The sequence below is a fragment of the Liquorilactobacillus vini DSM 20605 genome (assembly GCF_000255495.1).
Taxonomy (GTDB): Bacteria; Bacillota; Bacilli; order Lactobacillales; family Lactobacillaceae; genus Liquorilactobacillus; species Liquorilactobacillus vini.
Genome location: NZ_AHYZ01000100.1, coordinates 1 through 57,671 on the forward strand (window position 1 = coordinate 1; position 57,671 = coordinate 57,671).

Consider the following 57,671-nt stretch of genomic DNA (forward strand, 5'->3'; position numbering starts at 1 on the left):
AAAATAAAAATTCTGATAGCAGGTACACCTTACTTGATGACCTTCTTCAACCTGGTGCATGATTGGATGCTTTTCATGAGCACTGGCTGGAATCCACGGAATCCGTGGTGCAAAACGATCACCAATCTGCGGCAGTTCCTGCAGAGATGGGACATTGCCGGAAATAACATATAGTTCATCATTTTCACTATCAACTTGGGGCATTGATTTTAAAAGTGACCTAGTATAAGGATGCAATGGATGCTCAAAGATTTGTTCAACGGTGCCTTTTTCTACGATTTGGCCAGCATACATGACTGCGACTTCATCTGCTGTTTCGGCAACCACTCCCAAATCATGGGTAATTAAGATTATTCCACTATGATTCTCACGTTGAATTTTCTTAATTAAATCCAGAATTTGCGCTTGAATCGTTACATCCAAAGCCGTCGTTGGCTCATCAGCAATCAATAAATCCGGTTTGCAGGCAATCGCAATCGCAATAATTACTCGCTGCCGCATTCCTCCTGATAATTCATGAGGAAATTGCTTGGCAGTTCGCTTTGGGTTATCAATTCCTACTTGTTGCAATAATTCGAGTGCTCGTTGATTTTTTTCCTCGCTACTTAACTTAGTATGGTAATCCATCACTTCAGTAATTTGATCTTTGATTTTTTTCAGTGGATTAAGAGCAGACAGGGGATCTTGAAAAATCATGCCAATTTTTGCTCCACGGACCTTGTTATATTGCTCATCATTAAACTTCAACAAATCTTGACCTTCAAAAAAGATCTGTCCTTCAATTCTTGTCATGCTTGGATCATGAAGACCCATAACAGCTGAAGCCAAGGTACTTTTCCCACAGCCAGACTCACCTACTAAAGCCAAAATCTCATCACGTTTAACCTGTAAATTAATTTTTGAAACTGCTTGATAGTATTTTCCCTCAATTCTAAAGGAAGTATTCAAATCTTTAACGTCTAGTAATAATTCTTTTGTCATGGCGAAACTTCATCTCCAATTAAAGAATCAACTTTCATTCTCAAATAAAAGCTCGTTCCCTTTTTTATTATTGCTGTTCACTTTTTTAACAGTTAAGCCTCATTTCTAAGATTAAAATAATTGCTTTTTATTATAATTATTTAAAAATTAGATGTCAAACAGAAATCAATTACTCATAAAATAGTAAATTAAATTTTATTACAAAGTAATTTTGCTATCAAGCTTAAATTCTTATTGATTATTTTGAAATTAATTTTAATTAACATCCAAAATTCTTTTAATTCCAAAAAAAGCGGCCCAAAATATTAAAAAAATAAAAAAGCCAGCTGTAATAATTAACAGCGAGCTTTTTAATCAGCTAAAGCTTTCTTAAGATAAAATTAATATTTTTAAAGACTCACAGTAATGGCAGCATTGACTTCATCTCGCTGCGATTCAATCAAAGTTACTCGGCTAGCAATCGTGCGCGTATCCATTTTGATTTCCCGCGTTAAACCAGGTGTTTGCAGCTTAGGCTCAAAGAAATCCTTAAATTCTGCCAACCGCTGTCGAGTTTTAAAGACATTGGAAATTACCGTGATATAAGTTGCAAATTCCATATCACCGCCAACTTTCTTTTCCAGCCAGTCCCACTGCTTCCGTAACCAATCCCAGGCTGCTTGCTCACCATGCGGATTAGCTAATACACCGTAGAACCACGACCGCAGATCTTGTGGTTTAATCGTATCGGCATCTTGGAATTTGGCAATCAATTTTTCCAACTGTTGTGGGTCATTGGCATATGCTAAAGCTATACTCAAATCATCTTTAAAACTGCCGTCAGCCGTTTGTTGATATTCCTGCAACAAAGTTTCGGTCAATTCTGAACTGCCATAATTTTCAACCTCATTGCGTAGAACTTGGAAACGAATATCAGCAGGTAAATGGATCAACTCATTACGCTTAGCTTGAAATAGTTGATGAGCGGTAGCCATTATTTCCGGATCTTTAGCATACAAAGCAGCACTTAAAATCGTTGGACGGCTCAATTGATCATCTAGTGATTCATTCTTTTGCGCTTGCCAGCCCAAACGCTTTGCCTGCTTGGAACTTAGTTTTTGATATAGTTGCCGTAAAGCTTGTTCTTCCTTAGAATCAGGTTCAACAAACTTTTTCAATTTACCGGCAACCCCGTACAAAGCTGAAATGACTAGCGATGAACGACTGTCAGCAAAGTCCGCCAACAATGGAACAATTTTGGCATATGAGATCACTTGACCTTCAGCTAATAAACTCAAATCCTGCAGCAATTGCATCTGAGAAATATTATCCAGCTGTGAAACCTGACTTAAAATATCTTGCAGCAACTGATCATCGTATTTAACAATGAAATGCGAATCATTGCCAACATTCAAGCGGAAAGGTTCGCCTGCTTGTTGACGTAATTGAGCATAGTCGCCTAAGTCTAATTGCTGGTCAGCTAAGATTTTAGGAACAGCTGAGTAATTGCTATTCAGCGGTATCTGCCACTGACGACCAACCGCCTGGCCGTCACCAATAAAGAATTGCTGCTGTTGCAATTTTAAATGACCATTCGTCACACTGGCTGAAACGACTGGATAACCAGGCTGTTCCAACCAAGAATTCATAATCTGACCGATATCCATCCCACTTGCTTGACCAAGTGCTTGCCATAAATCAGCTCCGGTAGCATTTTGATATTTATGCGCTGCAAAATAAGCCTTTAATCCCGATCGCAAAGCCGGATCACCAATTAGGGACCGAACCATGACCAGCATCCGCGAACCCTTAGCATAAACAATCGCACCATCAAAAATCGAATCAATCTCAGCCGGATTTTCAACTTGTACATGAACTGATTGAACTCCATCGATCGCATCACGTTTTAAAGCAGCAGGAGCTTCAGAAACTTGGAATAGTTCCCAAATATTCCATTCTGGTTTGATTGCATCAACAGCTACATATTCCATCATGTTGGCGAAGCTTTCATTCAACCACAGATCATCCCACCACTTCATCGTTACCAGATCACCAAACCACTGGTGAGCTAGCTCATGCGTAATGACTGTCGCCACGACTTGTTTGGTCCGCAATGAAGTATTATCAGGATCAAGCAGTAAATAAGCTTCTCGATAAGTTACCAAGCCCCAATTTTCCATTGCACCTGCTGAAAAGTCCGGCAGTGCCAATTGCCAAGAATGCGGCAAAGGATAGGGAGTTTGATAAAAATCCTCATAAAACTCAATTGCTTTTTTAGCAATCTCCAAGGAAAATCCAGTTCCTTAGCTTGATGGGCTTTGGTAGCAAAAACTCCAATTTCAACACCGCTCTTGGTCCTAGCTTTTTAGCCTGCAGTTCACCAAAGGCAAACGCCACTAAATAAGTCGACATCCGCTTAGTCTCGGCAAAATAATGAATTCCATTTTCGGCTTTAGTTTCTGGCATGTTGGCTAAAACTGTCTCACCGGGATGTTCATCAAACTTCAGGGCTAATGAAAAAGTTGCTTTGGCTTCTGGCTCATCCACACACGGAAAAGCCTGCCGAGCAGCTGTTGATTCAAACTGTGTCCCGATCAATTGTTTCTTTTGCCCTTCAACTTGATAATAAGATGGATAAATACCCATCATTGTATCAGTTAAAGGTGCACTATAAGCAATCGTTAATTTTGTTTCGCCAATTTTGTCTAGGGTAATCCAGATTGCTTCTGCGGCTTCATCAATTTCAAATGGTCGCTCCTGACCATCAGCTTTAACTGAATTGATTTTTAAATATTTTTGATTGATCGCAATCTTAGTTTGTCCAGCTTGGCCAGTAATCTTGGTTGTTCCAGTGATTGTTTTGGCCTGGCGATCAATAGCTAGATAAACATCATAATGTTGCGGCTGAAATAAATCATAAAAATGCGCCATGTTAATTATTACATCTCCTTAAATTATCGAATAAAATCATTATACAACTGTAAGTAATTAATTTGAAATTAATTACTTTTTTAATAGTTTTATTAAAATAATCAGCTAATTAAATTTTATTTTTTTTAATTCCAGAAATAAAAAACTATTTTCAAAGATCGACTTGTTTTTCAACCATATTTTCCCAAACTCGTCTAATAGTCCATGGAGTTCTTGGGCGTCTTGATAAGTAAAGTTTGCTGGCAATTTCAGCTGTTGCTTCAATTGTTGGTAACTATTGGCCTGATAACCCAAATAATTAAATAGCTTGCGGGTATAATGATCGGCAATGAATTCAACTTGATCAAAGACATAGACCAGCAAAACATCCGCTGTTTCTTGCCCGATCCCCGGCAGATTTAGTAATTGTGATCTTAGTTTGGCGCCAAACTGATCAACAATTGCTTGATAATCCCATTTATTTTCTGCCAACCAATTAATCGCTGCCACAATTGAGCGGCTCTTTTGGCGATAAAAGCCACTGGGACGGATTAATGATTGCAACTGAGGCAAAGAAAGCTGCTGCAACTTTTCTGGTAAAAAATTGGTTTCTTGCTGTAATTTTGTTAATGAACGAGCAACATTGTTCCAATTTGTATTCTGGACTAAAATTGCTCCCAGCAAGATTTCGACTTTACTGTCAGCAGGCCACCAACCTTGGGGGCCCATTTTTTTATAGAGTATCTGGTAAATTTCTGTAATCAATGTCGTTCTTGCTGCCAACTGCTTTCACCTCAAATACTTTGTAACGTCTAATTGCTAACCGACTAGTAACCTGTTTTTTCTTTGTTCTTTTTGTTAAACTGAATGTCAAAGGCACTTCTAAAAGCCAAAGTGAGGAGATGATTTTCTTGATTAATAAACAGCAGCTGCGTCAACAGCTTCTAACTCAATTGAAAAACCTGCCGGCAGCTAAAAAAAAGCACCAAGAAACCCTGCTATACCAAAAATTATTTGCTGATCCAGTTTGGCAAAAAGCTAAAGTCCTCGGGGTTACCATGAGTCTGCCTCATGAGTTAGCTACGTTGCCAATTATCACGCAAGCTCATAAACAAGCAAAAAAAGTTTTGATACCGCGAGTTGCTCCCAAAAGAAAACTGCTCTGGTTTGAATATCAGCCACAAAAATTACAGAAAAGTGCTTATGGGATTCTCGAACCAAGTCAAGCAAGCGATCAAGCGATCAAGCCAGCTGAAATTGATTTGCTAATAGTTCCTGGAGTTGGGTTTCAGCTTGATGGGACACGAATTGGCTATGGTGGTGGTTATTATGATCGACTTTTAGCTAATTTCCCTGGCCAGACCCTGGCTTTAGCTTTCAAAGAACAATTGATCAGTGGCATCATCCCTGATCAATGGGACCAAAAAGTTGAAAAAGTCCTTCACTAAGCCTAAGGAGCCGCTTTTCTAAGCTAGTTCGATTGTTTCTCTATCTAAATAAATTAAGAGGCTGAAGGAATTATTTCTTCAGCCTCTTTTAGACAGTCATCTGTTAGTTATCTTGTTTATTATTAATTTTTTCAGTTATTTGACTCTCCATAACCTTTTCGTCGAGTACCTGCTGCAATTTACGCAATTCCCCGACTTGAGCCTCAATCGATCCTAACATCTCAGTTTGGATCTTTTGAATCTGCAATAAATTAGGTGAATCTTGCTGAATCATATGATCAATCTTCGAATGCAAAACTCGAATTTCTTCTTCTGATTTAAGATTTACATGATAATCATTGCGTGATTCCATCCGATCATATTCGGCAGCGCGATTCTGACTCATCATGATTAATGGCGCCTGAATTGCTGCTACCATACTTAAAAATAGATTTAGCAAAATAAAAGGGTATGGATCAAACTTGAATCCGAACCAATGAAATGTGTTGATTACGATCCAAAGTATCATTACTGAAATAAATGAAATGATAAACGGCCAGCTACCCCCGAAGTGAGCAACAGCATCCGCAATTTTCTGACCAAATGTCAATGAGTTTTCCAATTGCTCCCGAACATCGACCATTTGATACGTGTCATTTTCCATTACCCGTGTCAATTTTCGGTTTAACTTTTTGTTTTGTCGATAATCTTTGGCAATCATCTGATCCATCTTTAACAAGCGATAATGAACCAGATGCTCACTACAAATAAAGTCATCATTTGTCGCTTTTGGAAAATCCTGACGAATCAACGCCTTTAAAGGACCATCCAAGTCTCCTAGGAACACACCGTCGACCAGATCATATTTTCTATGGTCTGCTAGACAGCTGACTGTACGATCAAAATTATCCTTCATTGAGATAAACACCTCAGTTGAATTTAATTATCTCGTGCAGTTTGAATAGGCGGGTTCTAGATACCCGTCGCTACTCTGACCACACGCGGGACCATCGTCGCTTGTTGAAGATATATGATGTTCAGGCATAAAACCCACCACCTTTCCTAAAGATTCTTGGAGTTACCCTCCGCTAAAGTCTTACTATATACCTCAGATCCTTTTATGTCAACTAGATAGTCTGGAAATTTGCAAACCACTTACTTTTATAAAATAAATCACTATCTTTTATAGTCTATGATGTTTTATTTATACAATTATTTCATAGCTTCGTTTACCCCTAAATAGAATTTTTTATTCAGTTTGTAGGTTATATAAGCATAATTATGCACATTAATAAGAAAATTGCGATTTTTTATTAAAAAACCATTGAAATTATTTAGCTGATGTATTATATTTAATGACAATCACAATGAATTGTTATTCAAAAAAATGAATTTGAGGGATGGTCAAATGCGGATCGGAATTTTAGGGGCAACAGGTTATAGCGGAATTGTTTTATATTCTTTATTACGCCAGCACCCGCAAGTTACACAAATCAAATTATACGGACATCAAGGAAACAATGAATCGGCTGCATTATTCAACGAACGAGTTCCGGCTTTTAAAACCGAAAATTATCCGATCGAAGCATTTTCAGCTAACCAAGTTATGCAGGAAACTGATTGTTTATTCTGTGCGACCCCAGCTGGAGTTACTAGTCAGTTAATTGAACCTTTCATTAAAAATAATTTTCCAGTTATTGATTTATCAGGGGATTTCCGGTTAAAAGATCCAACTAGCTATGAAAAATGGTATCATCGACCAGCTGCCAAGCAAGAGCAGTTAACCCACGCTGAATATGGGCTCGCTGAGTTCCATCATTCAATTTCTGGACATTATATCGCTAACCCTGGTTGTTACGCTACTGCAACTTTGCTTGGCCTAGCACCATTATTATTAGAACACTTGATTGACTTGCAATCGATCATTGTTGATGCTAAATCTGGAGTTTCCGGTTCTGGAAAAAAGCTGAGTGCCAGCAGCCATTTCACTTTTATCAATGAAAATATCAGCTTGTACAAGCTTAATGCTCACCAACATATTCCGGAAATCATGCAGCAACTGAAATTATGGGATCCAGCTGTTAAACCAATTCAGTTTTCAACAACTTTAATTCCGGTAACTCGCGGTCTGATGGCAACAATTTATGTCAAACTCCGATCAGGGGTAACCCGCCGGCAAGTAACGGCCGCTTTTCAAGCACAGTATCAAAATTCCCCCTTTGTTCGCTGGCGAAATCAGCAACTGCCGGATTTAAAAGCGGTCGTTGGTTCTAATTTCTGTGATATCGGCTATGGCTATAATCCTGCTGCCAATGTTTTAACAGTTGTTTCAGTTATTGATAATTTGGTCAAAGGAGCAGCTGGACAAGCCGTACAGAATTTTAATTTAATGTGGGGTTTCCCTGAAGAAACCGGTTTGCCACAATTCCCAGTCTTCCCTTAAAAGGAGTCTTAAAAAATGAAAGAAAATATTCAACAAATAGCTTTTCGCTGGCCGATTGGTTTTAAAGCTGACGGAATTCATATCGGTTTAAAACCTGATCCCCAAAAGTTAGATTTTGGCTGGTTCTATTCAACCAATCCTGCTCAAGCTGCTGGCATGTATACAACTAATCGTTTCTGTGCTGCTCCAACTGCTTTAACTAAACAATTAGTCAGTCACCATCATCAACTGCAAGCAGTAGTTGCTAATAGCGCCATTGCTAATTCTTGCACTGGCAAAAACGGTGAAGCCAATGTCTTGACCGAAAGAAAATTAATTGCTGAGAAATTAGCAATCAAGCCAGATTTAGTTGGCGTTGCTTCAACTGGTTTGATCGGTGCTCAACTGCCAATGGGAAAAATTTCAGATGGTATTAGGCAGTTGAAAACGGCAGCAAACACTAAAGTAACTGAAGCAATTTTGACTACCGATACTCATCCCAAACGTATCAGCTTACAATTCAAAATTGGCGAGCAATTGTGTACACTTAGTGGTTTTGCAAAAGGTTCCGGAATGATTGCACCTAACATGGCAACCATGCTTGGCTTCGTTGTCACTGACGTTGCTCTTGCTCCAAATACCTTACAGCCATTATTGCAAGAATTGACTGGCAAGACCTTCAACCAAATCACTGTCGATGGCGATACTTCAACTAATGATATGATTTTAGTTTTAGCTAACGGGCAAGCCCAAAATCTGCCATTGACTGTTGCTAATCCTAATTGGCAAATTTTTAAAGCTGCCTTGCATCAAGTCCTAGCCTATCTAGCACAACAGATTGCTGGCGATGGTGAAGGAGCAACAAAAATGTTGGAAGTCAACGTTAATTCAGCGACGTCTACTGATGAAGCACAGCAAGTCGCTAAAGCCATCGTTGGTTCAAACTTAGTCAAAGCTGCTTTTTTCGGAGCTGATCCAAATTGGGGGCGAATTATTAGCACCCTAGGCATGACTTCAGCTAAATTCGACCCAAAAAATATCGATTTGGCTTTTAACCACCTATTGATTTTAAAACACAGCCAACCAGTTGCTTTTGACCCAAAAGCTGTCAGTCGAAGCCTGCAACAGGCTAGGATTGTGATTGATTTAAATCTGCATGCAGGTTCAGCCACTGGTCAAGCTTGGGGCTGTGACCTAACTTATGATTACGTCAAAATCAATGCCTCGTATAGTACTTAAGTTCAATTCTAAAGGAGAAAGTTATGAAAGATCTAATCGTAGTTAAAATTGGCGGCCGAGCCACTGAACAATTACAGACTGATTTTTTTCAGCAATTAGCTGATTGGCAACAAGTTGGGAATCAAGTTTTGATCATTCACGGTGGTGGCCGTGAAATTACCGCTTTAAGTCAGCAGCTGCACGTCCCCGCTAAAAAAGAAAATGGCATCCGCATAACTGATTTGACCACACTTGAATTGACAAAAATGGTTCTACTTGGGGAAACTCAACCGCAATTATTGACGCAATTATTTAAACACCACTTACCGGCAATTGGTTTAAACGCTGCTGATCACCATTTAATCGTGGGCAAATTGCTTGATTTTGAAAAATACAGTTATGTTGGAGAAATCACTGCCGTTAATGAAGAATTTTTAGCACCACTCTTAGCAACACAAATTGGGGTATTAGCTCCATTAGCTTTAACTGAGCATGAATGGCTGAATGTCAATGCTGACAGTGCGGCTGCCGCCATTGCCAGTTTGTTGCAAGCTCAGGAACTCTACTTACTGACTGATGTACCGGGAGTTTTAAAAGCCAATCAAGTCTTACCAACTTTGAATATTGCTCAAGCTCAAAGATTAAAAGCTGCTAAAATCATTACTACTGGCATGCAGCCCAAAATTTCAGCGGCCTTTCAAGCTGCCAATGCTGGTGTCAAACATGTTCGAATCACTAATCAATTATCAGCAACTGGAACAATGATCATTTAATCTAGAAAGGAGATTTTCAAAATGACGGCACTCTTCCCAAACTATCAAAGATTTAATTTTGAAATTATCAGTGGACAAGGAGTAACTCTGACTGACGAAACTGGAAAAAAATACTTAGATTTAACAAGTGGCATCGGCGTTTGCAATTTAGGCTATAACCATCCCATAATTAAACAAGCTGTTCAAAAGCAACTTGATCTGGTCTGGCATACTTCCAATCTTTATCAAAGCTCACTGCAAGAAAAAGTTGCTACGGCCTTAATTCAAGGCACTGATAAGAAAGTATTCTTCTGCAACTCTGGGACTGAAGCCAATGAAGCTGCACTTAAACTGGCTCGAAAAGCCACCGGCAAAACTAAAATTCTAGCTTTTGACCATTCATTCCATGGTCGGACTTATGGAGCACTTTCTGCAACTGACAATTCAGCTATTAAAGCTGGCTTCGGCCCCTTGGTCCCAGATTTCGAATTTGCAAAATATAATGATTTTGCTTCATTAAATGCAATTACAACTGATTTGGCAGCAGTCATTTTAGAAGTTATCCAAGGTGAAGGCGGGTTAGTGGCTGCTGACGGTAAATGGCTTAAAGCTGTTGAAAAGAAATGCCATGAAAATGGAGTTTTACTGATTATCGATGAAGTTCAAACTGGAATGGGCCGGACTGGCAAATTGTTTTCTTACCAATTATTTGATCTTGATCCAGATATTATGACTTTAGCCAAGGGGTTAGCGAATGGTATTCCAGTTGGAGCAATGATTGGCAAAGAAAAACTGGCAGCTGCTTTTGGTCCCGGCAGCCATGGTTCAACCTTTGGCGGCAATCCTTTAGCGATGGCTTCAGCCGCTGAAGTTTTGCAAATCATGGACCAAAAGTTTTTAGACAATGTCACCCAAAAAGCTGACTTTTGTTGGTATTACCTGCAAAAAGAAATTGCTGTCCTGCCGATGGTCGAAGCAATCACTGGTCATGGATTAATGATTGGCATTCATCTTGATCCAAAAATTCCGGTTGGCCAAGTAATTGCTCAACTTCAGCAAGCAGGGGTCTTGACGCTCTCATCACGCGGAAATACACTCCGGCTCTTGCCACCATTAGTTATTACTGGTTCAGAGATCATGACTGGCATCAATCAAATAAAACAAGTTCTCGAACAAATGACCGTTTTGAAATAGGAGGCAGCAAATGAATCATTTTTATGGCAAATCTTTTTTACAGGAAAGCAAATTTAGCGCTACTGAATTGAATTATCTGATAGATTTTGCAATCCATTTAAAAGCACTCAAGCAAAAACATCTTCCGCATCATTATCTTGAAGGTAAAAACATTGCCTTGCTCTTTGAAAAATCTTCGACCCGGACCAGGTCAGCTTTCACTGTCGCCGCTGTTGACCTAGGTGCTCATCCCGAATTTCTCGGTAAAGCTGATATTCAACTAGGCAGCAAAGAATCAGTCGCTGATACCGCAAAAATCCTTGGCAGCATGTTCGACGGCATTGAGTTCCGTGGGTTTAAGCAAGCAAATGTTGAAGCTTTAGCTAAATACAGTGGTGTTCCGGTTTGGAATGGTTTAACTGATAAATGGCATCCGACACAAATGATTGCTGATTTCATGACACTAAAAGAACACTTTGGCAAATTAAAGGGGCTGACCTTGGCTTACGTTGGTGATGGCCGCAATAATGTTGCCAATAGTTTACTAGTCACCGGGGCAATTCTTGGCGTTAACGTGCAAATTGGTGCACCGGCTGATTTGCAGCCAGCAAAAGATGTAATTGCACTCGCCCAACAAGCGGCGCAACAAAGCGGCGCCCAATTGTTAATTACCACTAATCCACAAGCAGCTGTTACTAGTGCAGACGCTATTTATACTGATGTTTGGGTTTCAATGGGTGAAAAAGTTGATTATCATCAACGAATCGATGCACTTTTGCCTTACCAGATTAATCAACAGTTACTAGCGGCGACTGGCAAGGAAGGAACCGTCGTTTTACATTGTTTACCAGCGTTTCATAATCTACAAACCAGTGTGGGCAAACAATTTATGGCAGATTATGAATTAAGTGCACTGGAAATTACTGATGAAGTCTTTCAAAGCTCGCGATCCCTGGTTTTCCAGGAAGGAGCCAACCGAATGCCGGCGATCAAAGCAATTATGGCAGCAACTCTGGGAAATTTGTTCATCCCTGATGCATTATTTAAATAGCCTAAAAACCAGCTCTGCAGATTCAGAGCTGGTTTTTTGATTAAAATCGAGTTTAATTTTTAACTGATTGTTTCCAATGTTGAATCATTAACACTGCAATCACATTGAAGCAGCTTAAGCCGACCAACACTAAAAAATCTCGCTGACTACCAGTTTGGGTAGCTATAGCTAAGCTTTGTGGCTGCAATTCTTGATCAGCAATCACAGCTGCTAAAACGCCGGTTCCCATTGACCCTGCATATTGCTGTAACGTATTGAATAGTGAATTCAAATCTGGTTTGTGTTCACTGGTCACTTGTTTACTGGCATCCGACAGCAAATTGCCAAACCCAAGATTAAAGCCGACACGCAAAAATACATAGATTACTGTAATTAGAACAACAGTTAAATCATCAGTTAAAATATAAAATAGCCAAGTTCCGAGCAGTAAGCTTAAATTTGACAACAAAACTGGCAAGAAAAAGCCTTTACGATCATAGAGCCGTCCCGCCAACGGAGCAACTATTGCCCCGAGTAACGAACCAGGCAATAGAATTAAACCAGCTACCATTGAAGTAGTTTTCAAAGTATTCTGCGCTAAAACCGGAATTACAAAAGAAATTCCAATATTTGTAAACTGTAAGAAAAAATATACTAATGAACTCAGTAGAATCGTACGGTCTTTCAAAATGCTTAAATTTAAAAGATTGAACTGTCCGTGTTGATTTAAAACAATTAAAATACCAATCAGCACCAGGCCAATCAATAATATTGTAATAAATCGCCAACTAGCAATTCCACTTTGCCCCGCTTGATTAACGGCAAGCGATAAAGCCACCAAAATTCCCGCCAGTAAAGTAAATCCCCTAAAATCAAAGCGTTTTGTTTGTTGTTTAAAGGGCAATTCAATCGTTCGATAACCGCTATACATAATAATGATAATCAATGGCAAGGCGACCCAGAAGATACTGTGCCAAGAATAAAAATTATTTAATGTTCCGCCATAAGTTGGTCCTAAAGCAGGAGCAAAAGAAATAATCATGCTGGCAAAACCAGTATAAAATCCTAAATGCTGGGTTGGAACTAATGAAAAAATTAAATGAAACAACAATGGAGTTGAAATTCCGGTTGAAATTGCTTGTAAAGCACGGCCAAACATTAATACTCCAAAAGAATCTGCCAACCCGCAAATAATTGTACCTGTTAAACAGCAACTAATTGCAAATAAAAATAGCTTTTTAGCTGGAAAACGTTTCAATAAATACGATGTAGTACTCATGGTGATCGTCACTAGCAACAAATAACCCGTTGTAACCCATTGCACCGTCCCTAATGAAACACCAAGTTCTTTGATCAACGTGGGGAAGGTGACATTCATTGATGTTTCGATTAAAATACCCATAAAGGATAATAAACTCGCTGAAAGAATGGCGATTTTATTCTGGAAAGATAAGTTTGACGACATTTTATAAACTCCAATCTAATTAGTTTCCACGGAAACTTTATGGTCAAATTGTATCACGCTAATTACAAATGCCAAAGGAGAATGACTTTGCAAACCACTAAACTAATCAATCAAATAATTGAAGCCTACAGTCGATTGTTGATGATGGATAATCAAGATGATCAAGAAAAGACTTGGCTCAATCAACAGACACATTTTGCTGTTGGCTTGTCAACTTTGCAATTTCAAATACTATCATTTTTAAAGCACCAGCCACATTCAAATGCCAAACAAATTGCCCAGCAATTAGCTATTTTGCCAGGCACACTTTCCAAAAGTCTACACATTCTCACCAAAAAAGCACTGACAGATTTTCAAGTCGATCAAACTGATCAACGAAAAAAATATTATTGGCTAACTGCCGCTGGATTAGAAGTTGCTCAAGCCCACGATCAGTTGGCTATTATGAAAAAAAGTCATTTAAAAAAATATCTTGATCAGTTTAGTCAAACTGAATTAACTGTCATTATGCATTTTTTGCATGAATTGATTAAAGCTGAAAAAACAACTAATTATTCAAACTAAAGCAACTGATTATAAGCCAAAATTTTTGGTTGAAGCAGCTTTTTGGCTCGCTGATTTTCCATCCAATCATCTCCTCGCCGGTGACAATCTGACTAGAGCCAAAAAAATAACATCTGAAATTCATCTTTCAGCTTTTTAGCCAAAAGACTTTTTCAGACGTCATTTTTTAACAAACGTCATCGCATTTAAATTATTTAGCGTAATTAGTTAGCTATTCAATAACAGATAATTCTCATGAACAACTAGTTATCTCACTTTAAATCTAAGCTGTCAATTAACTTATTATTAATTTCTCGTTTACAAACTATTGGCCGACGACTTTGATTTAATAAAAACCACAAACTTTCATCCACAAGCTGCCTAAAATCAACCAGCTAATAATATAGAAAATACCTAAGATTCCGTTCAAACGCCACCAATCTAATTGGGAAACATATCCTGAAGAAAATAAGATTGGAGCTGGGCCGTCACTATAATTAGTCGTTGAAGCAAACAAGTTACCAAAGAAGCCCAGCAATAAAGCAGCTAAAATCGGTGGAACTCCAGCAGCAATCGCGACACCTAACAAAGCCGTATACATAGCACTGACGTGTGCCGTTGCGCTGGCAAACAAATAATGTGAATAAAAGTAAAATAAGATCAAAATAACTAAGACAATTGGCCAGCTTAAGCCATGCAAATCACGCGAAATAAACTTGCTCAACCAAGGAATAAAGCCTAACTCATTCAACTCATTGGCCATCATTACTAAGATTGAAAACCAAGTTAAAGTATTCCAAGCGCCTTTTTCTTGTAAAATATCATTCCAATTTAAAACTCCTGTTAATAATAATAAGGCTAAAGCAATGAAAGCTGTCAAAGTTGCGTCGATTTGGAAAGTACTTCCCAAGACTCATAAAATCAACGCCAATCCAAAAATCACTGCCATCCATTTTTCAGCCGGCTTCATTACCCCCATTTTGTTTAGCTGTTCTTTCGACCAAGTGGCAGCATTCGGGGTTTCTTTAATTTCTGGCGGATACATTTTATAAATCAAAAAGGGCACAACGATCAAGGAAAAAATCCCTGGAACTAAAGCTGCTATGAACCAATCCATCCAAGTCAAATTAACATGGACGCTCTTAGCTAACGATTGAGCTAACGGATTCGCCGCCATGGCTGTCATAAACATTGCTGAAGTGATTGTATTGCCATGAAATTCACCAAAAGTTAAAAAGGAACCAATCTTTCGGGCAGTATGGTCTTCAGGTGTTGATCCAAATGAATGCGATAAAGAATTAATAATTGGAAACATAATTCCACCGGCACGAGCTGTATTGCTTGGTGTTGCCGGAGCCAAGATTAAATCAACACCAATCAAAGAATACATTAAACCTAAAGTTTTCTTGCCGAAGATTTTAACAAACACCAAGGCAATTCTTTTTCCCAGACCAGTCTTAATGAACCCGCGCGATATGAAAAACGCCATGACGATCAACCAAATACTACTATTACCAAAACCAGCAACTGCATCATCAATTTTAACCTCGCCAGTCATGACCGTAATTGCAAAACCAACGATGGCAACTGCACCAATTGGCAAAGGCTTAGTCACACAGCCAATAATTGTTGCAACAAAAATAGCTAGCATTCGCCAAGCAGCTAAATCAACCCCAACTGGTCGAATCGGAGCTAAGAGCCATAAAATTAAACCAACAGCAACAGGGAAAATAAACTTTTTGTAATTAATCTTTTCTAGCAAATCTTCCACTTCCCCTTAGTATTCCGGCTGCCACTTGTTAGCTTCGATCGCTTTTGCAACAGATGTTATTTTTTCACGATTTAAATGTTGATCAACGGCACTTTGCGCTACAGCTTGAGCGACAGTCGTTGAGAACTGATCGAGTTTTGAAACTGGTGGCAAAACTGCTGCCCCTGGTTGAGTTGGATCAACAATCCCGCCAAGTGAATGGGCTGCAGCAGAAATCATTTCATCATTTAGGACTCTAGCAGTCGAAGCAATTACTCCTAAGCCTAACCCTGGATAAACTAAAGCATTATTTGCTTGACCAATTTGGTAAACAACCCCGTTATATTCAACATCTGGGGCAGGGATTCCAGTTGCAACCAGTGCCCGTCCAGCTGTCCATTCAATCAAGTCTTTTGCCTTAGCCTCTGCTAATTTAGTAGGATTTGATAATGGGAAAATAATTGGTCGCTCGGTATGTGCTGCCATTTCCTTAACAACTTCTTCAGTAAATGTCCCCGGCTGCGTGGAAGTTCCAACCATAATTGATGGATGAACCTCCCTAACAACTGCCATTAAGTTCGTTAATTCGGTTGGATGTGAGAATTCACTCCGCGACCGGGCAAATGGCTTCTGCTCTGGGGTCAAAGTTGGATCATCATCAAACAATAATCCTTGCTTATCAACCAGATAAAAATGCTTCTTAGCTTCTTGCGGACTCAAACCTTGCTGCAAAAACTCATCATAAATTCGCTTGGTAATTCCAGCACCAGCCGTTCCGGCACCGAAACACAGATATCTTTGATCAGTCATTTTTTGCTTAGAAATATTTAATGCTCCTAAAATTCCAGCTAAAACAATAATCCCGGTACCTTGGATATCATCATTGAAAGTCGTAACTTGGTCTTTATATTTATTCAATAAGTTAGCTGCATTGTCGCGGCCAAAGTCTTCAAAATGTAAGTAAAGATTGGGAAACAATTTTTCTGCAGCTTGTACAAATTGATCAACGAATTTGTAATAACGATCACCTTTGATTCGCGAGTGCCGATTGCCTAAGTACAATGGATCATTTAATAAGCGTTGGTTATTAGTTCCAACATCCAACACAACTGGCAAAACTTGACTTGGATCAATTCCCGCGGCGGCTGTATAAACCATTAATTTCCCAACTGCTATATCTACGCCATTTGTGCCCCAGTCACCGATTCCTAAAATTCCTTCCGCATCAGTAACAACGATCAAACGAATTTGACGATCACCAGCACCATTTTTCAAAGCACTTTCAACTGAAGTTGGGTCATCAATGGATAAGAAAACTGCATTTTGTGGTTGAACGAATAGCTCACTATAGTTTTCAATCGTATCAGCAATTGTTGGGTCATACACAATCGGCATAAATTCCACGATATGTTGACTGAACAATTTATAAAAAAGCACTCGATTTTCATTAAAAATCTGCATTAAAAACAAGCGTTTAGCTAAAGCTGTTGGTTTATTTTCAAATTGAGCGTACGTTTGCTTGACTTGTTCTTCAATTGATTGTATATAAGGTGGTAACAATCCTTCTAAACCTAACTGCTTTCTTTCTGCCAGGGAAAAAGCCGTTCCCTTATTTTTAAAGGGATCATTAATAATTTTCAATCCATTCATAAAAAAACCTTCTTTGTATTAAGATATTTCCATCTTAAATTGGAAAAAGTTTTATAGTCAAAGCTGTACACTCTAATAAGAAACATTTATAATTAAATTATAAATGTTGATTTTTAGCCAAGGAGAATCTGTGATTATGAACACCCGTGATCTTGAATATTTTATAAAACTAACAGAATTAAAAAATTTTTCGAAAGTTGCTCATGAATTCAAAGTTAGCCAACCGACAATTACTTTTGCTTTGCGAAGACTGGAAGAAGAATTAAATGCCAAATTAATTATTCGTTTTCGCGCGCAAAAACAGTTGATTATTACTGATAGCGGGCAACAATTAATTAAACATGCCAAAAATATTTTGCAAAATTACGCTTTATTAAAAAAGGAAATCACGCAAGCCCATTTACAAAAACTTAATTTAGGCTTACCACCAATCATTGAAAATAGATATTTTCCTTTGATTGCTAAGAATCTAAAACAAGATCATTTATTAAATAAAATTGAAACTCGTGAATATGGATCCAAAACCACCCTGCAGGCGCTTCAAAATGGATCGATTGATCTCGCATTACTTGCCTCGATTGATCCGCTAAGTGACCCCAATATTCAAACGCAAGAATTCGATCGCCAGCCATTTGCCATCTTTGTCTCAGCTAATCATGCTTTAGCTCAAAAAAAAGAGGCCTATTTTAAAGACCTCAAGAATGAAGATTTTGTTTTATTTAAAGACGGCTTCATTCACAATCAAGCATTTAGTTTGTTAGCAAGCCGTAATCATTTCCGTCCCAAAGTTATTTTTCGCTCAAATGGCACTCACAGTTTAATGAATTTGATTGCGAAAGGCATCGGGATTGGCTTCTTGACAGCAGTTGTTGACCCACCGGAAAACATTGTTAAAGTAAATCTCTTAGATAAAGACGTTCCACACTTTGTAACTAGTATTGCTTATCGCCGGTCACATATTTTCAATCCTTTGCAAGAAAAGATTTTAAACAGCATCCAAGCTTCACTTTTTAGCGAATCATCTTCAGCCAAGTCATAAGGACTTTAAAGGCAGTTTTTAAGCTGCCTTTTTTGTTTGTAAAAACGCCCCTAACCCAATCCCAATAAGCGGTAAAAGTAATAGCCATAAACTCGTTTGAGCTAAAGCTTGATGATAAGGCCGACTATTTGCCAAAACCGTGATCAAGCTGGAAGCCACGACTACACTGGCTGCTCCAATTACCTGACGCATAGTAGTGATCAAAGCTGTCCCATGGCTCATCAAATCCTTAGGTAAGGCATTATTAGCGGCCGTAATTGCCGGCATCATTACAAAAGCATTGCCGCTTTCCAAACAGATTCCGCCAAGCACACACAATAGTAATGACTTAGCACCAAATGTCCCTAAGAGGCTGAAACCGGCCGTCAACAGCGCCATACCAATCCAAACTAATCGCTTTAATCCTAGTTTACCAAGCAGTTTGCCTGCTACTGGATTTAACCGACTTAAGATAAAAGCTGCTGGCACCAAAAGTAAACCTGACCATAATGGTGAAACCTTAAAAACATTTTGATAATATAAAGGCAAGATAACTGTTGCAATGATCAGTCCGCTATATGAAATTCCCGTTAATAATAAAGCTGGAATGTATCCTCTATAACGCAAAACACTTAAGTTTAAAAAGGGTTTTGTCAAATATCGCTGACGAAGTGCAAAACTTATTAAAAGCAGTAAACTGCCAAACAGCAGCAACCACCAGATTAATTTTAACCCCAGTGCTGGATACAAATTAATTGCATACAACAAGCCGCCAAAGCCCAGCAATAAAATAGCTGAAATCCAGTCAAATTTATGTAAAACAAGTGGATGGATTGGTTTAATTACCGGCTGAATGCGAATAATCAAAAACACCAATAAAACAACAAATAAGGCAAATAATACCCGCCAAGAAACAAACTGTAGCACGACACCGGAAATAATTGGTCCAACAGCTAATGCCGAGCCCATTACCAAACCAACGACGCCCATTGCTAACCCGCGTTCATGATCGGTACTGCTTTCCATGATCAACGTTTGAAAAATTGGAAAGAGCGCACCAACCGCCAATCCCTCAACCAATCGTCCCAAAATGATCCAGCTGAACGCTGGGGCTAACATGGCAACCAAAGTCCCGATAATAAAAACGCTAACGATACCATTTAATAATTTTTTTAAAGCGATATTATCCAGTAGCCAAGGGCTGAGCGGCATAACTAAGGTCATTGCCACCATAAATCCAGTTGTTAGCCATTGAACCGTACTGGTTTGAATTCCAAATTGTTTCATCAATATCGGATAAGTCGTTGTCATCGTTGACTGACTAATCGACATTAAAAATGAAATTGCCAATAAGCGCCGCGCAAAAATTGATAGCTTCCAAAAATCTTTCACAAAAGATCCCCCATAGAATTTGCTAGCTTGCAAGTTAGTTTTCTTTAATTCTTAGTTTATAATTTTTATAAGCTGAAATCAATTTTAAAGGATAATGAAAACATTTTTATGGATTAGCTATAAATCGTAAAAAAAAAGCTTGCAATTAACAAGGCTTTCTTTCAAACTATCTCCATTTAACGTAGCAGCTAGTTAAGCTTTTAAAGCAAGTTGATTATTGCCAATAAGGGTTCAATGCTGGCTGTCCAGCAAAAAAACGCTTAATTTCTTCAGCACATTGGCAAGCTGAAGCGGTCAAGATTTCTTGTGTTTCTGCTCCAATATGTGGAGTTGCAATAAAATTAGGCAATTTTTGAAAATCATTTAATGAATGTCGGGGTCCGGCTGAGAAAACATCTACTGCTGCTCCAGCTAATTGTCCTTGGAATAGTGCATCGTATAAATCATCGGTTTTAATTAATGATCCACGTGCAGTATTGATCAAAATTGCCTCTGACCGCATTTTCGTTAATAACTTAGCTGAAAAAAATTGTTTTGTTTGGGGAGTTGACGGGATATGAAGACTAATAATTTGGCTTTGTTTAACCAGTTCGGCAATGGTTACCTGCTTACCGAATTTAACTTTTTTAGGCCGATGGTTCCAGACTAAGATTTCAACTCTAAAGGGCTGCAATAATTTTTCGACTTCTTGTGCAATGCTGCCATAGCCGATTAACCCAACTGTTTTGCCAGTCAGCAAGCTCCCAATCTGACGTTGCTGAGTCGCAATGCTTAAAGGCAGCTGATGTAAAAGCGACAAAATTAACGTCATCGTCAGTTCAGCTACCGAACGAGCATTAATACCCGGCGTATAAGTCAGCTGAATTTGCCGCTTTTTTAAGTAATCTAACGGTAAATTATCCACTCCGACTCCATGTCGGGCAATGATTTTCAACTCTGGGAAGCGTTTCAAATCTGCAATGGTCAGTTTTCCCGCGCGGGCGACAATTGCCTGAGTAGCAGCCAGTTGCGGAATTTTTTGCAATAATGTTAATAAACTAGCCCCCGCTGGTCGTTCAAAAACCTGAAAACCAGCTTGTCTTAAAAGCTCAACTCCAGATGTAGCAATTGGTTCGTTCAACAAAACTGTCGGCAAAACTGTTCCTCCTTCATCGGCATCATTTGTTTTGGCTTTGACTAAAAACTCGGCCACTTAAACGATAATAGACCGGTAAAGCAACTAAGCCACCAACCACACCTTGTAAGAAGTTAGTTGTGATACCAATTAAGCCAGCCGTCAAGGTATATAGGAACGTATCGGTCAGAAAATAACCGCCAACCATAATCAAAACCCCACAACTCATAGCTAAAATTAATGACTTACGAGTATGCTTTTCATTGAGCCAACCGACCATCAATCCTTCCAGACCATGAACGATTAATGAGAAAAACATATATTGGGTATATCCTGAAATCAAATCCAGCAAAAAGCCGCTCAACCCGCCAACGACCATGCCTTCGCGGCGGCCAAGCAACAACGCCGCAATAAAAATCCCAGCATCGCATAAGTTGATGTTACCATGAGTCATTGGAACCGGAATAATGAAGAAGCGAGAAATTACCACGTTGGCTGCAATCAATAAAGCAACCAAAGTAACTCGTTTTAATGACGTATTTTCTTTCACTGCAAACCCTCCTAAATATTTAATAATCAGTTTTTTAAAATGAGATTTTTAATCTAGCTTTAATTTTAATGAACATTTTAACACGAATTCGATCAATTATCAGCTGTTGGCATTAAAGTTTTCAGCAATCTTGGCAACAAATAACCTAAATCAATTCCAAAACGGCGCTGCTGGGGTGACTGATTGACTTGCTGGCTTAAAGTTTCATATAACAAAGTTGCTGCTTGTTGAACCGCTGCTGACCAGGAAAGCTTTTTCCATAAAAAGCCCGTCAACAATGCGGCAAACACATCCCCACTGCCATAGAAATGGCCTGGCAAGCACGGATAAATCGCCATTTTCAGCTGATCTTCCTCCAGCCAACAACAGCCAATTTGTTGATTCTTGACCACTCCCGTAATGACTGCTTTGCCATTTGACGGCTGCAGTGAACTCAAATTTTTTAATAGCTTAACTAAAGCTGATTCATCTGGACAAGCTAGGTAGCTTGCCCCAGTTAACAAACTTGCTTCGGTCAAATTAGGTGTAATCACATCGGCTCGCTGACACAACCGTTTTAAGCTTTGCAAATGCCTAGCAGTAATTTTTGGATAGAATTTTCCTTCATCAGCCATCACTGGATCAACAACACGTAATTGCAGCGATGGTAACCCTAATTGTTGCCAAAGCTGTTGCACAATCTCTTCTTGGTCAAAATAACCGATCAAAACACCGCCCAACTTCAGCCCAACTTGCTGCCAATGTTTTTGAGTTTGTTCGATCCAAGTTTTCGTCTCCAAATGCCGAGGTAGACCAAATCCTTCAGTTTGCGTCGACAATAAGCTTGTCGGCCAACTAGCAGTAGGAATTGCCATTGCTGCCATAATTGGTAAGGCAGCTGTCATTGATAATTGACCGACTGCTGAAAAATCTTCAGCTATTAGTAAGTGACTTTCTTCAACCATTACCGCTCCCCCTAAAAAGTAACTTAATTCTTGCACATTTTCAGTCTAAATGCTAACGTAAATTACAACTAATTTAAATTGGAGCTGAAAAATTTGCATTTACGCCAAATAAAAACGGCCGATGAACCGACCGTTAAAAAAATTATTCAATCAACTTTAGCTGAATTTGATGATGCTAAACCTAATACTGCTTATTACGATCCGCAATTAGCAAATTTAGCAACTTACTATAATTCACAACCGACTAAAGCCTTTTACTGGGTAGTCGAAGATCAACAAAAAGTGGTTGGCTGTGGTGGCTTTGGTCCTTTTGCTGATTCCAAAATTGCCGAACTGCAAAAGCTCTATTTTCTACCCGCTGCTCGCGGTTTTGGCTTAGGGAAAAAAATTATTTTAGCATCCGAGCAAAAAGCGCGCCAGCTTGGTTATCAACAATTATATATTGAAACTTTCTCTAATCTTGATCGGGCACTTGGACTTTATCGGCATTTAGGCTTCCGGGCCTTACCACAGGCTTTAGCACAAACCAGTCACTCAGCTTGCGATGTTTGGTTTATTAAAGACTTGAATTAACGCGGCTGCAAAACTAATTGCCGTAATACCTGGGTAAACGCTGGATCAGCATTCAAGGCTGGAACTAGGGCAAAATCTTTCCCGCCGCTTGTCAAAAAGTATTCTCGATTTTCAATTTCCAATTCGTGCAAAGTTTCCAAGCAATCGGCAACAAAGCTTGGTGAGGCAACCAAAACGCGCTTAACTCCTTGTGCTGGCAAAGTTTTTAAAGTTGCATCAGTTGCTGGCGTCAACCATTCATCCGGGCCAAAACGAGATTGATAAGTTTGTTTGACTGGCACCTTGAGCTTTAATTCAGTCAAGAGCAGCTTAGTCGTCAATTCACATCGTTGCTGATAAGGGTCACCCTTTGCAACATAGCTTTTGGGAATTCCATGATAAGACAGCAGCAGCAAATCTGGTTTAAATTCAGCTAGACTTGCTGCAATTTTTGCTGCTAAGGCCTGAATATATGGTTTAAAGTCACAAAAATCAGTAATCAAATGCAAGTTAGGAATGACTGAGCGTCGATAAAAAAAGCGATTGATATCATCTGCCACCGAACCAACCGTGGTCGTTGAATATTGTGGATAAAGAGGAATAATCGTTAGGTCGTCAACCTTGGCTGCCTCAAATTCGGTCAAAACATCACTAATTAAGGGGTCACTATAGCTCATTGCAAATTTGACCACATAATCCGGCAATAGTTTCTGCAGCTGCAATGCCTGCTGTTTAGTATAATACAGCAGCGGTGATCCATGGTCTGGCGACCAGATTTGCTGATAAAGCTTAGCTGATTTAGCCGGCCGTTTCGGCAAGATCATCGTATTTAAAATTGGCTTCCATTTCCAAGCTGGCATGTCAATCACCCGTGGATCACTTAAAAAGCGCTGCAAATATTCGCGGACGTCTTCAGTGGTTGGCGTTTGGGGAGTACCTAAATTAATTAATAAAACTCCTTTTTTCATTCAAATCTCTCCTAAAGCTCTCTAATTTAATTGACCTAGTTTGCCTAAGCGTTAAGACCAACCCACTCATGGTTATAATCCCTAAAGTACTTAAGATTTCCCCATAAGAATATCTTGGAGCGGTTGAAAAATCTTTTTTGCTTGCTTCTTCAACTAGAATTGTTTGTTCACTTGCTTTAAGGCCGATTGCTATTTCGTGAACTGTCAAGCCAAAAATCAAAAATGACGCTACTGCTAGAATTCCTAGAACAAAACGCTTTTTCATTAATCATTCCTCCGCTTAATCAGTTAATTGAGAATCAATTTCAATTAATTCTATTTTAGCAACAGAAATGAATTTAATCAATTAAAATATTTAAAAAATTTGCTTAATTTATAATTTTTCTTATTTTAGGAATTTTCTCATTTGATTTTTTCATTCAATGAATGACCGTACTCGGTTTCATCACTGGCATATGCATCATGAACCCCTAACAAATAACACCCCAAACTGCCGACCAGCACCATTCCAAAATCAGTTGGATATGGCAGCCAGTCATTGCCACCAAATTGTTGGCTGCCAATCAATGACATAATTGTTAGCCAGAGCAGCTCAAAAACCAACCAACGAGCCCCTTTGAAACTTTGGAAGACTTTTTGCTTGCCAGCAGGCTGCCGAAATTCATAATAGATATAAAAAATCAACCCCAGTGCAATTACACCAAATACTTCAATTGTGGTTGGCCATTTAGCCCAATAAATTGCTAAACTGGCTAATAAATAAGCTAATGGTGCCAAAAAATGTGCACCCTTTAATTTAAAAGGTCGTTTCCAGTCTGGTGCCATTCGTCGAAAACTGATTAAAGTCACTGGACCAGTTAAATAGGCAATTAAAGTCGATGTTGAAATCACATTAGACAAAGCCCCCCAATTGCGAAAGCCAATAACCATTATCAAGCCTAAGAAAAGATTTACAACCATTGAACGGCGTGGAGTCCGATACTTTTGGCTTAATTTCCCTAAAAAAGTCGGCAAATGTCGCGTTGTTGTCATCGCCGCTAATGCCCGCGAAGTTGTTGCTACAAAAGAAACACCCGTCCCAAAAGGAGAAACAAAGGCATCCAAGTAAAGAACATCAGCCCACCAATTCAAATTTAGCAAAATTGCAATATCAGCGAACGGCGATTGAAAATCAATTCCTTTCCAGCCGCTAATTACTAACTGATGGCTGGGAACTGCTCCAATAAAAGCAACTTGCAGTAAGGTATAAATCACCATACTGATTCCAAAAGAAATTACGATCCCGCGAAAAATATTTTTTTCAGGATGTTCAATCTCATCACCCATATTAATAGTTGTTTGAAAAGCATTATAAGAAAAAATAATTCCCGCTGAGGTTGTTGCTGTAAAAATCGCAGCACTTCCAGCCGGCATGAAACCAGCCGTTTGAGCAAAATTACCTGAATGAAAACCAGTAAAGAATAAAATTAGAATCGTCAACAACGGAATTGCCATTTTGAATAAAGCAATTAAACTAGTAAAACTGGTCAATAACTTGAGCGACCAAAAATTTAGCAGCGTAAATGCCAGCATAAAAAGAAAAACAATCACTAAGCCTTGATTCGTAACATTACCATGAGCTACAAATCCTCTCGTCCAGTTAGCCCATGCCCAAGGCCACGAGCTCATATACTGAACCGCGGCAACTGCTTCGATTGGAATAATCGTCAGCAAAGAGATCCAGTTGGCCCAACCGGCAATAAAGCCGAGCAGGGTGCCATGAGAAAAAGCTGCATATTGACTCATTCCACCACTAGCAGGAAACATTGTTCCTAACTCGATATAATTCAGTGCAATGACTCCAATGATTACACCACCCAAGATCCAAGCGATAATTGCTGCTGGGCCAGCAATTTGAGCTGCCATCCCTGAGCCGAACAACCAACCAGATCCAATAATTGAACTTAAAGTTAACATTATAATTGAAAATAGACTAATCTTTTTCGGCATGTTTTCATGTGCCTCCTCAAAAATACTATCGCTTAATTATAGCACAGTGAATTAGATTAAAATCAGCTAAGAAAAAGCCGCGTGCTAAATCTAAAATATATAAAAGCTTATATATTTTGACAACTATTTTAAAATTGATTTTTCAACCTAAAAAAATTCTGGCATTATTTGAATAAATAATACCAGAATTCCGTCCGTTTTGGTTGACCTTTTATTTAGATATCAAGTTCAAATTTCTTTGCTAAGTTCTCTTTTAATTGATCGGCAATCTTATTTAATTCTGCAACATGGCTTGTAAATTCTTCCATCGTCGCCAAAACTTCTTCCGAATTTGCCGAAACCTCCTCAGTTCCTGCTGAGTTTTCTTCAGTTGAAGCTGAAATATTTTCCAGATTTTCCAGAACCTTATTTTTGACTTTAACAATCTTTTGACTAGAATTTGCCAGTTCTTCAATTTCCTTGATCATTAGTTCGCTTCTTCGGGAAACTTCTTGTGAAGACTCAATTGACTTAACAATCAAATCTGTCTGTTTTTCACCACCAGCTAATGATGTCTTAGTCTGCTTAACCATTTCCGAGGATTGATTGCGAATCTTTTCGATAATTTCACCAATCTCTTTACTTGAAGCATTGCTACGTTCGGAAAGCTTTCTGATCTCCGAAGCCACAACCGCAAATCCTTTACCAGCTTCACCGGCACTGACCGCTTCAATCGAAGCATTCAAAGCTAAAAGATTAGTTTGATCTGCAATTTCACTAATAACATTTATAATCTTGCTAATACTTTGAATATTGTTATTTGAATCTTCCATTTTATTCATTAAGACTTTCATATTGTTGAGTTCTTCATTCCAATTGCTTTTGACCTGATTGGCCACAACGATATTATTCTGATTAATTTTAGAAGATTCTTGCGACTTATTATTGATGTTAAGCACATTGTTACTCATAGTTTCAATTGTTTTTGATAACTGTTGCAGTTGCTCAACGCTTTTTTGTGTATCATTAGCTTGGTTGCTAGTAACATCTGCAATTCCAGTAATTGTTTTGGCAACCTCTTCAGTCGCTTTACTTGTTTGTTTTGAAAGGCCTAATAATGAATTAGACATTGTTGAAACTTTGCTGCCTTCATTCTTAATCCCATTTATCAAGCTGCCAATCGACTTAATCATCTTATTATAATAAGCCGTCAACTGTTGATATTCATTGCCATTTTCATCAGACTTAATCATTTGTTTAACTAGATTGCTGCCAAAACCAGTAACCTTGACTTTAGTATTAGAAATTGTGTGTAATTTACCCTGTCCAGCATCCTCAAATGATTCGACAAAAATATTGATCAAACGTTTTATGAGATCGGTAATGGCCTTAGCAAAAATAATATTCACGATTATCATAATAACTGCTACAATTGCTGAATTTCGAATAATGGCCGACAACTCTGGTGTAATTTCGCTGCGTTGCGTCTTGGCAACCGAAATATATTCACCATTACCATTCTTCCGATAAAAAATCCGTTGAACTTTTGAATCGCCTTTAGGTAAAATATATCCAGAATTTTTCTTTGCAATGGCCTGTTTTAAGCTCTTAAACAGTTGAGTATTTTTGATCTTTTTGCCGACTAATTTTTTGTTTTTAGACGCCACAACTACTCCGCTTGAAGAAACTAAAAAAGCATTGCCGGTTCTGCCAACCTGCAGTTTGCTTAAATCTTGTTGAATTGAATCATAAGAGATATTAAAAGAAAGTACGCCTTCTTCCCCTTGATTATTTTTAATCACTTTAGAAACACTGGTGATATATTTACCGGTATTGGCATCAATATATGGTGCTGACCAGAAAATTTTTCCTTGTTGTTTCATTGCACCTTTATACCAAGGCCGCACAAGTGGATTAAATCCAGCAGGCAAGCTCGTGCTATTGGCAACAAATTTGCCAGTTGAAGTCGAAAAAATAGCATTCTCAACTGTTCCATTTTCCGTTTCACCTGCCGAAATAACATTTTTGATTTTCTTCAAATCAAATTTTTGTTTAAATGCCGGCTGTGATGCCATTCCGTCCAATGCTTTTTTAGCAGATTGCTTCAGTGAGTTTCGACTGTGTGCAACGCTGGCAACAGCTGTTTGCTTGTCACTATCAGTTCTTTCAATCAAAAGATTTCGCGTACTTATGTAAGAACTCACAACCGTAATTAAAATCGGGATGATGGCAATTAGTATTAAGACTGTACTTACAATTTTGCCAATGCTTTTTTTCTTCATTCTGCCTCTCTCCTTGCAACAAAAAATACTGATACAGTTTCCTTATCGACTAAATTCAGTTAATTTAAACCTAGTCTTTGCGACAACCTCCATAAAATTCTTCATTTAAATTTTTTATAATTAGTAAATCCCTTATAAAAAAGAAAACTGCTCAAGTTTAAATCAAAACTTGAGCAGCCCTTATTTAAGCTGAAAATTATTTAAAAAGCCCTTTTCATTTTATAAAACAGATTGTAAAGCTCCTGCTAGTAAACCCCCAGCTAGCGGGCCAAACATTGGAACCCAAGCATAACCCCAATTTGCTGAAGAACGATTAGGAACCGGTAAAATCGTATACGCTAATCGTGGTCCCCAATCACGAGCTGGATTTAAAGCAAATCCAGTCGTCCCACCTAAAGCCTGTCCAACAACTGTGATCAGCAAACCAACAATTAATGGTTTCAAACCTTGCGTAAAATTGCCCAAATTTAGCAACGTGAATATGAAAACAAAAGTTGCAATTACTTCACTCAAAAAATTAAATAGCGGATTCTGAATTGCTGGAGCAGTTGAGAAGATTCCAACTTGGTTGCCTTGCGTTGGGGTTTTTGAAACTTTAAATTGCGGATAATACTGAATAATAACTACAGCTGCCCCAACAAAAGCACCCAGAAATTGGCCTAATAAATAGGGAACAACTTCATGCCAGGGAAAAAAGCCAAACGCTGCAAATCCAAGCGTTACAGCCGGATTCAAATGTCCTTGTGATCCTAATTGTCCAGCGACATAAACTCCGAAAGTTACCGCTAAACCCCAAGCAAGTGAAATAAACATCCAATTTTGTCCATGTGCATAATTGCTTTTCAAATTAACGCCAGCTCCACAGCCAACTCCTAAAATAATCAAAACGGCTGTCCCAAAGAATTCACCCCAAAAACCACTCATTTTAAATTCCTCCTTAAAACTAAATTATTATTTGTGAAAATTTATTCACAAATAGCTTATTTTTGAACACGCTTACATTATACTGTATTGATCCACATTTTCCTATTAAAAAAATCCTTCTAGCTTAAACCATTGTGAAACTAGAAAGACATTATGAGAGATTGTGAAGTTTTTGGCTTTGACTTTATCTTTGTTCAAAGGAATCTGCCAGAGCTTGCTTGAGCTCTTGTTTACTAAATATTTTGTAAGAACTTGTTCGGCTTGTAACCAATATGTAACGCACCTGCTCCAAAAGTGAAATAACGATATTCAACTTTTTGTAAACCAGCTAAGCGAAATTCTTCTGCTAATTCCGGCGCCGCAGGAAACTTATAAGCTGTTTTCTTCAGATATGAATAATCTTGCAGATTGCTGCCAAAAGCCTGAGCCAGCCAGGGAACGATGGAAAAATAAGCTTGCCAACCCCAGCGCAATGGACCAATTGGCGGCTTGGAAGTCTCCAAGCAAGCAACTTGACCGCCCGGGCGAACAACGCGAACCATTTCTTTGAGGACTTGGTGAAAATCGCTGACATTTCGCAAACCAAAACCAATTGTTACTAGGTCAAATGAATTCTCTGCAAATGGCAGCTGCATTACATCTCCTTGTAGCAAGTTAACTTTGCCAATCAATGCTTGTTGTTGAACTTTTTGCTGAGCGACCGCCAACATTTGTGAGCTGAAATCAATACCAATTATCCGGCTTTGCTGACTCGCCTTATGAGCTAAATCCAGTGTCCAATGACCTGTTCCGCAACAAAGATCCAGAATTTTAGCTGAGGTGGGAAAACTAAGATATTGTAAAGTCTTTTTACGCCACGACCGCTGAATACCGAACGTTATCACATTATTCATCCGATCATATTCAGGCGCCAAGCGATCAAACAGGGCTTGGACTTTAATTGGCGATGTCGAATTAGTTAATTTCATCGAAGCCACCTCATTTTCATTGTCAATACCAATTTTAATCCTAATTAACCAGCATCGCCAATCAAACGCAATTTGCGGATTGAACTCATGGTCATTTAAACAAAAAAGCTGAGGAAAACTTATTCCCTCAGCCTGATTTTTTCCACTTATTTACTATAGTTTGGAGCTTCTTTGGTAATTTGAACATCATGCGGATGAGATTCGCGCAACCCAGCATTTGAGATCCTGACAAATTGAGAATTATCTTGCAGATCCTGGAGATTTGAAGCGCCAACATAGCCCATTCCAGCACGTAAACCACCGACCATCTGATAAATAACATCAGAAACTTTGCCTTTATAAGCCACGCGGCCTTCGATTCCTTCCGGCACTAACTTATTAGCTTCATTAACACCGCTTTGGAAATAACGATCAGATGAGCCATGCTTACTGTCCATTGCTGCCAAACTGCCCATTCCACGGTAAGTCTTGAAACGGCGGCCTTGATAGATCTCGGTTTCACCAGGTGCTTCATCAGTCCCCGCCAACATGCTACCCAGCATAACTGCATTGCCACCAGCAGCTAAAGCCTTAACAATATCACCAGAATATTTAATCCCGCCATCAGCAATAATTGCTTTACCATATTCACGTGCAACACTGGCTGCATCGTAAACTGCCGTTAACTGAGGAACACCAACTCCGGCAATGATCCGTGTTGTACAAATTGATCCTGGTCCAATACCTACTTTGACAATATCAACACCAGCATCATAGAGGGCTTTGGTAGCCGCAGCTGTCGCAACATTCCCAGCAATTAAAGTTACCTTGGGAAAATGTTCGCGAATTTCTTTGATCTTACGAATCACTCCAGCTGAATGACCATGAGCCGTATCAACCACAATTGCGTCAACACCAGCATCAATCAACGCTTGAGCTCTTTCAAACGTATCACTAGTTACGCCGACTGCCGCTCCAGCTAGCAAACGGCCATGTTCATCTTTAGCAGCATGAGGAAACTCGACCACTTTTTCAATATCCTTAATGGTAATTAAGCCGGTTAAGCGGCCATCTTGATCGACCATTGGCAATTTTTCAATTCGATGCTTATGCAAAATATTTTTAGCTGTTTGTAAGGAAGTCCCAGTTGGAGCGGTTATCAGATTTTCTTTCGTCATAACTCCACCAATTGGTTGTTGATGATCTTCAATGAATCGTAAATCCCGATTAGTAATGATACCAACAAATTTACGATTTTCTAAAGTATCAACAATTGGGACACCACTGATGCGATAATTTTTCATTAATGACTCTGCTTCAGCAACCGTATGCTCTGGCGTTAAGAAAAACGGATCAATAATGACGCCATTTTCTGAGCGCTTAACTTTCCGTACTTCATCAGCCTGACGTTCAATCGTCATGTTTTTATGAATTACCCCTAAACCACCTTGACGAGCCATCGCAATCGCCATTGCCGACTCAGTCACCGTATCCATTCCGGCACTGATAACTGGAATGTTTAACTTGATGTTATCAGCTAATTGAACCTTCAAATCGACATCATTTGGTAAAACATGACTTTCAGCTGGAATCAATAACACATCATCAAATGTAAAACCTTGCTTAGCAAATTTGGTATCCCAATTTGACATTACAATAAACGCTCCTTTTTTAATTTTTATTTTCTAAAATACCTAACTTTCAGCATAAAATCAAGTATTCTCATCTATTTTTCAGAAAAAACTTACATTACATTCTTTAAAATTTGAATTCCTATTTCAATTTAATATTTTGAAATATTTCTTCAGAGTTCTTTTAAAAAAAAGTTTTTATCTGTTATAAGCAAACAATCGAAATTTTTTTGGGGATTTAGTGTAAAGTTTTTCTCGGTAAGGGGTTTCCAAATAAAAAGAAGGCCGCTATCCTTCTTATTGAATCAACTACAAACAAAGAGAAGGAGCGGCTCTCTATGACTGAAACTGTATCAGAAATTGTGAAAATTTTAAAGAGTTCAAATGATTTATTGGAAGCAGAACTTAAAATCTTACGATTATTTTTGAGCTTATTATGCGAAGTGTTAGGAACTTCTTTCGAGCGATTGGAAGACTAGCAAAGATATTTTAGAATAGCAAAAATACGAAAAAGTTCAATTTTTGGAGCTACCGAGAGAACCTTGACACATACTTGTGCAATAACTTATTTGCTTTTTGATGGCTTATTCGCTATCATATAACTATGAAAAGAATAAAATTTGACTACTATGATTGGAATGAGTTTAAACAATTTTTAGATCAACTACCTGATAAAGATGCTGCCAAGTTAATTGCGACTATTCAAAATATTGAAAATAACGGTTTAATTATCGCAGAACGTCAATTATGGGTTAAAAAACTAGAAAACAATCTCTATGAAATTCGTTCTAAGAGAGCTTCAAATATTCAGAGAGCTATCTATTTTCAAGTACAAGGATCTCAGTACTTAATCACCAATGCTTTTACTAAAAAAACGCAAAAAACGCCAGAAAGTGAAAAGAAGATTGCTCGGAATCGACGAAGCCAGTATTTTAACAAGGAGGACCAATAATGAGTAAAATTGATGAATATGTTGCTGAAAGAAGTAAAGACAATCCTGACTTTGCAAAACTCGTTGAACAAGAAAATATCAACTTAGAGGTAGCGGTTAAAGTTCGTGATCTCCGTGAAAATATGGGTATGAGTCAACGTGAATTTGCTACTTTAGTTGGTAAACCACAATCAACCATTGCTAGAATTGAAAATGGATCAATGAATGCTTCAACTAAGGTATTATCTGAGATTGCACAAGCAACTAATCAACGATTAACAATTCAATTTAGCCCCATTTCTTAAAGACCATTACTAATAATAAAAGATAAATACCCCCTAATATCTACACTATAGATATTAGGGGGTATTTCAATATTTTCGCGGGATTATTTGATAGTTATAGTCTCTATAATTTAGTTTTACTTTCTATGCTTAACAAATAGCAGTAAGACAAGTTGGATCAAGATGATAAAAATAAAGAAAACCACTAGCACAATAAAAGCAGCTAATTTAGTTGCTGGCGTTTGAATTGTTCCAGCTCCATCAACTTTTCTAATAAAAATTACAAAGCTTAATATACTGAAGATGATTAGCCAAATAAGATTACTTAACCACCAAACTTTTAATTTCATGTGTTTTGGGTTATTCCTTCTTTTGGTACTTTTTATGAACTATAAATAATTCAGGTAATTTGATAATTATTAAGAAAAATTGGCAATTGATTATTTAATCCTAGCTGAAAAATTATTTGGATATCTTTATCCCTTCACTTTTACTCTTGTTCCAACATTTTTTTAATGACTGGGACCTGCCCTAAACTAGTGATTTCGTCTTTGGGCATGACTACCAAATTGCTGTTTGAATTGGCAAGCTTAATAAAGGCTGCAATGCTTTGATCTTTGAAATAATTTTCATCAACTTCTTTTAAAGCTGCCGCGACTTTGGCAATTCGATAATTTTCGGCATCTGCTTGAGTACGGGTTGCTTGGGCTTGCGCCTGAGCGGGTTTCAATCAACGCTCGATTTCGAGCATCGGTCGTTAATTTAATATTTTGGGCTTCACCTTCAGCTTTCGCAATTGTGGCAATTCGCTCTCGGTCGGCCGTCAATTGCTTATCCATGGCTTCTTGGATAGCTACTGATGGTGTCAGCTCGTCAATATTGACCCGATCAACGTTGATCCCATAAACATTCGTTAAATCACCAATGGCCGCAGCTAAGTTAGCATTGATCTTTGAAGTTGAGCCAAGCGCATCAGTCAATTCCAACCGACCAATAATATCGCGTAAATGCCCACGAACTAATTGCGACATTGATTCAACTGAGTCCGTATTCTCATACGTGTACTTTTGCGCGTCAGTTACATGATAATTTAATGTCACACTAGCCTTAATATCCGCGTTATCTTTAGTGATCACTGAATATTGTGATAGTTTCAATGGCCGCATTGCTAAATTAACCGTTCTAATCTGTTGTAAAAACGGCAAATAAAAATGCAGTCCAGCATCAACTGTCCGCCGATATTTGCCAAGCGTTTCAACCAAGCCTTGACAATTTTGATGGACTACCTTAAACCCTAACATGTGATTCCTCCTTAGATTGCTTGCAGCTCAAAGCTCAACTGGTCGCAAAGTTAAAATATTTCCATTAGCTTCAATAATGATATAATCCTTCTTCGCTTGAAAACCTGCATTGCCTTCGATCAAATAGCGATAATAGATGCCATCAACCTGAGCCAGCCCATTTCCTGGATCAATCTGCCGACTCGCCACTACTTTACCTAAAAACTGGCGATGTTCTAGTGAAGCTGCTGGCTTAGAAGGCTGCAGTTCACGTTCAATCAAGGTAATTAACAAACTGTTAAGACTGCGATTTTCCTGTTTAGCTCGTTGCTCTAGTTGAGTTTTCAATCTGCTTGGCAACCGCAACAAAAAAGTTGTCATTTCTTCTGCCAAAATATTCCTCCTTTCCGCTATCTGATATTATTATGATATCATTGGAGTATTAAAAGTCAATTGTTTTTTGCCCCTGTCAGTAAACGATAATATTGATATGCTAGCGGCTGCTGCAACTGCAAGAGCAGCTCGACCGCAGTTTTGGTCCGCTGCTGAACGTTTTTAAGTTGAACTTCACGAGCACGGATCGGCCGACATGTCCCTAAGTAAAAGAAATTTTTACCTTCTGCATCACTTCTTTTAACAAACAAATGAATCGTCACTTGGTAGTTGCCCTGTTGATCACGTGCCAATAACTGCTGGACCTCAGAAGAATCCAGATGTCGCGGACTACGAGTGTACCAGCGGATCGTTGCGCGATTTAAAAAATAGTTGCTATAGCTGCCAGCTCGGGCATTTTGGGCCGCATCTTTTTGATAAGTTATGAAGATCGGACAAGCAGTTTTACCAACCCGATAACCGTACAGCGGTGCACTAACATCTAACGGCCAATTCAATAAACGACAGACATCTTTCCGAGTATATTTTTGATAAAGGGTCAATGGTTGTTGTGAGCAATATTGGCTTGAGCGCAGCAAACCCGCAGTCAAACCGTCTTTCCACAGCCGTTGAAACCAGGGAAATTCTGTTAACCAATGATGCAATGTCTGATTTAAAACGTAGCAGCCATTTTTTTCGACGACCAAGGGCTGATTGCCATATTTGGCAGCTTGCAACTGTTTGCCAGTCTTAACTTGATAAAAATCCAAGTTTAAAATTTTGGCAACCGAGTCTAAAACCGCTTGATTGCAATAGCAGTTATGCTGCTGCAAACAGACAAGATAGTCTTGACGAGTTAAACTTGGCTGACAGCTGAGTTTTTGCAGCAATAATAATTCATGTTGGCGCATTCCATTGATCAGTTCTTTAGTAACAAAACTGAGCCACTGATCAGCTAAAGTTGGTAAAACCGGCAAATCTTCTTTCATTTTCAACAAAAATTGATAATAATTATCAATTTGCTGATTTTGCGCAAAAACTTGGACATCCACCAACTGCTGCCGCGCAAAATCCGCTAAAAGCGGGATCCGTCCCAAGCGTTGTTTCAATTGCTGATACGCTTGCCGTAAACGTAAGAAGGCATCTAGTTTAACGCGTTGCAAAGAATTATAGATCTGTTGACGGGCTACCTTAGTGAAAGTGATCGTTGATAAGCCTAAAACTGGTTCTAACTCCAACGTTTGTCGAGCGTGATCTTTATTTAACGAATGATCCTCCGTTAAGGCTAACGGAATCAAATAGTTATTTTGATAATTTCCTATGAAATCCAAGACTGTCACAAATTTTTTCCCAGGCGCCAACCGCAATCCGCGACCCAATTGCTGCAAAAAGACAATTTGCGATTGTGTGTTCCGCAACATTACAATTTGATTGATTGTTGGGATATCGATCCCCTCATTAAAAATGTCAACTGTAACCAAATACTCCAATTGACTAACTTCTAACTTACGGACTAAGTTTTCCCGCCGGCGAATCGAATCAGTCCCATCAACTGCTTGAGCAGGATGACCTTGATCACTCAAAGCTTGAGCAATCTGCTCAGCTTCTTGACGCCGAGTACAAAAAATCAAGCCACGATTAGGCTGGGTATGATCACGATAATATTCTAATTGCTTTAAGACGTAAGCAACTCGTTTGGGTGCAATAAGTTGCCGTAATGGTGCTTGATCTGTTAGCAGCTGACCGTGATATTGGTAATCTCTAATCCCAATATAGTGAAAAGGACAAAGCATTTTGGCTGCCAAAGCATCTTTTAAGCGAATCTCGTAGGCAATATTATAATCAAATAATTGAAAAATACTATAATCATCGCTGCGTTCCGGAGTAGCGGTCATTCCCAAACAAAATTTCGGCTGAAAATAAGCCAACAAGCGCTGATAACTAGCGGCTCCCGTTCGATGCGCCTCATCAATCAGCAAATAATCAAAAGTTGTTGGGGAGAATTGCTGCAAAACTGCTGGTTTATTGAGTGTTTGAATCGTTGCAAACAAATATTTTGCTGAAAATTGCTGAAAATTACCGCTTAAAATTCCAAAATCACTGGCTGGACCGCCTAAAATTTCCCGGAAACTAGCTAATGCCTTTTTCAAAATCTGCTCGCGATGAACCACAAATAACATGCGTCGCGGAGCAAACTGCTGAACGTCTAAGGCTCCTAGATAAGTTTTGCCAGTTCCGGTTGCTGAAATCACCAGCCCACGCCGAGCGTTGGTTTGGCGCAAAGCTGCTAACTGCTGCAAGGCGCTTTGCTGCATTTGATTAGGCTTGATGGGATTTTTTTCAACATAGGATGCCGTCAAAGGTTTTCTTACACTTGCTTGATAACGCAGCTGATAAGCTTTTAGCCATTGAACTGTCAAGGGCTGACCAGTTTGCCAAAGTTGGCTTAATTCCTGCTGAACTCGTTGGGTCAAAGTGCCTTGCTGCAAAGAATTCAGTTCCAAATTCCATTCATAGTTCTGTAAAAGCGCAGAGCGAGTAAAATTAGCACTGCCAATAATCATCGTCTGATAAGTTGGAGCTTGATGTTCAAAATAATAGCCCTTAACATGAAATCCAGCCAAAGGCGAAATTCTAACTGTCAAATTGGGAATTTTCAATAATTCAGCCAGTGCTGTTGGCTGGTTAAATCCCAAATAATCTGATGTAATTAATCGACCGCTGATCTGTTTTTCAGCCAGATCAGCCAGCACCGCTTTAAATGGCGGTAACATATCAGCAGAAATAAACGCCACTGCGAAACAAAAAGTTCGACAAGTTTCCAATTGCTGGCGTAAGTGTTCCCAAATTGTTTCGCTTGGTGTATTCGTCAGCAGTTGCGGTTGCAAATTATTATTTGCCGTCAACTGTTGGGCAGCCAAGCCGCTAACTGCTGCTTGGGCAATCATTTGATCAAAATCCATTTCTTATTATCCATCCATTTTTCATTATTATTTATTCTCAGTATAATGCAAAAAAAATCTCTAAGACAATCTGCCACTCACAGTTTGCCTTAGAGAATTCAATTTAATCATTTTTTATAAGCGTACTTATAATTCCATTGTGTACCAGCTGTATTGTGAATAATTCCCTTCACATCTGATTTTTGCAAATATGAAGTTACCTGCTGATAGATTGGTGTAACTCCTTGATCTTGATTAAAGATCCGCGCAGCTGCCACTAGATCTTGCCAACGTTGATTAGCATGATTAGCATCTTGGTTTTGAGCTTGCTGAATCAGTTCATCATACTTGGTATTCGAATAGTTGCCATAATTATAAGACGTCCCGGTGACTGGAATCTGCAAGAACGTGATCGGATCATTAAAATCCCCACCCCAGCCTGACAAGTATAAATCAAAATCACCTTTTTGAGCCTTTTGTAAAGCATTATTTCCTGGAACACTGCGAATTGTGATCGACAAACCCGGTAAGACTTTTGCATATTGTGACTGTAAATACTGGGCGACCACGCTGCTGCTATTATCGTCGTTGGATGCCAGCAAAGTTAATTTTAATTGTTTAAGCCCAGTTTCTTGCAAAGCTTTTTTCCAATACTTCTTCGCTAAAGCCGGCTGATAAGCGACTGTATTCTTAACCGCTTGCTGGTCAGCAAAATCCTTGCCTGTTTGTGGATCATCCGCTAAGCCCTTAGCAACAAAGCCTTTTGGCAAATACGAGCCATCCCCTAAAACTTTTTTAGTCAGCACTTGACGATCGATTGCCAATGACAAAGCCAACCGCAAATTACGATTATTCAAAGCTTGGCGTTTTTGCGAATTGTGGTCCTTAAAATTATAAGCTAAATATGAAATATAGGAATAAGGATAAGCTTTAAATTGAGCTGACTGGCGATAATTTTTAACTTGTTGATTCGACAACGGTGTCATATCTAGCTTGTTCTGCTGATATAATTCATGACCGGTCGTGGGATTTTCGACCACAGTATAATTGATCTGTTGCAATCTAACCACTTTGTGATCCCAATAATGAGGATTTTTAACAAATTCCCACTTATTGCCAGTTCCGTTCCAATCTTTGATGACAAATGGGCCGGAATAAACCATATATTGCGAACGTGTCCCATACTTTTTGCCATACTTCTTCACCACTTTTTGATCTTGTGGTCCAAACAAAGGATAGGCCATCAAGACCTTGAAATAAGCAATTGGCTTGTCCAATTTGACAACAACGGTCTGTTGATTGGGCGCACTGATCCCAATTTGATCAGCTGACTTTTTCCCCGCAATAATTGCATCAGCGTTTTTGATGCCACTGAATAAATAAGCATAGGGTGACTTAGTCTGCGGCTTCAAAGTCCGACGCCAAGAATAAACGAAATCCTGCGCGGTGATGCGATCACCATTACTCCAATTAGCTTTTCTTAATTTAAATGTCCAAGTTTTACCGTCTGCTGAAACTTGGGCACTTTTAGCCAAACCAGCTGTTGGCTTGCCCTTTTTTCCCAAACGATAAAAACTTTCAAAAACATTGCCAGTTTGGCCATAACCGGTCGACTTAGAAATATCGATTGTATCTAACGGCGCAGTCGCACTCAAATTCAGTACCTGTTTCTGGTTGGCAGAGTTTTGCTGCCCGCAAGCTGTTAGTAATAACAGTATCCCCGCTAAAAAAGAAATTACCGAGTATCTTTTCCATTTCAAAGTTGTTTTTCCCCCCAATATTTAATTCACAACATTAGCATTTTATGCTATTACCGAAAAAATATCAAGGAAAAGCTCAATTTAGTTGTTTCAGTCTTCAATGCAGTTAAATCTACAACTTTAAAAATCACAATTTTTTGAACCAAAGTTTAATCTTGCTGATCAGGCCATTTCTTAATTACGAGCTTAACCGTTCTAACTTGCTTAGCGTTCTTTGATGCAACTTGAGCCTTTTTTATCAGCTTAAATAATTCTGCTTCAAAGTTTTTTTCTGCATCTTTTGAGAGTGTTAAGCTGCTGCTGACAAAAAATGTTGATAATTCACTTGGCTGGTTTTGATAAGTTGCTAGTTCCTTTTGCAAAGTTGCAATAAATTGCTGATCTTGATATAAAATCAACTGAAGTATCTCCGCCTGATGTTCTTTTGCCCACTCAGGAGCAATCTTCAAATCAGTTTGATCTTCCAATTGTTCGTTGGCTGCTAATACTTTAGCGGTTTGATGGAACATCCGATAGCTTGAGTAAAAAAATTCCTGAAAATTATTAATTGTTTTTTTCTGCGTAACTTGCAGCATTTTGGCATTCACTAATTTTTTTACCGTGTAATAAAGCTGATTAACCGGGATCTTAACTTTTCGCGAAATTTCTTTGGAAGTTAGTCCCTGCGGATCCTTAGCTGCACTTAAAATTGCAATTACTTTTTCATCTGCTAGTAATTTAGCAAACTTAAAGAATTCATTCGGAACTGAATCAAATGACAGCTGTTTACCCTGCGATAACTGATCAGCAATCAAAAATCCAGATTCTTAAAGATGTTACTAGTAGCTTAATTAACTCCCTAAGCTCAGAAATGTTTGCTTTTGGCCTGGGATTGATGCTGCTCCAAACAACTCAAAACGCAATTAGCTTTGGCTTAGATTTAATTGTCACACCAATCATTAGTTTAACTTTCATGGTCCCCGTTGGCCTAATTGCTGATAAATATTCTCATAAAAAAATACTATTAATTAGTCTATTAGGCCGGTTAATGGGTTTAGGTGCTTTGAGTTTAACGTTTAATTTATTTCAAAATAACGCTAAAATGATATCAATTGTTATCTTCTTAATTATTAATGCAATTTCAAACAACTTCACCAATACCACTTATGCAGCTTCTATTCATAAATTAGTTAATCCACGTTACTTAGCAAAATTAAGTTCTTTATCTCAGGCTGCCACAGCCTCAGCCAACATTTTTGCTTTTGTATTAGGTGTTTTTCTTTATTCTCTTACTGATTTTGATTTTTTTATTGCTTTTGAAATTGGCGCTACCAGCATTGCCTGGCTGTTATTGTTATCAATGAAATTCCATTCAATTGCTCCCTTAAAAATTGCTAAAAATGATCGTCAGCTACCAGGCTTTAAAGCTAGTTTCAAGTATTTAAGGCATCATTCCGTATTGAAAGTTATTATTTTTTTAGATGTCGTAATTAATTTCTTATTATCGGCATTTAATATTGGTTTACCTTACGTAATAATTAAACAGCTGCACGCTGGAAGTAAGTTAGTTGGATTTTTAGAAGCTGGAATTTCTCTCGGAATTTTAATTGGCATTTTTTTGATGAGCTTTTCCAAAGATAATCACCACTTTTTAAGCAGACTGCTTTTAAATTTAAATGTTGTTGGCCTATCCACAATTCTCTTTGGCTTTTTACTGAACGAAACTTCGACTTCTAAATTTCAATTGCCTTATTGGGGATTTTTTTGATGATCATATTAGGAATTAGTATTTCTTGGATCAATATAGCAACCAACATTTACTTTCAAACCACTGTTCCAGCTGAAATCCTGGGAAAGCTTTTCTCATTATTACAAACAGCAGCAACAGCTAGTTTACCCTTTGGAACCATCACATATACTTTCCTTTTTCAAATGCTTAGTAACGGAGCCATAATCTTTATTATTAGTGGTTTATTAATGATTAGCTACTTACTTTTCCTGATTCCTTCTTTTCACAAATCGATTAAGAATCATCAGTAAAAATTACCCATAGCTTAACTGCTAACGAGTAATTCTTTGCCGTTTTTTATTTTAAATAATTTGGATTAACTAAGTCCTTTTTAATCACCTTGGTTGGAATTACGAATTTGGGATTGCCCATATAACCGGGAGCAATCGCAAATTGCTCAAAAACGATTACCAACTGGTGCTGGTGATTAAGATAGAATGTATGCGCTGCTTTCAAAATTGTTCCTTTAACTCCCTCATTTTCAGCCAGATCCTTTTTTGTCCAATAGATTTTATTGGATGATTTGGCGATTTGCTGTTTGATCTGATGCTGAATTTCATTACTAATTGTTGTTAGATAAGCTTGATTCTTAAACAACAACGGCAGGCTTAATACCATTTGTGCTTTTTTATCAATCACATCATATTTGACGGTTGTTGCCGAATCAGCTTTAGTCTCCGTTGTTTGTCGTTTAATAACTAGGAAGCGTTGATCATCGACCACTTTTTGATAATTGCTAGTAACTGTCAGTTTTTCACCCTTATTTTGTTTGATCTCTTTTTCTACTTGTTGATATTTTTGCTGAGCATCCGCCAAGTAGCGCTGATTCAAAGAATGGATCGCGTCACTTTTTGAATTGATTTTGGGAACTTTCAGTTTGATGCGAAAACTAGGGGCTTTATCCTGAAATTCAGCCCCCGTTAAAACTCGAACTATTCGGCCGATGATTGGTACTTTAGCTGCTGCTGAACGCCAAGGAGCAATTGAAGCAATTAACAAGATACCGACTAAGGCTGTCATTAGAACTGTTCCGGTTAATTTGCCCCAAAATTTAAAACGCTGCTGACGCTGATACTTTTTGACTTCCAGCTGAAATAATTGTTGAATTTTCTGTCCAGTTTTGTCAGGAATTGCAACTGACCGATAAGCTGTTTTTAACGCACTTAAAATATCTTTAGTAAATATCATCTAGTATCCTCCCTTCTCCAGAATCCGACGCAATTCGTTTAAGGCACGGTACATCTTGGTTTTAACTGTATTGACGTTTAAGTTCAAAATTGTTCCAATTTCTTGAAGGGTAAAACCCTCAAAAAATTTTAAAATGATGATTTCTTTTGCCGGACTATCCAACAAATCAATAATCTCTCGCAGCTCAAAGCTTGCAATCTGCGGTGTTGGCAGCATCATTTTTTCCAAGTCAAAATTTGCTTTGATTGGTTGATGCTGCTGCATCCGCCAAAAATCACGGCAGGAATTGATCAGAATCCGATAATACCAAGCAGCTGGATCATTAATCACCAAATTAGGCTGTTGATCAATAGCTTTTAAGGCTTTATTAAAACTAGTTTGCAAAACGTCAAGCGTATCTTGCGGGCTATGGGTATAACTCAAAGCTATTCGATACATTTTGGAAGATTGTGTCCGCACTAATTCTTCCAGCTGATTAATAGCTCGTTTGCGCTGGCGCCTTTTTTGAAATTGATTGAAAATCTTTCTCACCGACTTTCTGGTTCCTAATACCTAAGACGTTGCTAATTCCTAAAAAGTTTCAAAAAGTTTGCCGGATTTAGCGAAAAAATATCGCTAACATTTTCTCATTAAATAATTAGCTCGCGAGTTAAAATTGTTTTTTTTAAGGAATATTTTAAATAACTAGTCAATTGCTGTAATTGGTGCTATTATATAGCATATATACAACTGGTTGTATATATGCTGGGAGGGATTCAATCAATTGATCGATGATTTTAGTTTACAAAGGCAACTAATAAAATTAGGCAATCAATTAAGCAATCGTCGCCAGACTGACTTGGTGGCACATGATTTAACTGCTAGTCAATCTGAGATTCTGCTTTATTTTGCTGATCATCCGGGACATTTAGTCAGCCATTTAAAAAGTCATCTGCAAGTCAGTCATCAAGCCGCACAAAAATTAGTTATGAAATTGCGCCAGCGCCAACTGCTAATGATCAAAGCTGACCCGACTGACGCCCGCCAGCATCAAATTTATTTGACGCAAACGGGGAAAGACTTAGTCCAAGAATTGAAGCAACACGGAACTTTTGCTGGTCAGGAACTTTTGGCTGTTTTAACTGAACAACAAAAAATTCAGTTAGCCCACTTGATTTCATTATTATTGCAGCCTAAAAAATAAAAGGAAGCAACTTTATGCTTAAAAAATTCACTTTATTTGATTTATTACGTCGTTATCTTTGGTTTATGATTGGTTTATTTTTAAACGCGATCGGGGTCGCCTTGATCACCAAAGCCAATTTAGGAACTTCGCCGATTGCAGCAATTCCATATAGTTTATCACTTGTTTTACCGCATTTTTCACTGGGACAATGGACGATCATTTTCAGCATTTTTTTGATTATCTGTCAGATTTTCTTGGATAAATGGCCACTCAATTGGGTACAATTGGGCTGGCAGACAATTATTTCTTTTATTTTTGGCGACTGTATTGATTGGGCGATGAATTGCTTAAAAAATTTAAATCCGGCTTTTTATTGGCAGGCTTTACTTTATTTGCTGCTTGGTTGCTTAATCATTGCCGGTGGAGCTTATTTAGAAGTGATCGCCGATGTAGTCATGCTGCCTGGTGATGCCTTTGTCCGAGCCATCTGCCACCGGTGGACATCTGAATATGGACCGGTCCGCGTCTGCTCAGATATTTCCATGTCGCTTTTAGGAGCCATCATTTGCTTGATTTGGCTGCACAACTTAAAGGGCGCTCGGGAAGGAACCTTGATTTCAGCTTTATTGGTTGGCAGTCTGATCAAATTTCTGACTAAGAAGTTGCAGCCTGTGACTAGTTGGCTACTGACTGGCAAGTTCAAAATATTTTAAATCACGTAGTAAATTCAAGCTCAAAATTTTCCGTCTTTAGCTTGCGCCAGTTGACGATATCAATTCCGATTTCAATTTTGGAAACCGAGATTTTAAAATTTTTGTATTTTGGAATGACAAAGGTAAAGCGGCTGGGAGAAGAATAATTTTTCTCTCGGCCGCTGATTTTATAACTAATCAGTTAAATGCTTTTGAATAAATTCGTTGACTGGCAATCGAAAGTCTAGATAAAATTTTGCTAGTTTAGCTCGTGACCAGTCCCACCAAGCAATCTTTTCTAAATCTGTTTTGACTTCATCCGAAAAACGATCTTTAATTGGTTTGGCAGGCACACCACCAACAATCGTATACGGGGCAACATCATGCGTCACGACCGCCCCAGAACCAATCACAGCTCCATTGCCAATCGTCAGGCCAGCTTGAATGATCGCTCCATGGCCAATCCAGACATCATTACCGATCGTTGTGCGAATGGCTTTGCGCTTCTCTAAAAAATCAACATCGGTTTGGTCAAAACCATAAGCACTGCCATTATAAGCAAAAATATGTTGAGAAACCCGATCATAAGGATGGTTGGTTGGCCCAATTCGGACTTGAGCAGCAATACTAATAAATTTTTTTAAATCGCTGTTTTGCATAAAGCAATACTGTCCAGTATAATCATAATCACCAATTGTACAATTATCGATCAAATTACTGGCACCCAGTTCGACCCATTGACCCAAAGTTGTTCGTTTAAGTTGGGTTCCTTGCCCAACCACTGGTTTATCGGCTGATAATTTAGGAAAATCAATATGCATCTTTGCCAGACCCTCTTTTCAAAATGATTTATAATCGACATTTTCATCGTTATTTTAAAGGAGTGAGCACCATGTATAAAGTAAAAACAATTGATCAGTTTCCACTGACAGCTTTAGCAACTGACTTTTTCGAGCTAACCAATCAAGAAGCTGCCGATGCAATTTTAGTTCGTAGTTCAAAAGTTCCTAATAATCTGATCAGACCAGAACTTTTGGCAATTGCCCGAGCTGGCAGTGGTGTCAATACCATCAACTTAGCCGCCTGTACCAAAAATGGGACCGTTGTTTTTAATACTCCTGGTGCGAATGCCAACGCCGTCAAAGAATTGATTATCCAGTGTCTTTTCCGCTGCGTCCGGCCCTTAAACTCGGCGATTAAAATGACCGCTAATCTGCAAGCTAAATTCCAAGAAGACCTGCAAGTTTTGGCCGAAAGTCAGCGAAAGAACTACTTGGGACATGAGCTATACGGCAAAACGATCGGTATCCTTGGCTTGGGAATGATCGGCCAGCGCCTAGCTGAAACTTGTTACCAATTAGGAATGCAAGTCATTGGTTATAACCGCAGCTTTAAAAGTCTGCCACACATTCTTCAATTGCCAAAGATCGAGGAGATTCTAGCATTAGCTGATTTTGTAGTTATTTTATTACCTTTGACTGATCAAACTCGCCATTTTTTGACGAACCGCCATTTTAAATTAATGAAGAAAACTGCTTTTTTATTGAACTTTGGTCGCAATCAAATTGTTGATAATCAAGCCTTGCTCACTGCTTTAGCCAATAATGAATTTGCTGGTTACATCACTGATTTTCCCAAAACTGAACTGCAAAATCAACCTAAAATTACGCTGCTACCGCATCTTGGCGGCAATACTGCTGAAGCTTTGACCTCAAGCACTAATTTAGCTTTGCAAAGCTTGTTAAATTTCTTAGCAAGCGGTACGATTCAACAGGCTGTCAATTTTCCGGCAGTTGATTTACCTTTTGATAGTCCGCAGCGAATTACGCTTTATTTTGCCAATCACCAAACGCTTTGGAATGCAATTACTCAAACTCTCAGCAGCTATGGTCTGCCAATTAATGAAATGGCTGGCAACACAACTAAAGAAGGCTATAGCTATTCCTTAATTAATACTGATTTAAGTGCTTGCAATTTACAGCAAATTTTGCAATTGCCAACAGACTTAGCAAAAATTCCGGGAATGATCCGAGTCCGATTGTTAGATAGTCCGGCCAATATCATCCAAACCAGCAATTAATTATCAAAAATTCTATCTTCTTAAAAATTATTTGGTTATAATCAGCAGTGAGGTGATCTTTTTGGATGAAAAACAAAAAATTGCAGTTTTAAAAAAATTAATTCAACTCAAAACGATTAATGATCATGAAACTCAAGCAGCAAATTATTTAGCAGCATTATTTGCACCTTATCCACAAGCCAAAGTTCAGCGATTAACTTATGCTCCAGGACGAGATAATTTAGTGGTCACGATTGGTGAAAGTGGTCCGATCTTAGGCTTATCCGGTCATTTAGACGTTGTTGCCCCCGGGAATCTCGCAGATTGGCAAAATGATCCTTTTATACCTGAAATTCGTGCTGGAAAACTCTACGGTCGCGGCGCCGCCGATATGAAAAGCGGATTGGCGGCGATTGTCGTGGCAATGCTGGAATTGTTAGCAAAAAAGCAACCATTAGCTGGGCGGATTCGCTTATTAGCAACTGTTGGAGAAGAAACTGGCGAATACGGTGCTGCCCAATTGACGAAAGCCGGATTTGCTGATTATTTAGCCGGCTTATTGATCGCTGAACCAACTGATGGTTTTAAAAAATTGATTTATACTTCACGCGGAGTGATCGACTATCAGGTAATCTCAATTGGCAAAGCCGCTCATTCAGCTCGACCACAATTTGGAATTAATGCCATCGATAACCTTTTGACCTTTTACCGTGAATTAAAAATCCGTTTCGCTAAATTCACCAAAATTGATCCAATTTTAGGCGGCATTACCCATAGTATCACCAAAATCAACGGCGGCGAACAAGTTAACAGCATTCCTTCCAAAGCCGAAATGATGGGCAACATTAGAACCATCCCAGCTTATCCTAATCGAGTCTTTTATGAAACTATGGAAAACTTGATCAATGAACTCAATCAAAAACCGGGTTTTAAACTTTCATTAACCTATAGTTTTCCAGAAGAAGCTATTTTTGGAACACCTGATTCTCCGATCATTCAAACAGCTCAAAAAGTCTATCAGCGACTGTTTGGCCATCCTGTCGAAGTCACCGGTAGTCTTGGTGCTAACGATGGTGCTGAGTTTTTACAGGCCAAAGGGAACTTTAATAGTATTGAATTAGGCCCTGGCTCGCAGACTTCGCATCAAAGCAATGAATATGTGGAAATCAATACTTATCTGCAGGCAATTGAATTTTATCAACAATTTGCAATTGAATTTTTAAAGCAACAACAATAACACTCAACATAATTTTGGCAGCTGGCAGGGTTGTGCTTGTTAGCAATGAAAGGTTTGTTATAACTTTTAGACGTAAAAATGAAACTGGGAACATTGGTTAACTAAAAAATTAAAAATTAAAATAAAATAACTGATTTGATGAGCCTTATTTTATAATTAGTAGTGATTAACAACCCATTTATACATTAAAAGTTACATCCGAATTAACACAGACAGGTTGCTAATTTTCAGAAAAATTCTAACAACATAATTAAATAAAAATTATAGTTGACATTAACTGGCAAATGAAATTATAATAATGACATCATAAATAATTTGACTTTGAAAAGATGAGTAGCAATTAATTTTCATTAGCAGAGAACCTGGAATAGCTGCAAACAGGTATGAAAATTTTTGGTGAATATGGTCTTCGAGTTATTGAAAAGCAAGCTTGGGTGAGCTTTTCATGGGATGCCCATTACAGCACACGAGTATGTTAGTACTTGGTGAGGATAAGATTATGAGATCTTATTGAATTTGGGTGGTATCACGGAGATTTTCGTCCCTTTTGAGCTTTGGCTCAGAAGGGACTTTTTTTATTTTCAAGTCACAAGGGGGATTTTAATTGAAAAGTTACAAAAAGATTTTACTGGCAGCAGCGGTCACTGCATTGTTATTAGCGGGATGTGGCACCAAGAGTAGCTCTCCTCAGTCAAGTGACAAATACGCTAGCAAGCAGATACTGAATTGGACTGAAAGCTCAACCTTAGCAACCGCTGATTTGGCTAAAGCAACGGATACTTTGAGTTTTAATGTCTTGTTGAATACGCAAGAAGGACTGTATCGCCTCGACAAAAATGGGACTCCCCAAAAAGCGCTAGCAACTAAGACGACAGTTACAAATGGAGGAAAAACCTATACTTTTAATTTGCGAAAAAATGCTAAGTGGTCTAATGGAAAGCCAGTTACAGCACAAGATTTTGTTTACTCATGGCAACGCACAGTCAACCCTAAAACAGCTGCACAAGATGCCTTTTATTTATATCAGGTTAAAAATGCTCAAGAAATTAATCGCGGTAAACAACCTTTGAGTTCTTTAGGAATCAAAGCCTTGGGTAAATATAAGTTACAAGTTCAGTTAACTAAACCAGTCAGTTATTTTAAAAAATTACTTTCCTGGCCATTATTTTTCCCATTGAATAAGGCAACAGTTGCAAAGTATGGTACAAAATATGGTACCCAGGCTCGCTACACGGTTTCTGATGGGCCATTTAAGTTAACCAAGTGGACCGGTACTAATAAAAAGTGGACTTTAGTGAAAAATAATCACTATTGGGACAAAAAGAATGTTCATTTGCAAAAGATTAATGAACTGGTAACTGAAAGTACTACCACTAGTTATGAATTGTATAGCAGCAAAAAAGTTGATGAGACCTTGTTAAGCGGTCAGCAAGTAAAAAATAATGTTAATAACAAGGACTTTGTTAAACGGCTGCCGACAGCAACGACCAGATTGGATTTGAATCAAAACAAAGTAGCGGCTTTCAAAAACTTGAATATCAGACGAGCAATCTCATTAGCAATTAATCGTCAAGCTTTGACTAAGGATGTATTAGAAGATGGTTCAACACCATTAAAGGGCTTTGTACCAGCTGGTATGGGAAATAATCCTACGACCAAACAACCTTTTTATCAGGAAGCTTACGTTAAAAATGCTGTCGCCTATAATTTAAAAGAAGCCAAGAAATTATTAAATAAGGGTTATAAAGAAACCAATACTAAAAAACTTAAATTTACTATTTTAACCTCTGATACCGACAGCAGCAAACAAGCAGTTGAATATTTGCAGAGTGCACTGGAAAAACTACCAGGTGTTTCAGTTAATGTTTCAACAATTCCGTTTGTCCAGTTAATTGCCAAACAGCAGGCTGGTAATTATCAAGCCTCGATTAAAACTTGGCAGTCAGTTTTTGCTGATCCAATCAATTTCTTGGATATTTATGAAAACAATTCTTCATACAACAATTCAGGCTGGCAAAGCAAAAAATTTGATAGTCTATTGAATGAAGCAGAAAACACCTATGGTAATCAGCCAGCAAAACGGTGGCAGAAGTTAGTTGCTGCGGAAAAAGTTTTGATGAATCAGCAAGGAACGATTCCTTTGTATCAAGTGGCTAAATCACAATTATTGCGTTCAAATGTTAAAAATGTAGTTTACAATCCTGCCGGTGTTCCTTATGACTGGAAAGAAACATATATTGCTAAATAATCATTAAGAAGGTGCCCAATTTGACTGAAAGTTATCAGAATTTTATTGAACAATTATTTATCAAATACGCTAAAGTCAATACGCGTTCGGATGAAGATAGTCAGGCAGTCCCAACTACTCAAGGGCAAGTCGAACTTGCTAAGATAGTTTTGCAAGATTTAAAGAAATTGGGAGTAGCAGATGTTGTTTATGATCCTAAAGATAGCTATGTAGTAGCTTCTTTACCTGCTAATACAACAGCTGACATTACTCCAATTGGTTTTATAGCACATTTGGATACGGCGGATTTCCCGGCTGAAAATGTTCAACCGCAAGTTCACGAAAACTACGATGGACAAGATGTGGTTTTAAATGAAGCAAAAAAGATTGTGCTGCGAGTTAGTGAATTTCCCAACTTAAAAAATTATCGTGGTCAAAGACTAATTACCAGCGATGGAACAACCTTATTAGGAGTGGATGATAAAGCTGGTGTTGCCAGCATTTTAACGGCCGTTAAGTATTTATTGGAACATCCTTCGCTTAAGCATGGTCCAATTAGTTTTGCTTTTGGACCGGATGAAGAGATTGGCCGGGGTGCTAAGCGTTTTGATGTCAGCAAGTTCAAAGTCAAGTTTGCCTATACCCTGGATAATGGGTTGCCTGGTCAATTAGAGGCTGAAACTTTTAATGCTGCTCAAGCTAAAATTAAAATCAAAGGGACTTCAGTTCATCCAGGAAATGCTTTTGGTTTGATGGTTAATGCCATAACTTTAGCTAATCATATTATTTCATTGTTGCCTGCTGGAGAAGTACCAGAAAAAAGTTGCGGTCATCAAGGTTTCTTTTTAGTGACAGATTTTAAAGCAACCATTGCCCAGGCTGATTTGAAGATAATTATCCGCGACTTTGATCAGCAAAAATTTAACGCCAAGAAAAAATTATTGCAGCAGATTGTGGCCGATTTAAATCGGCAGTTTGAGCGGCCAAGAATTACGCTAGAACTTAAAGACCAATATTTTAATATTGGCGATGTAATTCAGCAACACCCATATATTACCGAATTAGTCTTAAATGTATACCATAAGTTAGGCTTAAAAGTCCAAGTTCACCCATTTCGTGGCGGTACTGATGGAAATTTTTTGACAGCCAAAGGAATTCCAACACCCAACCTTTTTAATGGTGGAGAAAACTTTCATGGGCCATATGAGTTTGTAACGACTGAAGCGATGTTAACCACGAGTAAGACAGTAATCGAGATCATTAAAGAGCACGCTCAAAATGATCACTATCAATGATTCTCATTTTTTAGGTAACTTAACCTAAGCATTATTAAAATAGACCCTGTCGTCTGTAGCACGGCTGGGTCTATTTTTGAGTTAATTTTATTAATTAAGTCAGTTCTTTATTTCACTGTTAGCTCGGCTGCAGTTGCTTTAATATACGACTTGGCCCACAAAACTCCACATGCTTCAATGTTTATATTTCTCATTCGCCATAATATTTTTAACTAGACCATTAAACCACTTTAAAACAAATTTATTTAAAATTTCATCAGCGTTAATCCGTTTTGTTTTATCAAAAAATATAGGTAACGTGTCGTACAGTGTACTCTTTCCTGCTCCGTTAATACCGGCAACAATAATATATTGAGGTTTATTTATCAACGGACAAAAGCCTTTCGCTTAATAACCTTATCTTGTCTTTTATCTAAAAAGTAAGTATATAGAGCATCATATACTTTGCGCTTTTCCGAGTCTGGATCATGTAATGACTTATTGAGTAAATCTTTTAAATCCGTTTCTTTTGCAGTTTCTAAAAAGTCATTAATATTGAGCCAATCAGCAACTTCTTTAGCATCTTTGAATTTTGTTACTGGTAAATTTTGGGTTGCCTCTAAAAGATGTAAATTAGCTTTTTCTGCTTCACTTAAAGCTGGTTTAAACGGTAATGCTCCGTCTGCTACAATTCGCTTATAAAACATGTTAATCGCTGTGGTTGGATTTAGACCCAATTCGCTTAAAACAGCTTTGGTATCATTGGCTAAGTCTTTGTCAATCTGGACTTGTACACGTTTCTTTTCCCTAACTGCCATGATTGTTTTGCTCCTTTCGCTTACTACTCACCTTGTAAGACTGTTTGAGCAGCTTTTCAATTTATATATTTTTTTAAAGCTAACTGATCATCTAGTTAGCAACCACACTATTGTTCATAACCACTATTATCTCATTTAAGCAGTTTTATTCTCAAATATACAGTTCGGTTACCTTTTCTGAGCAAATATATGGTATTGTTCCGTGGCCTGTTTGTTCCACTAAACATCAACCGGATTTTGCATTGTCCCATTAGATAGTTTTCCACTTTTTAATGTGTTCTCAATTGCTTCTAAGCGCGTTAAAGCATCGACGTAAAGTTTTTCTTAATTCAGAATCAGCTAGAGCGATTCAAGTTCTCAGATCTTTGGCTTCTTTTTCAACGGCATATTTAACATTGTGGATAATACCAATAAATCGGCGCATTTATTGCAAAGCTCGACACTAAAATCTAACTAACTGAACAGCTTGGGCCTCTAGGAAGATAGGTAAGCTGCTATTTTCGTCAATTAAAAAGTCAGCACCATGGGGCACGAGCTCCTGGTTTTGTTCTTAACTTTTAGCTATCTCAGTTGGCTGGGTATTAGCAATACCGACCTGTTCTTTTTTTCAGCAACATACTCTTTCATTCTCTTCATCGCTGCTTTTAAATTTTTCATTGAAGAAGCATAGCTAATTCGAATATGTCCTTCACCACCAGGGCCGAATGGCGTACAACCTGCAACTGCAACTTGATAATCATAAGCAAGTTCATGACAAAATTCGTCTTCATTCAGCCATGTTGGCAATTTAAAGAAAATATAAAATGCTCCTTGTGGCTTTAAGACTTCAAATCCGATTGCCTTTAATTCTTGATAAACAAAACTTCCTCTTTGCTGATATTGTGCTTTCATTGCTTGACTGTCGTTAAAACCATTTTCAAAAGCCTCTTGGGCAGCATCTTGAGCAGCATAGGTTGCTGTTGTAACTGAAAACTGATGCAATTTAAAAATTTCTTTAACAATAACTTTAGGAGCGCAGATAATTCCAATTCGCCAACCAGTCATCGCATGCGATTTTGAAACACCATTAATCAAAATAGTCTGGTCTGGAAGATATTCGGCCACAGAAACATGCTTTTTGCCATAAGTCAGTTCACTATAAATTTCATCAGAAATAACGAAAACATTATAACCCTGTAAAACAGTCACAATTGCTTGGACATCTTTTCGACTATAAGTTATTCCAGTTGGATTAGCTGGAAAGTTTAAAATAACTCCCTTAACTTGATCGCCATATTTATCCAAAGCTGCTTTTAAGCGCTGGGGTCTTAAAATATAATTATCTTTTGAAGTGTTGATAAAGATTGGCTCAGCTCCATGCATTTTGGTGATTGGAATATACATTGGCCAAATTGGGGTGGGAAGAATGATCTTTTCACCCTTTCCAGGATTGATAATTGAACCAATTGCAGCTGAAATTGCCTCCGTTGCACCAACTGTTACAATGACATTTTCATAATCATATTTCAAATTATACTTTCTATCCAAAAAGTTAGCCGCTGCTTGGCGCAGGCCAAACGTTCCAATTGAAGTTGGATAATGGGTATGATTGTTTTTAATGCTCAAAATTCCGGCTTCTTTAATATGTTCTGGCGTATTAAAATCCGGTTCACCCAAGGTCAATTTAATAATACCTGGAATACTAGAAACTTCCTGATCGAACTCCCGAATCTTTGAGGGGGTAATCTCTCTCAAATCAGATCGAATTCTTTGTAACAATTGTTTTGTCTTTTCACTCATCAGCAAACCCCTTTCTAAATAAATTCCTGTTAGACATTTCTTTGAAAAAAGAGCAAGCAAATTAAAAATTGCAATAATTACTTGACGGTTTTTTCTAAACACATTCATCTTAAAAGCTTTATTATGTTAAGAAGAATAACATTAATATTTAAAATTAACATCAAAAAACCTATCTATGTTAACTTTGTCGCTTGCCAATCTTTAATCATGAGCTATTAATTTGGAAAAAAACTATTCAAATAATTATAAATAAAATGTTTCAGGAGCTTTTTTGAGCAGAAAAGTTAACAAAACTTCAAAAAAAGTTTTGTTATTGCTGCTCACTTTAAAGATCAGATTAAGGTAATATATTTTATATATTCAGCCGTTGTTCATGATTCAAACTAAGCTGCTTAATACGTTTCTCAATTTTAACAGTGATTTTTTAAGTCTTTCATTTGCAAAGAATTCAAATCTCACAGCTTAAAACATTAACAGTTTGGAAAAGCAGATTCTTCATTATCCATTAAAAATTTTTAAACTCTTTTTTTTCAGCTAACAATATGTTAAATTACGTGGCATGAAATAATAAATTTTTTTGAGGAGCTTATAAAATGCGGATTGAAAAAGATGCTATTGGAACTTTAAAAATTACAGATGACGCTTATTACGGGATTCATGCTAAACGAGCAGCGGAGAATTTCCCTCTTGGTGAGACTCGAAAAGTTGATCCACTATTGCTTAAGGGACTGATTCAAGTTAAACAAGCTTGTGCTGAGACCAACTATTTGACAAACAACCTGACTAAAGAAAAATTTCAGGCGATTGTTGAAGCCGGTGACGAACTGCAACAGAACTTTGAACATTACCAGCAAGAATTCATTGTCCCTAATATTCAAGGTGGAGCCGGAACTAGTACCAATATGAATGTTAATGAAGTTATTGCTAACCGGGCTTTGGAACTGCTTGGTCATCAAAAAGGCGAATACCAATTTCTACATCCCAACGATGATGTTAATCGTAGTCAGTCAACTAATGATACTTATCCCACTGCTGGACATTTAGCCTTGATTAAAGTCAGTTCGCAACTAACCAGCACAGTTCAAGACTTAATTGTTGAATTTAAGAAATTAGCTCAAAAAAATAAGCACGTCTTAAAACTCGGACGTACTCAACTGGAAGATGCTGTCCCAACAACTTATGGTTTATCCTTCCAAGCTTATGCTGATTTATTACAACGCTGCAAACAACGCTTACAAATAGCTCGTGAGAAATTACTGACGATTCCACTCGGTGGAACAGCGATTGGAACAGGTATTAATACAACAACCGCCTATCAGCAAAAAGTTGTACCAGTATTGGTCAAACGGACGGGATTACCGCTCAAACAAGCTGAAAATTTGATTGATGCCGTTCAAAACACTGATTGTTACTTGGAAACAGCTGACGCTTTCAAGAATCTCGCAACTTCCTTAGGAAAAATTTCTAATGATTTGCGCTTATTAGGCAGCGGACCGCGGACTGGGTTAGGTGAATTAAAAATACCTAAAGTTCAAGCTGGTTCATCGATCATGCCTGGCAAAGTCAACCCGGTTATTCCCGAATTTGTTAACCAAATTGCCTTTCAAATTATCGGTTATGCCACGACGGTAACTTTTGGAGTTGAGGCTGGCCAACTTGAATTGAATGCTTTTGAACCGGTCATGTTTCAAGATCTGTTAGATGGTGCGCGGCTTTTAACTGCTGGCATTCAAAGCTTGATCACTAACTGCCTGCAAGACTTAACAATCAATGAAGATCTTTGTCAAAGCAATATTGAGCACTCAGCTGAAATTGCCACAATTCTAGCTCCTAAAATCGGCTATGCAGCTGCTACTCAGCTTGTCAAACAGGCTTTGAGTCAAAAAGTTTCAATTAGAAGTTTACTGCAAAGCAAAGATTTCTCCACTGAGAAAATCGAACAGCTGCTGAGTCCTGAAAACTTATTGGGGCCTAAATGCGTTAAAGATAAAGCTTTAGCTCATTAACTCTCCGGAACAATTTCAAATCTTAATTTGATCCCATTTGGGTCAGTCAAGGCCAGACTTTGATCTTTCAAAATTTCAAAGTTCTGGCCTAATTTTTCAAGATTTTCTCTTACCCGGGCTAACTCAACTTCATCCGGGGTAAAGAATGAATAATAAGCTAAGCCTAAATCGTGCTGATCCATTGCTGGCAGATTACGGCCGTTCCAAATATTCGTTCCAAGATGATGATGATAGCCGCCACTGGCAAAAAATTTGGCCGAGTTACCAAAATTGGTCTTTAAAGACAGGCCTAAAACATCAGTGTAAAATTCTTCAGTTGCTGCCAAATCAGCGACTTTTAAATGTACATGGCCAATTTTAGTGGCTGCGGGGAAACCTTGCCAATTTTGATCAGCAGCAGCAACCACTCCTTGAGCATCCATTTCGATCGTAATTCCTGGGATTTCACCATCTGGTCGAATATCCCAAGCTGAACGTGGCTTATCACGATAAACTTCGATGCCATTACCTTCAGGATCAGTTAAATAAATTGCTTCACTATAGCCATGATCGCTGGCTCCGATGATTGGGGCTTGAACATTCAAGTAATGGATCAAAGCATTCCCCAAATCTTTGCGACTAGGCAGTAAAAAAGCCGTATGATAAAGGCCTGTTTTCCGCGTTAAGGGAAGCGGTGACATAATCTGTTGCAGGATCAGTAATGGTTTTTGACTGCCATGGGCACCTAAAATACTGCGTGTTAAACCTTGTTCATAAACATCAAGCCCAATAATATCACGATAAAAGCTTGTCTGAGCATTCAAATCAGCAACCTTAAGGGCTACCGTTCCTGGCTGGGTTGCCGCAGCTAATTGAAAATCTGGAATAATCACTGTCATAATTTTTGCCTTCTTTTTATATTTGTTACATTAATTATAACATCTAATTTGAAGGAAGCAAGTCTTTTAGTGAATCCTTTTTAAGCTTCTGAAAATCCTTTAGATAATCAAAAACAGTCCGCTCAACTGATTATTTTTCAATAACTAGCTAAACGAACCGTTCTAATTGACAGTTATATATCGTTACTTACTATACTTTTTCTGTAACTGTTTTGCTTGATCTAGCATCTTCTTATTAGTACCATTTTGTTTCAGCTTGCTGATAACTTGGTTGACCCGCTTAACCAGAGCTTGGTTGTTTTTGGCAATCCCGGCTGAATATGATTGCGATTCTTTTTCGATTGGCATCTTGACGGAAGCAATTGCATACTGATCTGGATATTTAGAAACATAACCTTCTGCGACCCCACTTTCAACTAAAACACCATCTAACTTATTGTCTTTCAATTCCGTCGCTAAACTCGTTACAACACTTTCAACAACAAGATCACTCTTCTTAAGTTTTTTAGTTGCAACAGCTTGCTGAGTACTGCCTTGTTGAACACCGATACTCTTTTTGGCTAATTGGCTAATTGAACTGTATTTATTTTTATCAGCTTTTCTAACCAATAAAACATTCTTAGTTGTGTAATATGGTTCTGAGAAACTGATACTTTTTTTACGCTGTTTAGTAATGGATAAGCCCGAAAGGATCATATCGATTTTCTGATCTTTTAGTTCAGAAATCAATGAAGAAAATTCAACATTTTCAATCTTCAGCTTAACTCCCAAATTTTTTGCAATTTTTTGAGCCAGCAGAATATCGTAACCAACGATTTTCTTTTGACCATTTTGAACGATTGGAAATTCAAATGGTGCAAAATCAGCCGACGTCCCAACAATTAAGGTCCCACGATTTTGAATCTTTTTGACGCCATTAGTTTTGCTGCTGTTTGAGCATCCGGCTGCTAAGAAAACTAAACTTACTACTAGCAGGCTTAAAATTATTTTCGACCAACTTTTACTTTTCATGTTTCCGTCCCCCATAAATTCAGATATGAATCAAATTCAACTGCTTTATAGAATTAATATAAACTCATAACGCATAAAATGCAACTAAAAATGAATAATATTTGTAAAAAAAGAATTTTAATACATTATGTTTAGAAAATAAATATTTTTTTGCTAAAATTTAATAAACAGTACTAGCTTAGCAGCCACAAGTCAGTTTAGGACGCAAAAAGCTGAAACAATTTTGCTTCAGCTTTGCGTGCAGTATTTAGTTTTCAAACCGTTGACGAAGATCCATGACTGAAATAATCTGTGATCAATCACTGTTTTTCCCCCAGCGTTCAGTAACTTTTGTCCAATTAACAACCTGCCAAAAAGCGGTAATATATTCTAGCCGCCGGTTCTGATACTGTAGATAATAAGCATGTTCC

General features: G+C 38.2%; 48 protein-coding genes, 6 pseudogenes and 1 other annotated feature (1 of these 55 running past the window's edge). Of the genes and pseudogenes, 20 read left to right on the forward strand and 34 right to left on the reverse strand.

The window, feature by feature from the left end; all coding sequences use genetic code 11:
* The 3 genes and pseudogenes from ON15_RS06260 to ON15_RS06270 all read right to left on the reverse strand — a co-directional run.
* The coding region (locus tag ON15_RS06260) for an ABC transporter ATP-binding protein (protein ID WP_010580634.1) at positions 1 to 981 on the reverse strand (981 nt) is incomplete at its 3' end.
* Positions 982 to 1,370: 389 nt separating this feature from the next.
* Positions 1,371 to 3,900 (reverse strand): annotated as a pseudogene (locus tag ON15_RS06265) (M1 family metallopeptidase).
* A gap of 96 nt (positions 3,901 to 3,996) precedes the next feature.
* Positions 3,997 to 4,653, reverse strand: a complete 657-nt coding sequence (locus ON15_RS06270) for an endonuclease III domain-containing protein (RefSeq protein WP_010580637.1) — start codon at positions 4,651 to 4,653, stop codon at positions 3,997 to 3,999.
* Positions 4,654 to 4,781: 128 nt separating this feature from the next.
* On the opposite strand from ON15_RS06270, the gene ON15_RS06275 reads away from it, so the two are divergent.
* Positions 4,782 to 5,318, forward strand: coding sequence for a 5-formyltetrahydrofolate cyclo-ligase (locus ON15_RS06275; RefSeq protein WP_010580638.1), 537 nt, complete (start codon positions 4,782 to 4,784; stop codon positions 5,316 to 5,318).
* A 103-nt stretch (positions 5,319 to 5,421) separates the two neighbouring features.
* Here ON15_RS06275 and ON15_RS06280 read toward each other — a convergent pair whose 3' ends face one another.
* Positions 5,422 to 6,213 (reverse strand): DUF1003 domain-containing protein, encoded by a 792-nt coding sequence (locus ON15_RS06280; RefSeq protein WP_010580639.1) that lies wholly within the window; start codon positions 6,211 to 6,213, stop codon positions 5,422 to 5,424.
* A 492-nt stretch (positions 6,214 to 6,705) separates the two neighbouring features.
* On the opposite strand from ON15_RS06280, the gene argC reads away from it, so the two are divergent.
* The 5 genes from argC to argF are packed head-to-tail and all read left to right on the forward strand — an operon-like array spanning position 6,706 to position 11,913.
* Positions 6,706 to 7,740 carry an N-acetyl-gamma-glutamyl-phosphate reductase gene (gene argC, locus ON15_RS06285; protein WP_010580640.1) on the forward strand — a complete coding sequence of 345 codons (1,035 nt, stop codon included), beginning with the start codon at positions 6,706 to 6,708 and terminating at the stop codon, positions 7,738 to 7,740.
* A 15-nt stretch (positions 7,741 to 7,755) separates the two neighbouring features.
* Positions 7,756 to 8,958: a bifunctional glutamate N-acetyltransferase/amino-acid acetyltransferase ArgJ gene (gene argJ, locus ON15_RS06290; RefSeq protein WP_010580641.1), complete on the forward strand. Its 1,203-nt coding sequence runs from the start codon at positions 7,756 to 7,758 to the stop codon at positions 8,956 to 8,958.
* Positions 8,959 to 8,981: 23 nt separating this feature from the next.
* Entirely contained in the window at positions 8,982 to 9,710 is a 729-nt protein-coding gene (argB, locus tag ON15_RS06295) for an acetylglutamate kinase (RefSeq protein WP_010580642.1), read from the forward strand.
* A 21-nt stretch (positions 9,711 to 9,731) separates the two neighbouring features.
* Positions 9,732 to 10,883, forward strand: a complete 1,152-nt coding sequence (locus ON15_RS06300) for an acetylornithine transaminase (protein WP_010580643.1) — start codon at positions 9,732 to 9,734, stop codon at positions 10,881 to 10,883.
* A 10-nt stretch (positions 10,884 to 10,893) separates the two neighbouring features.
* On the forward strand, positions 10,894 to 11,913 hold the full coding sequence (gene argF, locus ON15_RS06305) for an ornithine carbamoyltransferase (protein WP_010580644.1): 1,020 nt from the start codon (positions 10,894 to 10,896) through the stop codon (positions 11,911 to 11,913).
* 52 nt (positions 11,914 to 11,965) lie between these two features.
* Here the strand turns inward: argF and ON15_RS06310 are convergent, their stop codons facing one another.
* Positions 11,966 to 13,357, reverse strand: a complete 1,392-nt coding sequence (locus ON15_RS06310; RefSeq protein ID WP_010580645.1) for an MFS transporter — start codon at positions 13,355 to 13,357, stop codon at positions 11,966 to 11,968.
* A gap of 81 nt (positions 13,358 to 13,438) precedes the next feature.
* Between ON15_RS06310 and ON15_RS06315 the strand changes: the two genes are divergently transcribed.
* Positions 13,439 to 13,921 (forward strand): MarR family winged helix-turn-helix transcriptional regulator, encoded by a 483-nt coding sequence (locus tag ON15_RS06315; protein ID WP_026049519.1) that lies wholly within the window; start codon positions 13,439 to 13,441, stop codon positions 13,919 to 13,921.
* A gap of 325 nt (positions 13,922 to 14,246) precedes the next feature.
* Here the strand turns inward: ON15_RS06315 and ON15_RS06320 are convergent.
* Both ON15_RS06320 and ON15_RS06325 read right to left on the reverse strand, forming a co-directional pair.
* A pseudogene (locus tag ON15_RS06320) lies at positions 14,247 to 15,662 on the reverse strand (anion permease).
* 15 nt (positions 15,663 to 15,677) lie between these two features.
* Complete coding sequence (locus tag ON15_RS06325; protein ID WP_010580647.1) at positions 15,678 to 17,300, reverse strand: malolactic enzyme; 1,623 nt, start codon at positions 17,298 to 17,300, stop codon at positions 15,678 to 15,680.
* Between the two features lie 136 nt (positions 17,301 to 17,436).
* Here ON15_RS06325 and ON15_RS06330 point away from each other — a divergent pair, with 136 nt between their 5' ends.
* Positions 17,437 to 18,339, forward strand: coding sequence for a LysR family transcriptional regulator (locus ON15_RS06330; protein ID WP_010580648.1), 903 nt, complete (start codon positions 17,437 to 17,439; stop codon positions 18,337 to 18,339).
* Positions 18,340 to 18,357: 18 nt separating this feature from the next.
* Here the strand turns inward: ON15_RS06330 and ON15_RS06335 are convergent, their stop codons facing one another.
* The 4 genes from ON15_RS06335 to ON15_RS06350 all read right to left on the reverse strand — a co-directional run bounded on the left by ON15_RS06335 (position 18,358) and on the right by ON15_RS06350 (position 22,318).
* The gene (locus ON15_RS06335) at positions 18,358 to 19,710 is read right to left on the reverse strand and encodes an MFS transporter (RefSeq protein ID WP_010580649.1); all 1,353 of its coding nucleotides are present in this window, start codon (positions 19,708 to 19,710) and stop codon (positions 18,358 to 18,360) included.
* A gap of 214 nt (positions 19,711 to 19,924) precedes the next feature.
* Complete coding sequence (locus ON15_RS06340; protein WP_010580650.1) at positions 19,925 to 20,845, reverse strand: NAD(P)-dependent oxidoreductase; 921 nt, start codon at positions 20,843 to 20,845, stop codon at positions 19,925 to 19,927.
* A 22-nt stretch (positions 20,846 to 20,867) separates the two neighbouring features.
* A complete protein-coding gene (locus tag ON15_RS06345; RefSeq protein ID WP_010580651.1) occupies positions 20,868 to 21,374 on the reverse strand; it encodes an ECF transporter S component in 507 nt (168 codons plus the stop codon).
* 92 nt (positions 21,375 to 21,466) lie between these two features.
* The gene (locus tag ON15_RS06350) at positions 21,467 to 22,318 is read right to left on the reverse strand and encodes a bifunctional hydroxymethylpyrimidine kinase/phosphomethylpyrimidine kinase (protein ID WP_010580652.1); all 852 of its coding nucleotides are present in this window, start codon (positions 22,316 to 22,318) and stop codon (positions 21,467 to 21,469) included.
* Positions 22,319 to 22,411: 93 nt separating this feature from the next.
* Here ON15_RS06350 and ON15_RS06355 point away from each other — a divergent pair, with 93 nt between their 5' ends.
* The gene (locus ON15_RS06355) at positions 22,412 to 22,891 is read left to right on the forward strand and encodes a GNAT family N-acetyltransferase (protein ID WP_010580653.1); all 480 of its coding nucleotides are present in this window, start codon (positions 22,412 to 22,414) and stop codon (positions 22,889 to 22,891) included.
* On the opposite strand, the gene hemH is transcribed toward ON15_RS06355, so the two are convergent.
* The 7 genes from hemH to guaB all read right to left on the reverse strand — a co-directional run bounded on the left by hemH (position 22,888) and on the right by guaB (position 31,611).
* On the reverse strand, positions 22,888 to 23,838 hold the full coding sequence (hemH, locus tag ON15_RS06360; protein ID WP_010580654.1) for a ferrochelatase: 951 nt from the start codon (positions 23,836 to 23,838) through the stop codon (positions 22,888 to 22,890). The genes ON15_RS06355 and hemH overlap by 4 nt on opposite strands.
* Positions 23,813 to 24,103 carry a hypothetical protein gene (locus ON15_RS06365; RefSeq protein ID WP_010580655.1) on the reverse strand — a complete coding sequence of 97 codons (291 nt, stop codon included), beginning with the start codon at positions 24,101 to 24,103 and terminating at the stop codon, positions 23,813 to 23,815. The genes hemH and ON15_RS06365 overlap by 26 nt, the downstream gene beginning before the upstream one ends.
* Before the next feature lie 137 nt (positions 24,104 to 24,240).
* Positions 24,241 to 25,827 (reverse strand): APC family permease, encoded by a 1,587-nt coding sequence (locus ON15_RS06370; RefSeq protein ID WP_010580656.1) that lies wholly within the window; start codon positions 25,825 to 25,827, stop codon positions 24,241 to 24,243.
* Positions 25,828 to 26,042: 215 nt separating this feature from the next.
* On the reverse strand, positions 26,043 to 28,088 hold the full coding sequence (locus ON15_RS06375) for a methyl-accepting chemotaxis protein (protein ID WP_010580657.1): 2,046 nt from the start codon (positions 28,086 to 28,088) through the stop codon (positions 26,043 to 26,045).
* Between the two features lie 219 nt (positions 28,089 to 28,307).
* Positions 28,308 to 29,012 (reverse strand): MIP/aquaporin family protein, encoded by a 705-nt coding sequence (locus ON15_RS06380; RefSeq protein ID WP_010580658.1) that lies wholly within the window; start codon positions 29,010 to 29,012, stop codon positions 28,308 to 28,310.
* Between the two features lie 233 nt (positions 29,013 to 29,245).
* The gene (locus ON15_RS06385) at positions 29,246 to 29,980 is read right to left on the reverse strand and encodes a demethylmenaquinone methyltransferase (protein ID WP_010580659.1); all 735 of its coding nucleotides are present in this window, start codon (positions 29,978 to 29,980) and stop codon (positions 29,246 to 29,248) included.
* Positions 29,981 to 30,126: 146 nt separating this feature from the next.
* A complete protein-coding gene (gene guaB, locus ON15_RS06390; protein WP_010580660.1) occupies positions 30,127 to 31,611 on the reverse strand; it encodes an IMP dehydrogenase in 1,485 nt (494 codons plus the stop codon).
* A gap of 317 nt (positions 31,612 to 31,928) precedes the next feature.
* Between guaB and ON15_RS11760 the strand changes: the two genes are divergently transcribed.
* The 3 genes from ON15_RS11760 to ON15_RS06400 all read left to right on the forward strand — a co-directional run bounded on the left by ON15_RS11760 (position 31,929) and on the right by ON15_RS06400 (position 32,826).
* Complete coding sequence (locus ON15_RS11760; protein WP_156397609.1) at positions 31,929 to 32,069, forward strand: hypothetical protein; 141 nt, start codon at positions 31,929 to 31,931, stop codon at positions 32,067 to 32,069.
* 125 nt (positions 32,070 to 32,194) lie between these two features.
* Entirely contained in the window at positions 32,195 to 32,542 is a 348-nt protein-coding gene (locus ON15_RS06395) for a type II toxin-antitoxin system RelE/ParE family toxin (protein ID WP_010580661.1), read from the forward strand.
* The gene (locus tag ON15_RS06400) at positions 32,542 to 32,826 is read left to right on the forward strand and encodes a helix-turn-helix domain-containing protein (protein WP_010580662.1); all 285 of its coding nucleotides are present in this window, start codon (positions 32,542 to 32,544) and stop codon (positions 32,824 to 32,826) included. The genes ON15_RS06395 and ON15_RS06400 overlap by 1 nt, the downstream gene beginning before the upstream one ends.
* 116 nt (positions 32,827 to 32,942) lie before the next feature.
* Here ON15_RS06400 and ON15_RS06405 read toward each other — a convergent pair whose 3' ends face one another.
* The 6 genes and pseudogenes from ON15_RS06405 to ON15_RS06430 form a co-directional block, all read right to left on the reverse strand.
* Entirely contained in the window at positions 32,943 to 33,155 is a 213-nt protein-coding gene (locus tag ON15_RS06405; RefSeq protein WP_010580663.1) for a DUF3923 family protein, read from the reverse strand.
* Positions 33,156 to 33,295: 140 nt separating this feature from the next.
* Positions 33,296 to 34,106, reverse strand: a pseudogene (locus tag ON15_RS06410) (SPFH domain-containing protein).
* Between the two features lie 27 nt (positions 34,107 to 34,133).
* Positions 34,134 to 34,478 carry an Arc family DNA-binding protein gene (locus ON15_RS06415; protein WP_010580665.1) on the reverse strand — a complete coding sequence of 115 codons (345 nt, stop codon included), beginning with the start codon at positions 34,476 to 34,478 and terminating at the stop codon, positions 34,134 to 34,136.
* Between the two features lie 56 nt (positions 34,479 to 34,534).
* Positions 34,535 to 37,420 carry a DUF3427 domain-containing protein gene (locus tag ON15_RS06420; RefSeq protein WP_010580666.1) on the reverse strand — a complete coding sequence of 962 codons (2,886 nt, stop codon included), beginning with the start codon at positions 37,418 to 37,420 and terminating at the stop codon, positions 34,535 to 34,537.
* A 107-nt stretch (positions 37,421 to 37,527) separates the two neighbouring features.
* The gene (locus ON15_RS06425) at positions 37,528 to 39,159 is read right to left on the reverse strand and encodes a peptide ABC transporter substrate-binding protein (protein ID WP_010580667.1); all 1,632 of its coding nucleotides are present in this window, start codon (positions 39,157 to 39,159) and stop codon (positions 37,528 to 37,530) included.
* A gap of 149 nt (positions 39,160 to 39,308) precedes the next feature.
* Positions 39,309 to 39,953 carry a winged helix-turn-helix domain-containing protein gene (locus ON15_RS06430; protein WP_010580668.1) on the reverse strand — a complete coding sequence of 215 codons (645 nt, stop codon included), beginning with the start codon at positions 39,951 to 39,953 and terminating at the stop codon, positions 39,309 to 39,311.
* Here ON15_RS06430 and ON15_RS06435 point away from each other — a divergent pair.
* On the forward strand, positions 39,914 to 40,906 hold the full coding sequence (locus ON15_RS06435) for an MFS transporter (protein ID WP_081580175.1): 993 nt from the start codon (positions 39,914 to 39,916) through the stop codon (positions 40,904 to 40,906). The two genes, ON15_RS06430 and ON15_RS06435, sit on opposite strands and share 40 nt — an antisense overlap.
* Before the next feature lie 318 nt (positions 40,907 to 41,224).
* Here ON15_RS06435 and ON15_RS06440 read toward each other — a convergent pair whose 3' ends face one another.
* Entirely contained in the window at positions 41,225 to 42,115 is an 891-nt protein-coding gene (locus ON15_RS06440) for an RsiV family protein (protein WP_010580671.1), read from the reverse strand.
* Complete coding sequence (locus ON15_RS06445; protein WP_010580672.1) at positions 42,116 to 42,646, reverse strand: RNA polymerase sigma factor; 531 nt, start codon at positions 42,644 to 42,646, stop codon at positions 42,116 to 42,118. It lies immediately after the preceding gene.
* Between the two features lie 232 nt (positions 42,647 to 42,878).
* Between ON15_RS06445 and ON15_RS06450 the strand changes: the two genes are divergently transcribed.
* Both ON15_RS06450 and ON15_RS06455 read left to right on the forward strand, forming a co-directional pair.
* Positions 42,879 to 43,298, forward strand: coding sequence for a MarR family winged helix-turn-helix transcriptional regulator (locus tag ON15_RS06450; RefSeq protein WP_010580673.1), 420 nt, complete (start codon positions 42,879 to 42,881; stop codon positions 43,296 to 43,298).
* A 14-nt stretch (positions 43,299 to 43,312) separates the two neighbouring features.
* A complete protein-coding gene (locus ON15_RS06455) occupies positions 43,313 to 43,993 on the forward strand; it encodes a YczE/YyaS/YitT family protein (protein WP_010580674.1) in 681 nt (226 codons plus the stop codon).
* A 173-nt stretch (positions 43,994 to 44,166) separates the two neighbouring features.
* Here the strand turns inward: ON15_RS06455 and ON15_RS06465 are convergent, their stop codons facing one another.
* A complete protein-coding gene (locus tag ON15_RS06465; RefSeq protein WP_010580675.1) occupies positions 44,167 to 44,793 on the reverse strand; it encodes an LbetaH domain-containing protein in 627 nt (208 codons plus the stop codon).
* 71 nt (positions 44,794 to 44,864) lie between these two features.
* Between ON15_RS06465 and ON15_RS06470 the strand changes: the two genes are divergently transcribed.
* The 4 genes from ON15_RS06470 (at position 44,865) to pepT (ending at position 50,790) form a co-directional block, all read left to right on the forward strand.
* Positions 44,865 to 46,052 carry an NAD(P)-dependent oxidoreductase gene (locus ON15_RS06470; RefSeq protein WP_010580676.1) on the forward strand — a complete coding sequence of 396 codons (1,188 nt, stop codon included), beginning with the start codon at positions 44,865 to 44,867 and terminating at the stop codon, positions 46,050 to 46,052.
* 61 nt (positions 46,053 to 46,113) lie between these two features.
* A complete protein-coding gene (locus ON15_RS06475) occupies positions 46,114 to 47,268 on the forward strand; it encodes an ArgE/DapE family deacylase (RefSeq protein WP_010580677.1) in 1,155 nt (384 codons plus the stop codon).
* A gap of 312 nt (positions 47,269 to 47,580) precedes the next feature.
* Positions 47,581 to 47,817: a binding site (T-box leader), on the forward strand.
* Positions 47,818 to 47,872: 55 nt separating this feature from the next.
* Entirely contained in the window at positions 47,873 to 49,516 is a 1,644-nt protein-coding gene (locus tag ON15_RS06480) for a peptide ABC transporter substrate-binding protein (protein WP_010580678.1), read from the forward strand.
* Between the two features lie 20 nt (positions 49,517 to 49,536).
* On the forward strand, positions 49,537 to 50,790 hold the full coding sequence (gene pepT / locus ON15_RS06485) for a peptidase T (protein WP_010580679.1): 1,254 nt from the start codon (positions 49,537 to 49,539) through the stop codon (positions 50,788 to 50,790).
* A 225-nt stretch (positions 50,791 to 51,015) separates the two neighbouring features.
* Here the strand turns inward: pepT and ON15_RS12000 are convergent.
* The 4 genes and pseudogenes from ON15_RS12000 to ON15_RS06500 all read right to left on the reverse strand — a co-directional run.
* Positions 51,016 to 51,159, reverse strand: a pseudogene (locus tag ON15_RS12000) (zeta toxin family protein); the annotation flags it as partial.
* Positions 51,160 to 51,314: 155 nt separating this feature from the next.
* A pseudogene (locus ON15_RS12005) lies at positions 51,315 to 51,587 on the reverse strand (type II toxin-antitoxin system RelB/DinJ family antitoxin); the annotation flags it as partial.
* A gap of 219 nt (positions 51,588 to 51,806) precedes the next feature.
* Positions 51,807 to 52,134 (reverse strand): annotated as a pseudogene (locus ON15_RS12010) (replication initiator protein A); the annotation flags it as partial.
* A gap of 14 nt (positions 52,135 to 52,148) precedes the next feature.
* Entirely contained in the window at positions 52,149 to 53,366 is a 1,218-nt protein-coding gene (locus tag ON15_RS06500) for an aminotransferase class I/II-fold pyridoxal phosphate-dependent enzyme (protein ID WP_050999203.1), read from the reverse strand.
* A gap of 593 nt (positions 53,367 to 53,959) precedes the next feature.
* Between ON15_RS06500 and ON15_RS06505 the strand changes: the two genes are divergently transcribed.
* Positions 53,960 to 55,372, forward strand: a complete 1,413-nt coding sequence (locus ON15_RS06505; protein WP_010580683.1) for an aspartate ammonia-lyase — start codon at positions 53,960 to 53,962, stop codon at positions 55,370 to 55,372.
* Here the strand turns inward: ON15_RS06505 and ON15_RS06510 are convergent.
* The 3 genes from ON15_RS06510 to ON15_RS06520 form a co-directional block, all read right to left on the reverse strand.
* On the reverse strand, positions 55,369 to 56,250 hold the full coding sequence (locus tag ON15_RS06510; RefSeq protein ID WP_010580684.1) for a VOC family protein: 882 nt from the start codon (positions 56,248 to 56,250) through the stop codon (positions 55,369 to 55,371). The two genes, ON15_RS06505 and ON15_RS06510, sit on opposite strands and share 4 nt — an antisense overlap.
* 183 nt (positions 56,251 to 56,433) lie before the next feature.
* Positions 56,434 to 57,261: a transporter substrate-binding domain-containing protein gene (locus tag ON15_RS06515; protein WP_010580685.1), complete on the reverse strand. Its 828-nt coding sequence runs from the start codon at positions 57,259 to 57,261 to the stop codon at positions 56,434 to 56,436.
* A 295-nt stretch (positions 57,262 to 57,556) separates the two neighbouring features.
* Positions 57,557 to 57,671 carry the final stretch of a superoxide dismutase gene (locus ON15_RS06520; protein ID WP_010580686.1) on the reverse strand. The gene runs 500 nt beyond the window's last position, so the window shows 115 of its 615 coding nt (coding positions 501-615); its start codon lies beyond the right edge, outside the window — the gene reads right to left on this strand; its stop codon occupies positions 57,557 to 57,559.

Coding starts and splice junctions, on each gene's coding strand:
- ON15_RS06280 (WP_010580639.1), bottom strand. CDS start 6,213: ATGAAGGATAATTTTGATCGTACAGTCAGCTGTCTAGCAGACCATAGA.
- argC (WP_010580640.1), top strand. CDS start 6,706: ATGCGGATCGGAATTTTAGGGGCAACAGGTTATAGCGGAATTGTTTTA.
- argJ (WP_010580641.1), top strand. CDS start 7,756: ATGAAAGAAAATATTCAACAAATAGCTTTTCGCTGGCCGATTGGTTTT.
- argB (WP_010580642.1), top strand. CDS start 8,982: ATGAAAGATCTAATCGTAGTTAAAATTGGCGGCCGAGCCACTGAACAA.
- ON15_RS06300 (WP_010580643.1), top strand. CDS start 9,732: ATGACGGCACTCTTCCCAAACTATCAAAGATTTAATTTTGAAATTATC.
- argF (WP_010580644.1), top strand. CDS start 10,894: ATGAATCATTTTTATGGCAAATCTTTTTTACAGGAAAGCAAATTTAGC.
- ON15_RS06310 (WP_010580645.1), bottom strand. CDS start 13,357: ATGTCGTCAAACTTATCTTTCCAGAATAAAATCGCCATTCTTTCAGCG.
- ON15_RS06315 (WP_026049519.1), top strand. CDS start 13,439: ATGACTTTGCAAACCACTAAACTAATCAATCAAATAATTGAAGCCTAC.
- ON15_RS06325 (WP_010580647.1), bottom strand. CDS start 17,300: ATGAATGGATTGAAAATTATTAATGATCCCTTTAAAAATAAGGGAACG.
- ON15_RS06330 (WP_010580648.1), top strand. CDS start 17,437: ATGAACACCCGTGATCTTGAATATTTTATAAAACTAACAGAATTAAAA.
- ON15_RS06350 (WP_010580652.1), bottom strand. CDS start 22,318: ATGGTTGAAGAAAGTCACTTACTAATAGCTGAAGATTTTTCAGCAGTC.
- hemH (WP_010580654.1), bottom strand. CDS start 23,838: ATGAAAAAAGGAGTTTTATTAATTAATTTAGGTACTCCCCAAACGCCA.
- ON15_RS06365 (WP_010580655.1), bottom strand. CDS start 24,103: ATGAAAAAGCGTTTTGTTCTAGGAATTCTAGCAGTAGCGTCATTTTTG.
- ON15_RS06370 (WP_010580656.1), bottom strand. CDS start 25,827: ATGCCGAAAAAGATTAGTCTATTTTCAATTATAATGTTAACTTTAAGT.
- ON15_RS06375 (WP_010580657.1), bottom strand. CDS start 28,088: ATGAAGAAAAAAAGCATTGGCAAAATTGTAAGTACAGTCTTAATACTA.
- ON15_RS06380 (WP_010580658.1), bottom strand. CDS start 29,012: ATGAGTGGTTTTTGGGGTGAATTCTTTGGGACAGCCGTTTTGATTATT.
- ON15_RS06385 (WP_010580659.1), bottom strand. CDS start 29,980: ATGAAATTAACTAATTCGACATCGCCAATTAAAGTCCAAGCCCTGTTT.
- guaB (WP_010580660.1), bottom strand. CDS start 31,611: ATGTCAAATTGGGATACCAAATTTGCTAAGCAAGGTTTTACATTTGAT.
- ON15_RS11760 (WP_156397609.1), top strand. CDS start 31,929: ATGACTGAAACTGTATCAGAAATTGTGAAAATTTTAAAGAGTTCAAAT.
- ON15_RS06395 (WP_010580661.1), top strand. CDS start 32,195: ATGAAAAGAATAAAATTTGACTACTATGATTGGAATGAGTTTAAACAA.
- ON15_RS06400 (WP_010580662.1), top strand. CDS start 32,542: ATGAGTAAAATTGATGAATATGTTGCTGAAAGAAGTAAAGACAATCCT.
- ON15_RS06405 (WP_010580663.1), bottom strand. CDS start 33,155: ATGAAATTAAAAGTTTGGTGGTTAAGTAATCTTATTTGGCTAATCATC.
- ON15_RS06420 (WP_010580666.1), bottom strand. CDS start 37,420: ATGGATTTTGATCAAATGATTGCCCAAGCAGCAGTTAGCGGCTTGGCT.
- ON15_RS06435 (WP_081580175.1), top strand. CDS start 39,914: ATGACAGCTGTTTACCCTGCGATAACTGATCAGCAATCAAAAATCCAG.
- ON15_RS06440 (WP_010580671.1), bottom strand. CDS start 42,115: ATGATATTTACTAAAGATATTTTAAGTGCGTTAAAAACAGCTTATCGG.
- ON15_RS06455 (WP_010580674.1), top strand. CDS start 43,313: ATGCTTAAAAAATTCACTTTATTTGATTTATTACGTCGTTATCTTTGG.
- ON15_RS06465 (WP_010580675.1), bottom strand. CDS start 44,793: ATGCATATTGATTTTCCTAAATTATCAGCCGATAAACCAGTGGTTGGG.
- ON15_RS06470 (WP_010580676.1), top strand. CDS start 44,865: ATGTATAAAGTAAAAACAATTGATCAGTTTCCACTGACAGCTTTAGCA.
- ON15_RS06500 (WP_050999203.1), bottom strand. CDS start 53,366: ATGAGTGAAAAGACAAAACAATTGTTACAAAGAATTCGATCTGATTTG.
- ON15_RS06505 (WP_010580683.1), top strand. CDS start 53,960: ATGCGGATTGAAAAAGATGCTATTGGAACTTTAAAAATTACAGATGAC.
- ON15_RS06510 (WP_010580684.1), bottom strand. CDS start 56,250: ATGACAGTGATTATTCCAGATTTTCAATTAGCTGCGGCAACCCAGCCA.
- ON15_RS06515 (WP_010580685.1), bottom strand. CDS start 57,261: ATGAAAAGTAAAAGTTGGTCGAAAATAATTTTAAGCCTGCTAGTAGTA.